The organism is Mesorhizobium sp. M8A.F.Ca.ET.202.01.1.1 (assembly GCF_004791595.1).
Taxonomy (GTDB): domain Bacteria; phylum Pseudomonadota; class Alphaproteobacteria; order Rhizobiales; family Rhizobiaceae; genus Mesorhizobium.
The window spans coordinates 57,672-114,558 of record NZ_SRUN01000016.1 but is presented as its reverse complement, the minus strand read 5'-3'; the positions used below and the strand labels follow the sequence as shown (position 1 = coordinate 114,558).

54 protein-coding genes and 2 pseudogenes (1 of these 56 running past the window's edge) are annotated in these 56,887 nt (G+C 64.0%); 42 read left to right on the top strand and 14 right to left on the bottom strand.

Annotation, left to right across the window (positions count from 1 at the left end; all coding sequences use genetic code 11):
- From EN845_RS28875 to EN845_RS28785, 16 genes and pseudogenes are all read left to right on the top strand, one after another.
- Positions 1-472 carry the 3' portion of a YkoF family thiamine/hydroxymethylpyrimidine-binding protein gene (locus EN845_RS28875; RefSeq protein ID WP_127873227.1) on the top strand. It extends 137 nt beyond the left edge of the window, so the window shows 472 of its 609 coding nt (coding positions 138-609); the start codon falls outside the window, past its left edge; it ends in the stop codon at positions 470-472.
- 43 nt (positions 473-515) lie between these two features.
- A complete protein-coding gene (locus tag EN845_RS28870) occupies positions 516-1,334 on the top strand; it encodes an ABC transporter permease (RefSeq protein ID WP_167531515.1) in 819 nt (272 codons plus the stop codon).
- The gene (locus EN845_RS28865; protein WP_127279091.1) at positions 1,331-2,098 is read left to right on the top strand and encodes an ABC transporter ATP-binding protein; all 768 of its coding nucleotides are present in this window, start codon (positions 1,331-1,333) and stop codon (positions 2,096-2,098) included. The genes EN845_RS28870 and EN845_RS28865 overlap by 4 nt, the downstream gene beginning before the upstream one ends.
- Positions 2,091-3,107: an ABC transporter substrate-binding protein gene (locus tag EN845_RS28860; RefSeq protein WP_127873226.1), complete on the top strand. Its 1,017-nt coding sequence runs from the start codon at positions 2,091-2,093 to the stop codon at positions 3,105-3,107. Before EN845_RS28865 ends, EN845_RS28860 begins: the two co-directional genes overlap by 8 nt.
- Positions 3,108-3,145: 38 nt before the next feature.
- Positions 3,146-3,991, top strand: coding sequence for an isoprenylcysteine carboxylmethyltransferase family protein (locus EN845_RS28855; RefSeq protein WP_245511826.1), 846 nt, complete (start codon positions 3,146-3,148; stop codon positions 3,989-3,991).
- A gap of 687 nt (positions 3,992-4,678) precedes the next feature.
- Positions 4,679-4,843, top strand: a complete 165-nt coding sequence (locus EN845_RS28845; protein ID WP_127280942.1) for a DUF3309 family protein — start codon at positions 4,679-4,681, stop codon at positions 4,841-4,843.
- Between the two features lie 270 nt (positions 4,844-5,113).
- Positions 5,114-5,250, top strand: a pseudogene (locus EN845_RS36210) (ABC transporter permease); the annotation flags it as partial.
- Entirely contained in the window at positions 5,250-5,927 is a 678-nt protein-coding gene (locus EN845_RS36205) for a TOBE domain-containing protein (protein WP_245511825.1), read from the top strand. The pseudogene EN845_RS36210 and the gene EN845_RS36205, both read left to right, overlap by 1 nt.
- A 237-nt stretch (positions 5,928-6,164) precedes the next feature.
- Positions 6,165-7,415, top strand: a complete 1,251-nt coding sequence (locus tag EN845_RS28820) for an aconitase X (protein WP_127873225.1) — start codon at positions 6,165-6,167, stop codon at positions 7,413-7,415.
- On the top strand, positions 7,412-7,852 hold the full coding sequence (locus EN845_RS28815) for a DUF126 domain-containing protein (RefSeq protein ID WP_167531514.1): 441 nt from the start codon (positions 7,412-7,414) through the stop codon (positions 7,850-7,852). Before EN845_RS28820 ends, EN845_RS28815 begins: the two co-directional genes overlap by 4 nt.
- A gap of 260 nt (positions 7,853-8,112) precedes the next feature.
- Positions 8,113-8,709 (top strand): thioredoxin family protein, encoded by a 597-nt coding sequence (locus tag EN845_RS28810; protein ID WP_127873223.1) that lies wholly within the window; start codon positions 8,113-8,115, stop codon positions 8,707-8,709.
- A 34-nt stretch (positions 8,710-8,743) separates the two neighbouring features.
- Positions 8,744-10,369, top strand: coding sequence for an FAD-binding protein (locus EN845_RS28805; protein WP_127873222.1), 1,626 nt, complete (start codon positions 8,744-8,746; stop codon positions 10,367-10,369).
- Positions 10,366-10,692, top strand: coding sequence for a ferredoxin family protein (locus EN845_RS28800; RefSeq protein WP_127873221.1), 327 nt, complete (start codon positions 10,366-10,368; stop codon positions 10,690-10,692). The genes EN845_RS28805 and EN845_RS28800 overlap by 4 nt, the downstream gene beginning before the upstream one ends.
- A gap of 12 nt (positions 10,693-10,704) precedes the next feature.
- A complete protein-coding gene (locus EN845_RS28795; RefSeq protein WP_127873220.1) occupies positions 10,705-11,541 on the top strand; it encodes an ABC transporter ATP-binding protein in 837 nt (278 codons plus the stop codon).
- A gap of 12 nt (positions 11,542-11,553) precedes the next feature.
- Positions 11,554-12,459, top strand: a complete 906-nt coding sequence (locus EN845_RS28790; protein ID WP_127873219.1) for an ABC transporter permease — start codon at positions 11,554-11,556, stop codon at positions 12,457-12,459.
- 35 nt (positions 12,460-12,494) lie between these two features.
- Positions 12,495-13,514, top strand: coding sequence for an aliphatic sulfonate ABC transporter substrate-binding protein (locus tag EN845_RS28785; RefSeq protein WP_127873218.1), 1,020 nt, complete (start codon positions 12,495-12,497; stop codon positions 13,512-13,514).
- Positions 13,515-13,570: 56 nt separating this feature from the next.
- Here the strand turns inward: EN845_RS28785 and EN845_RS28780 are convergent, their stop codons facing one another.
- Entirely contained in the window at positions 13,571-14,599 is a 1,029-nt protein-coding gene (locus tag EN845_RS28780) for a LacI family DNA-binding transcriptional regulator (protein WP_127873217.1), read from the bottom strand.
- A gap of 356 nt (positions 14,600-14,955) precedes the next feature.
- On the opposite strand from EN845_RS28780, the gene EN845_RS28775 reads away from it, so the two are divergent.
- The 14 genes from EN845_RS28775 (at position 14,956) to EN845_RS28710 (ending at position 29,107) form a co-directional block, all read left to right on the top strand.
- On the top strand, positions 14,956-16,569 hold the full coding sequence (locus tag EN845_RS28775) for an extracellular solute-binding protein (protein WP_127873216.1): 1,614 nt from the start codon (positions 14,956-14,958) through the stop codon (positions 16,567-16,569).
- A gap of 83 nt (positions 16,570-16,652) precedes the next feature.
- Complete coding sequence (locus EN845_RS28770; protein WP_015317068.1) at positions 16,653-17,513, top strand: carbohydrate ABC transporter permease; 861 nt, start codon at positions 16,653-16,655, stop codon at positions 17,511-17,513.
- Positions 17,510-18,469: a sugar ABC transporter permease gene (locus EN845_RS28765; RefSeq protein WP_127873215.1), complete on the top strand. Its 960-nt coding sequence runs from the start codon at positions 17,510-17,512 to the stop codon at positions 18,467-18,469. Before EN845_RS28770 ends, EN845_RS28765 begins: the two co-directional genes overlap by 4 nt.
- Positions 18,466-19,557 (top strand): ABC transporter ATP-binding protein, encoded by a 1,092-nt coding sequence (locus EN845_RS28760; protein ID WP_127873214.1) that lies wholly within the window; start codon positions 18,466-18,468, stop codon positions 19,555-19,557. The genes EN845_RS28765 and EN845_RS28760 overlap by 4 nt, the downstream gene beginning before the upstream one ends.
- 3 nt (positions 19,558-19,560) lie before the next feature.
- Positions 19,561-20,631, top strand: a complete 1,071-nt coding sequence (locus EN845_RS28755) for an ABC transporter ATP-binding protein (protein ID WP_127873213.1) — start codon at positions 19,561-19,563, stop codon at positions 20,629-20,631.
- A gap of 35 nt (positions 20,632-20,666) precedes the next feature.
- The gene (locus EN845_RS28750; protein ID WP_127873212.1) at positions 20,667-21,752 is read left to right on the top strand and encodes a Gfo/Idh/MocA family oxidoreductase; all 1,086 of its coding nucleotides are present in this window, start codon (positions 20,667-20,669) and stop codon (positions 21,750-21,752) included.
- A 55-nt stretch (positions 21,753-21,807) separates the two neighbouring features.
- Positions 21,808-22,722 (top strand): sugar phosphate isomerase/epimerase, encoded by a 915-nt coding sequence (locus EN845_RS28745; protein WP_127873211.1) that lies wholly within the window; start codon positions 21,808-21,810, stop codon positions 22,720-22,722.
- 56 nt (positions 22,723-22,778) lie between these two features.
- Entirely contained in the window at positions 22,779-23,723 is a 945-nt protein-coding gene (locus EN845_RS28740) for a substrate-binding domain-containing protein (protein ID WP_127873210.1), read from the top strand.
- Between the two features lie 56 nt (positions 23,724-23,779).
- Complete coding sequence (locus EN845_RS28735; RefSeq protein ID WP_245511823.1) at positions 23,780-24,784, top strand: ABC transporter permease; 1,005 nt, start codon at positions 23,780-23,782, stop codon at positions 24,782-24,784.
- Between the two features lie 2 nt (positions 24,785-24,786).
- On the top strand, positions 24,787-25,569 hold the full coding sequence (locus EN845_RS28730) for an ATP-binding cassette domain-containing protein (protein ID WP_127873208.1): 783 nt from the start codon (positions 24,787-24,789) through the stop codon (positions 25,567-25,569).
- A 10-nt stretch (positions 25,570-25,579) separates the two neighbouring features.
- Positions 25,580-26,761, top strand: coding sequence for an aldose 1-epimerase family protein (locus EN845_RS28725; protein ID WP_127873207.1), 1,182 nt, complete (start codon positions 25,580-25,582; stop codon positions 26,759-26,761).
- Between the two features lie 85 nt (positions 26,762-26,846).
- The gene (locus EN845_RS28720) at positions 26,847-27,929 is read left to right on the top strand and encodes a fatty acid desaturase family protein (RefSeq protein ID WP_127873271.1); all 1,083 of its coding nucleotides are present in this window, start codon (positions 26,847-26,849) and stop codon (positions 27,927-27,929) included.
- Between the two features lie 28 nt (positions 27,930-27,957).
- The gene (locus tag EN845_RS28715) at positions 27,958-28,272 is read left to right on the top strand and encodes a MocE family 2Fe-2S type ferredoxin (protein ID WP_127280341.1); all 315 of its coding nucleotides are present in this window, start codon (positions 27,958-27,960) and stop codon (positions 28,270-28,272) included.
- A gap of 34 nt (positions 28,273-28,306) precedes the next feature.
- The gene (locus EN845_RS28710) at positions 28,307-29,107 is read left to right on the top strand and encodes a 3-methyl-2-oxobutanoate hydroxymethyltransferase (RefSeq protein WP_127873206.1); all 801 of its coding nucleotides are present in this window, start codon (positions 28,307-28,309) and stop codon (positions 29,105-29,107) included.
- On the opposite strand, the gene hutH is transcribed toward EN845_RS28710, so the two are convergent.
- The gene (gene hutH, locus EN845_RS28705; protein ID WP_127873205.1) at positions 29,072-30,589 is read right to left on the bottom strand and encodes a histidine ammonia-lyase; all 1,518 of its coding nucleotides are present in this window, start codon (positions 30,587-30,589) and stop codon (positions 29,072-29,074) included. The two genes, EN845_RS28710 and hutH, sit on opposite strands and share 36 nt — an antisense overlap.
- A complete protein-coding gene (locus tag EN845_RS28700) occupies positions 30,586-31,587 on the bottom strand; it encodes an ornithine cyclodeaminase family protein (protein ID WP_127873204.1) in 1,002 nt (333 codons plus the stop codon). Before EN845_RS28700 ends, hutH begins: the two co-directional genes overlap by 4 nt.
- 201 nt (positions 31,588-31,788) lie before the next feature.
- Here EN845_RS28700 and EN845_RS28695 point away from each other — a divergent pair.
- From EN845_RS28695 to EN845_RS28640, 12 genes and pseudogenes are all read left to right on the top strand, one after another.
- Positions 31,789-33,124: pseudogene (locus EN845_RS28695) on the top strand (MFS transporter).
- 271 nt (positions 33,125-33,395) lie between these two features.
- On the top strand, positions 33,396-34,382 hold the full coding sequence (locus EN845_RS28690) for an ABC transporter permease (protein ID WP_127278341.1): 987 nt from the start codon (positions 33,396-33,398) through the stop codon (positions 34,380-34,382).
- A gap of 87 nt (positions 34,383-34,469) precedes the next feature.
- A complete protein-coding gene (locus EN845_RS28685; protein ID WP_127873202.1) occupies positions 34,470-35,495 on the top strand; it encodes a sugar ABC transporter substrate-binding protein in 1,026 nt (341 codons plus the stop codon).
- Positions 35,496-35,751: 256 nt separating this feature from the next.
- On the top strand, positions 35,752-37,875 hold the full coding sequence (locus tag EN845_RS28680) for an SMP-30/gluconolactonase/LRE family protein (protein WP_127873201.1): 2,124 nt from the start codon (positions 35,752-35,754) through the stop codon (positions 37,873-37,875).
- Positions 37,872-38,927 carry a hypothetical protein gene (locus tag EN845_RS28675; protein ID WP_127873200.1) on the top strand — a complete coding sequence of 352 codons (1,056 nt, stop codon included), beginning with the start codon at positions 37,872-37,874 and terminating at the stop codon, positions 38,925-38,927. Before EN845_RS28680 ends, EN845_RS28675 begins: the two co-directional genes overlap by 4 nt.
- Positions 38,927-40,423 carry a sugar ABC transporter ATP-binding protein gene (locus EN845_RS28670; protein ID WP_127873199.1) on the top strand — a complete coding sequence of 499 codons (1,497 nt, stop codon included), beginning with the start codon at positions 38,927-38,929 and terminating at the stop codon, positions 40,421-40,423. Before EN845_RS28675 ends, EN845_RS28670 begins: the two co-directional genes overlap by 1 nt.
- 390 nt (positions 40,424-40,813) lie before the next feature.
- Positions 40,814-41,224, top strand: a complete 411-nt coding sequence (locus EN845_RS28665; RefSeq protein ID WP_127873198.1) for a carboxymuconolactone decarboxylase family protein — start codon at positions 40,814-40,816, stop codon at positions 41,222-41,224.
- Positions 41,225-41,463: 239 nt separating this feature from the next.
- Positions 41,464-42,300 carry a metallophosphoesterase gene (locus tag EN845_RS28660; protein WP_127873197.1) on the top strand — a complete coding sequence of 279 codons (837 nt, stop codon included), beginning with the start codon at positions 41,464-41,466 and terminating at the stop codon, positions 42,298-42,300.
- The gene (locus EN845_RS28655) at positions 42,297-43,454 is read left to right on the top strand and encodes an ABC transporter ATP-binding protein (protein ID WP_127873196.1); all 1,158 of its coding nucleotides are present in this window, start codon (positions 42,297-42,299) and stop codon (positions 43,452-43,454) included. The genes EN845_RS28660 and EN845_RS28655 overlap by 4 nt, the downstream gene beginning before the upstream one ends.
- Positions 43,447-44,370, top strand: a complete 924-nt coding sequence (locus tag EN845_RS28650; RefSeq protein ID WP_127280742.1) for a sugar ABC transporter permease — start codon at positions 43,447-43,449, stop codon at positions 44,368-44,370. The genes EN845_RS28655 and EN845_RS28650 overlap by 8 nt, the downstream gene beginning before the upstream one ends.
- The gene (locus EN845_RS28645; protein ID WP_127280743.1) at positions 44,367-45,197 is read left to right on the top strand and encodes a carbohydrate ABC transporter permease; all 831 of its coding nucleotides are present in this window, start codon (positions 44,367-44,369) and stop codon (positions 45,195-45,197) included. The genes EN845_RS28650 and EN845_RS28645 overlap by 4 nt, the downstream gene beginning before the upstream one ends.
- A 26-nt stretch (positions 45,198-45,223) precedes the next feature.
- Positions 45,224-46,486: an ABC transporter substrate-binding protein gene (locus EN845_RS28640; RefSeq protein ID WP_127280744.1), complete on the top strand. Its 1,263-nt coding sequence runs from the start codon at positions 45,224-45,226 to the stop codon at positions 46,484-46,486.
- Positions 46,487-46,543: 57 nt separating this feature from the next.
- On the opposite strand, the gene EN845_RS28635 is transcribed toward EN845_RS28640, so the two are convergent.
- From EN845_RS28635 to EN845_RS28580, 11 genes are all read right to left on the bottom strand, one after another.
- Positions 46,544-47,431, bottom strand: coding sequence for an amidohydrolase (locus tag EN845_RS28635; RefSeq protein WP_167531513.1), 888 nt, complete (start codon positions 47,429-47,431; stop codon positions 46,544-46,546).
- Complete coding sequence (locus tag EN845_RS28630) at positions 47,431-48,567, bottom strand: VWA domain-containing protein (protein ID WP_127278871.1); 1,137 nt, start codon at positions 48,565-48,567, stop codon at positions 47,431-47,433. Before EN845_RS28630 ends, EN845_RS28635 begins: the two co-directional genes overlap by 1 nt.
- Positions 48,568-48,816: 249 nt before the next feature.
- Positions 48,817-49,698, bottom strand: a complete 882-nt coding sequence (locus tag EN845_RS28620) for a MoxR family ATPase (protein ID WP_127278870.1) — start codon at positions 49,696-49,698, stop codon at positions 48,817-48,819.
- A gap of 9 nt (positions 49,699-49,707) precedes the next feature.
- Positions 49,708-50,709 (bottom strand): molybdopterin cofactor-binding domain-containing protein, encoded by a 1,002-nt coding sequence (locus tag EN845_RS36665; protein ID WP_127873194.1) that lies wholly within the window; start codon positions 50,707-50,709, stop codon positions 49,708-49,710.
- A 1-nt stretch (position 50,710) separates the two neighbouring features.
- Positions 50,711-52,078: a xanthine dehydrogenase family protein molybdopterin-binding subunit gene (locus EN845_RS36660; RefSeq protein WP_127873193.1), complete on the bottom strand. Its 1,368-nt coding sequence runs from the start codon at positions 52,076-52,078 to the stop codon at positions 50,711-50,713.
- 12 nt (positions 52,079-52,090) lie between these two features.
- Positions 52,091-52,573 (bottom strand): (2Fe-2S)-binding protein, encoded by a 483-nt coding sequence (locus EN845_RS28605; RefSeq protein ID WP_127278867.1) that lies wholly within the window; start codon positions 52,571-52,573, stop codon positions 52,091-52,093.
- A gap of 108 nt (positions 52,574-52,681) precedes the next feature.
- Positions 52,682-53,476: an FAD binding domain-containing protein gene (locus tag EN845_RS28600; RefSeq protein ID WP_127873192.1), complete on the bottom strand. Its 795-nt coding sequence runs from the start codon at positions 53,474-53,476 to the stop codon at positions 52,682-52,684.
- 11 nt (positions 53,477-53,487) lie between these two features.
- Positions 53,488-53,931, bottom strand: a complete 444-nt coding sequence (locus EN845_RS28595) for an SRPBCC family protein (RefSeq protein ID WP_127278865.1) — start codon at positions 53,929-53,931, stop codon at positions 53,488-53,490.
- Positions 53,932-54,044: 113 nt separating this feature from the next.
- A complete protein-coding gene (locus EN845_RS28590) occupies positions 54,045-54,872 on the bottom strand; it encodes an AraC family transcriptional regulator (RefSeq protein ID WP_127278864.1) in 828 nt (275 codons plus the stop codon).
- 175 nt (positions 54,873-55,047) lie between these two features.
- Positions 55,048-56,046: an ABC transporter permease gene (locus tag EN845_RS28585; RefSeq protein ID WP_127873191.1), complete on the bottom strand. Its 999-nt coding sequence runs from the start codon at positions 56,044-56,046 to the stop codon at positions 55,048-55,050.
- 52 nt (positions 56,047-56,098) lie between these two features.
- Positions 56,099-56,842, bottom strand: coding sequence for an ATP-binding cassette domain-containing protein (locus EN845_RS28580; protein ID WP_127280595.1), 744 nt, complete (start codon positions 56,840-56,842; stop codon positions 56,099-56,101).
- Positions 56,843-56,887 lie beyond the last annotated feature (45 nt).

Here is a 56,887-nt window from a genome sequence, read left to right as displayed (position 1 = left end):
CGGGCCCCCCGAGGTGCTATTCCCGGCGCTGCGCGACCTTTTCGTGGCTGCGTCTGGCAGCGGTAAGCATTGCGTGCTGTCGGCGACCATTTCGCGTGGTTGCCCAGGTGAGCCGGACGATCCGATCTGCCGCTCCGACACGTTTGGCGGACCTGCCGGGCCACTCGGCCCGCGCAAGCAAGCCGCCATTTCCGCCGTGCGCGGCGCGCCCGCCACTGGGCAGCCAGCGGCGGCGCAGTTCTCGCTCTATGTGATGGGCACGGACGACCATATGGACGAGATCTATGGCTGCATCGATTTCCTGAAGCAGTCTGGCGTCTATGATCGCTCCAAGAATTTCTGCACCAAGCTGCGCGGCGATGCTGGCGCGATCTTCTCGGCGCTCGACGAAGCCTTCTGCCGCTTCGGACCGGGCGCCGGCCACGTAACCCTCGACGTCACGGTTTCGGCCAACAGTCCCACTGCCGTCTGAACCGTTCGCGCCGACGCGCGAACGCCGTCAAGGTCATCCTCTCGTGGCTTCATCGTCATTCAACCCGCGTCAGCTCGCGGGCTTCCTCGCCCAGGCAGCGCCGGCCGTGATATCGATCGGCCTGGTGCTCGTGGCGTGGGAACTCTACGCAAACCATTCCGGCATCAAGCCGACGGTTCTGCCGGCACCCTCGCGCGTCTTCGAACAGGCGATGCTCAATCGTGACGCGCTGCTCGACAACGCCATTCCCACCATCCGCGCCACGCTGATCGGTTTTGCCTGCTCGCTCAGCGCCGCCTTCGCGCTGTCGATGCTGGTCGACTTCTTCCAGCCTTTGCGGCGCGCGCTGTTTCCTGTCTTCATAGTCAGCCAGACCTTGCCGCTGGTCGCCATCGCGCCATTGGTGGTGCTGTGGTTCGGTTTCGGGCTGACGCCCAAGATCATGCTGGTGGCACTGGTCACCTTCTTCCCGATGCTGGTGGCCCTGGTGCAGGGCTACGAGGCTACCGAGGTCGAGATCGGGCAGATGCTGCGCGCCATGGGAGCAGGGCGCTGGCGGGTCTTCATCCTGGCACGGTTGCCTTCGGCGCTGCCTTATTTCTTCGCTGGCCTCAGGATCTCCATCACCTATGCCGTCGTCGGCGCCATCTTCGCCGAATATGCGGGCGCGGCCAAAGGGCTGGGCATCTACATGCTCAACGCCAAAAACAATTTCCGTCCCGACCTGGTGCTCGCCGCCGTCGGCGTCAGCGCCGCCCTTACCCTCGTCCTGTTCGGGCTGACGGTGGTGCTGCAACGACTTGCCATGCCCTGGGAAAGAGCCGCTGGCAGGCAAGCCGCCCGAAAAGGCCCGCAAGCATGAGCCGGCTCGAATTGCGGCATATGCGCAAGGCCTTTGGCGGGCTCGAAGTGCTCGCCGACATTTCGCTGCGCGTGGATGCCGGCGAATTCGTCTCGATCCTTGGGCCTTCGGGTGCCGGCAAGTCGACGCTGTTCCAGCTTCTGACCGGCGCCGAGCATGGCGAGGGTGAGATGTTTTTCGACGGCGCGCCGCTCGACGATCATGGCAGGCATTTCGCCTTCATGCCGCAGCGGGACGCGCTGATGCCGTGGCGGCGCATCCTCGATAACACGACGCTCGGGCTCGAGGTGCAGGGCCTCGGCCGCAAGGCGGCGCGGACGCGTGTCGCGCCGCTGTTTGCCGAGTTTGGGCTTGCCGGCTTCGAGCGGCATTTTCCGGCGCAGCTTTCAGGCGGCATGCGGCAGCGCGCGGCGCTGCTGCGTACTGTCGTGCAGGAACGCGACATGTTGCTGCTCGACGAGCCGTTCGGCGCGCTCGATGCACTGACGCGCGCGGCCATGCAGCGCTGGCTCGAACAGATGTGGCGGCACCATCGATGGACGGCGTTGCTGATCACCCATGACGTGCGCGAAGCCGTGTTCCTGTCAGACCGCATCTATGTGCTGTCGGCCCGGCCTGCCCGTGTCGTGCGCGAGATCCAGGTGCCACTGCCGCGCCCGCGCGATCCGACCAGCGCCGCCACACGGCAGGCCGGGGCACTCGAGGCCGAGATCCTCGACATTCTGCTCAACCTCCAGCCAACCAAAGGACATGACCATGACTGACTTGACGCGAAGGCAGGCTCTGCTGCTCACCCTTGCCGCTAGCGTACCGCTGGCCACCGGATCGAGCCGCTCCTTCGCGGCAACGCAAAAAGTCACTGTCGCGCTGGACTGGACGGTCAACACCAACCACATCGGGCTGTTCGTCGCGCGCGAAAAGGGTTTTTATCGCGAGGCCGGTCTGGAGGTCGATATCGTGCCTTACAGCGACACCGGCGCCGGCACGCTTGTCGCCAACCGCGTCGCCGATTTCGGCATCAGCGGCACCATCAGCCTGTTCACCCAGAAGACCGCCGGCGCCGACTTGAAGGCCGTCTATGCCGTCGTGCAGTCCGAAACTGGTCGGCTGGTGTTCAATGCGGCGCGCAGCGAGATGAAGAGCCCGAAGGATCTGGATGGCCTGACCTATGGCGGTTTCGGCAGCGCCTGGGAAAACGCACTGATCTCGACCATCATCCGGCATGATGGCGGCAAGGGCGATTTCGAGACGGTGACGCTCGGCACTTCCGCCTATGAGGCGCTCGCCAACGGTTCGGTCGACTTCACCCTCGAAGTGTCGACCTGGGAGGGCGTCGAAGCCGAGCTCAAGGGCGTCAAGCAACGCAGCTTCGTCTATGCCGACTATGGCGTTCCCGACGAGCACACGACGCTCATCTCTTCGAGCGAAGCGTTTCTCCAGTCAAATCCCCAACTGGCGTCGTCCTTCATCCAGGCAACGCGGCGCGGCTATCAGTTCGCGGTGGATCATCCAGAGGAAGCCGCGACGCTGCTGATCGCCGCCAACAAGGATGCCCTCACCAATCCGGCGTTGATCCAGACTTCGCTGAAGGCACTGATCGACGGGCACTATCTGCGCGGGCAAGACGGCACTATCGGCATCATGGATCCCGCCAAGATGGAAGCGATCGGCTCCTACCTCCTCGCCGCGGGTATCCTGCATGATGCCGATGGCAAGGTTGTCGCGCAACGTCCGGATTTCGTGGGATATTTCAGCAATGGGTACCTCAGATAGGTGCCGACGCTGAGACTGCGAAAAGGTCGTATCGTCCGATGCTGGAGGCGAGGATGTCGCTAGGTCGCAGCCCGACAAAACCGCGGCTACGGCCTTCACCTTCGACCCGGTTTGATGCCGATCTGATCTTCTCGGTTAACGGCACGGCAATGGTTACGTGCAAAGGTCGCCCCCGAGGGATCATCGGGATGCTTGCCTTGCTAATGTCAAAAAGTGAAGCGCTTTCGCGTGCGCCAGACAAAAGGCTTTTGTCGGCGGCGCGCAAGCACGAGATCATGCTCGACTTGCGCGAAGGCTTCTTTCGCGCCTGTGCGCTGCTGTGCGCGGGGCTGTTCGTCTATCGCGGCGTCTATCAGCTTCTCGAGGATCCGACCCGGCTCAACACCGCGCTGGTGGCGATTTCCGAGATACTCACCTTCACCTGGCTGCTGCTGTCGCGGCGTCCGGTCACGCGTGACTGGAATCTGCTTACCGTCATCGTTTCGGTGACAGCCAGTTTTGGCGTTGCGTTGATCAGTCTCAAGCCAGGCATTGCGCTCATCCCTCTCTACGTCGCCGCGCCGTTACAGATCATCGCATTGTTGTTCGTTATCTGGGGCAAGATCTCGCTGGGGCGCTCTTTTGCGATCCTGCCGGCCAATCGCGGTGTGATGACGGGCGGTGCCTATCGGCTGGTGCGGCATCCGATCTATGCCGGCTACCTCGCCGGCCATGTGCTCTACCTCCTGTCGGCCTTTTCCTTCCACAATCTCGCTGTCTATGCGGTCATCACCTACATGCAGCTGTATCGAATCCTGCGCGAGGAGGCCTTGCTGGCCGCCGAGCCGGAGTATCGCGCTTACATGGAACATGTACACTACCGGCTGTTCTACCGGTTATTCTGAAGGCCAGGCTGTGAGGGTTGGCCAACAGGCTCATCAGCGTCCAGTGGTCGGAGCTGCTCCCCAGGCGAGGGCGCTGTAGCTCGGCGCTCCGGTCGGCGGCAGCAACGGCGCGAATGCCGGGCCGGCGTCAATATCGGAGATTCGGGCGGCATCAACGCCGGGCTCGGCGCCAATGCTGGTGGAACAGGCGGTATCAACGCGGGGCTTGGCGCCAATGTTGGCGGTACTAGTGGTGTCGGCGTCGGCGTGGGCATCGGCAACGTAACCAATCCCAGCAACCCGTCGAACGTGGGCATATCGCCCAACCCTAGCCAGCTCAACGTTCCGCGTGCCGTGGCCCAGGTGTCGAGCTCCCAGCTGAGGCGCATGAAGAAGCGCTGCGTCGACGTTCTCGGCAGCGAGGGGACTTATGACCGCGACCTGCGCCAGCTCTGCCTGCTGATCGCACGCCGCTGAGGTTGAAGGAGGCTGCGGAACCAGCCCTGAGGCTTTGACCGCACTCTCCTGGCCTCCGACCGGTCGGAAAGCCGCCGTCCAGGCGGGCTTTCTGCTTTGCGGGCTGGATGCTCCGTAGCCGGGATGGCCCGGGGGAACGCCAGCTCCCCTAAAACGTTCATACCTTACAACATCTGAAATAGCGCGATGTTGAAACGGCGCGAAAGCGCGCATTTAGGAGCTGGGAAAGTCATGGGTCTCGGAACAATACTTATCATCATTCTAATCCTCGCGCTGCTTGGCGGCTTCAGCGGTATCGGTGGTGGTCCGTTCTACGGAACCGGCTATTATGGTGGCGGTGGTCTCGGACTTGTGCTGATCATCATCATCATTCTTGTCGTCCTGGGCCGCATTTAGCAGTTCGATCACGGGAGCAATCGCGATCGCGTGACCGCGCTTACGTTGCCGAGCACCGGATTGTGATGCATCAGGCATTTCGCGGGGTTCAGGTATGGTGATCGCGGTCCACACCTCCCGTGAAAACAAGAGGAGAGGGTCCACCCCTTCATCCTCCCCAAGGCCCGCTCCGGCTTCCCGGAGCGGGCCTTTTTTCGTCAAAGCGGTTCCTCGAAGGGCGGCTCCGGGCGAATTGCGATGAAGCGTCCCTGCGCTGGTGGTTGACAGAATTGGCTTGGCACGGTCATCGAGGACCAGTTCGTCGCCGTGTTCACTGGCCGCTCGGGGAAGCACTGTCCTTCTTCCTGCTCGCCGTCGTGCTGGTCATCCTGGCGGTGGCTTCGCCGCTGCTGCGGAGGGTGGCGTGATGGCGACGACGCGCATCCTCGAATGGCTGGGTCGCCTCTATGTCGGGCTGCTGCTCGCCTTCCTTTATTTGCCTATCATCATGGCGCTGATGTCGTTCAACGTCTCGCCCCTCTATCAGCCGCCGTTCGAATGGACGACCGAGTGGTACGCCTCGCTGTGGCAGAACGACCAGCTGATCGCGGCGACCTGGAACAGCATCGAGATCGCGGTCATCACCACGATCATTTCAACCGTGCTCGGCTCGGCGGCGTCGCTGGCGCTCTTTCGTCATGAGTTTCGTGGCAAGAAATTCCTGCAGGCGCTGCTGTTTCCGCCGATCGCCATTCCTTGGCTGATCACCGGCACGGCGATGCTGATCTTCTTCTTCGGCGTCGGGCGCGGCCTGTTCGCCATCCTGCTCGGCCATGTCGCGCTGGCCAGGGGCAGGCTGGGCCGTGCGGCCCGAGCGCATCCGCATTGCCGCCGATGCCGGCCCGTGGATGCCGCCAATGTCACCATGCTCGAGGGGCAGGTGTCGAAGCGCATCTTCGCCGGCAACAACAGCACCTATTTCGTCGAGCGCGCCGGACAGACGCTGAAGGTCATCGTGCAAAACACCGGTGCCGACAGGCTGGCGGAGGGGCAGGATGTGGTGCTGCGATGGTCGCCGGACAGCACGGTGTTGATCGGCGGTTAGGATGCAGTCGACGGTTGGGATGGATGGCGTTCCTTGGCGCCCCCCTCTGTCCTGCCGGACATCTCCCCCACGAGGGGGGAGATTGACTGTCATCGCTGGTTTCGCAAATCTCTCACGTCGCAAAAAACGAGCGCCAAGGCTGAAGCCGCCGATCTCCCCGCTCGTGGGGGAGATGCCCGGTAGGGCAGAGGGGGGCGCTGTCCCGCCATACGGTCGGGTAGGCCTAGGAGCACATCGATGACGCTTGAACTGGATGCCCGCGACCAATCCATGCTCGGCGGCGAGCACGGCCCGTCCGCTGCGGCGGCCATGAAAATCCTGGCCGCTTTTTCCAACGCGATCGGAGCAAACAGCCTGCTCGACATCACCGGCGCCCATATCGACGGTTGCCTCTATCACGGCAAAGCCGGGCTCGATTTCGTCGAACGGCTGGTCGAGGGCGGCGGTCGTGTTCAAGTGCCGACAACGCTCAATGTCGGCTCGTTCGACCTCATCCATCCCGGCATGGTGAAGATGCCGGCGGCGGAGGAAGCACCGGCGCGGCGGTTGATGCAGGCGCATCTCGAACTTGGCTGTCAGGCGACATTCACCTGCGCGCCCTACCAAACGCGGTTCCGACCCAAATTCGGCCAGCAGATCGCCTGGGGGGAATCCAATGCCATTGTCTTCGCCAATTCGGTGATCGGCGCGCGCACCAACCGCTACGGCGATTTCATCGATCTGTGCTGCGCCATGACCGGACGCGCACCGGCCTGGGGCCTGCATCTCAGCGAAAACCGGCGCGGCCGTGTCCTGTTCGAACTGGACGTTGCCGAGCTGGAACCGACTGACAGCCTGTTCGTCGGCGTCGGGCTGATCATCGGGCAAGCCAGCGGCGACCGCGTTCCGGTGATTGCGGGCCTGCCCAGGCCGCGCGACGAGGACCAGTTGAAAGCGCTCGGTGCCGCGGCGGCAACGACAGGCGCGGTGGCGCTGTTCCATGCGGTTGGCATCACGCCGGAGGCCAGAACCGGCGACGAGGCGTTTCAAGGCATGGTGCCCGAGGAGATCGTCCGCGTCAGCCGTGCCGACATCGACCATGCATTGGCCAGGCTGTCGATGGTGCCTGATGGTGCGCCGCTCCGCGCCGTGTCGCTGGGCACGCCGCATTTCTCGCATGAGGAATGGATGCGCCTGCTGCCGCTGCTGCGCGAGGCAGCACCCGGCAAGGGCATCCCGATCTATGTCAACACCGGACGCGCGACGCTGACGCGATTGCAGGAGGAGGGGGCGCTCGACGGCATGGAGGCATTCGGCCTGATCCCGGTTGCCGATACCTGCACCTATGTCACCTCGATCCTCGAACGTCTCGATGGCGTGGTGATGACCAATTCCGGCAAATGGGCGCATTACGCGCCGGGCAATATCGGCGTGACCGTCGCCTTCGCCGAGATGAGGGACTGCATCCGCTCCGCCGCGGTTGGCCACGTCGTGCGGAGTGTGTCGTGACGCGCCGGATTGAAACGGACGCGGCTGACCGGCTGGGCACTTTCCAACTGGCCGGCACCGCCGAAGGGCAGGCCTTAGTGTTCTCGCAGCCGCTCAGCTTCTGGGGCGGCATCGATGCCGAGACCGGCGACATAACAGATCATTCGCATCCAGGTCTTGGCCAGAATGTCGCCGGCAAGATCCTTGTCATGCCGAGCGGCCGGGGATCGTCATCCTCGTCCTCGGTGCTGGCCGAGGCGATCCGCATTGGCACGGCGCCGGCGGGTATTCTTCTGGAGCGGCCGGACCCGATCCTGGCGGTGGGCGCGATCGTCGCCGAGTTTCTCTACGACATTCGCATGCCGCTTGTGGTGTGCGATATTTCCGGCATTGGTTCCGGTGGTCGGATTTTCATCGGTGTTGGTGGGGATGGCGCTGCGGTCGTTCGCAAGGTCTAGGAACATGCGTTCCTAATCAAGCTCGCTGCGGACATCGCGGATGGAAGCCGCCGCTGCTTCCCAAGTCTCATTTCTTCCAAGGCGGCCTTCTCTCGAACAAACCTGCCGGCGCGGCCCCGAACATTGGCACGATATTCTAAGCTGCGCGGTTGACCGTGGGCGTGCCCTGCGGCGTATAATTCTACTAAATTCATAGACTAACTGCGGTGCCTGGGCGCTTGCCGCTTGACCTGTGAAAGCCGGCTGAAGGGAGAGCATCGATGCCGAAGACTGAATCCAATCCGATCGAGCTTGGCACCGAGGCCGCCGACTTCCTGTTGCCGGACGCACAGGGCGTGCTGCACCGGCTGGCCGATTTCGATGTCGGGCCGGCCTTGCTCGTTGCCTTCATTTCGAACCGTTGCCCCTTTGTCGTGCTGATCCGCGAACAGCTCGCCGCATTCGCGAGAGACTACGCGGCCAAGGGCCTGCATGTGGTGGCGATCAACGCCAACGACCATCTGGAGCATCCCGAGGAGACACTGGCGCGGATCGGCGAGGAGTCTGAAAAGGTCGGTTATTCCTTCCCCTATCTGAAGGACGCCTCGCAGCAGGTGGCGAAAGCCTATGGCGCGGCCTGCACGCCCGACTTCTTCCTGTTCGGCGCCGATCGCCGGCTCGCCTATCACGGCCAGTTCGACGACGCGCGGCCAGGCAATGGCAAGCCGGTGACCGGTGCTGATCTGCGCGCGGCTGTCGACACGGTGCTGGAAGGCGGCAGGCCCGCCGCAAGCCAAGTGCCGTCGATCGGCTGCAACATCAAATGGAGCGCCGGCAATGAGCCGGTGTGGTTCTCCGGTGCGGCCCGCGCCGCATAGCGCCGGCCACGTCGCACTCCTTCGCCGAGCATCCATGCCCAAGTCGCAAAAATCAGCTTCCGACAACTTGCATCTCCAGGCCGATGTGCTGGTGCTGGGCGGCGGTCCGTCGGCGGCCTGGGCGGCGGTGGCGGCGGCCGAAAGCGGCGCCAGGGTGGCGCTGGCCGACAAGGGCTATCTCGGTACCAGCGGCGCCACGGCGCCGTCGAACACCGGCACATGGTGCGTGCCGCCGGGCGATAACAGGCATGCCGTGGTGGAGCGGCGCTGGCAGCGAACCGGCGAACTCGCCGACCAGCGGTGGATGCTGCGTTGCGTCGACACCGCCTACCGCAATCTGCTCAGGCTTTCGGAGTGGGGTTATCCCTTCCCAAGCGAGGATGACGGGCGGCTCTACATCGCCAATCTGCGCGGGCCGGACTACATGCGCTTCATGCGCCGCCGCGTGCTGCTGGCCGGCGTAACCGTGCTCGACCATCATCCCGCGCTCGAACTCCTGTCCGACGGCGATGCCATCGTCGGCGCAGGCGGTGTCGCCCGGCAGGCGGGCCATGACTGGCGCGTCGACGCCAAGGCCGTGGTGCTGGCGACCGGCGGCTGTGCGTTCCGCGAGCGCATCCTCGGTGGCACCGGGCTGACCGGGGACGGCTATCTGATGGCGGCGGAAGCGGGCGCCAGCCTTTCCGGCATGGAATTCACTGGCAAGTACACGTTGGCGCCGTACGGTTCCTCGCTGAACAAGGGGTTGCCGTTCCGCTGGGCCTCGTTCCATCGCGAGGATGGCTCGCCGATCCTCGGACCCACGGGCGAGCCGTTGCGGAACGGCATCGGCGACCGCGAGGACGAGGTGGCGCGCGCACTGATCGACGGTCCGGTCTATGCGCGGCTCGACCAGGCCGAACCGGCGTTGCAGGGCTGGCTGCGTCAGGGTCAGCCGAACTGCTTCGTGCCCTATGACCGGGCCGGCATCGATCCGTTCATTGACCTGTTTCGCATCACGCTGCGCGCCGAAGGCACGGTGCGTGGCACCGGCGGCATCGACATTGTCTCCGACGACTGCGCCACAGGCGTGCCTGGCCTCTATGTCGCCGGTGACGCCGCAAGCCGCGAGATCATGACCGGGGCGGTGTCGGGTGGTGGCGCCGTGAATTCCTCCTGGGCGCTGGCCAGCGGCTGGTGGGCAGGCAAGGGTGCATCGACCCATGCCAAGCGCCGCGCCGGCAAGGCGTTTCGGAGCACCGTGCAACCGCTCGGTCAGGCCGGGCTGCGTCCTGCGGCAACGCCGCGCGCCGATATCGCGGCGGGCGAGGTCATCGAGGCGGTGCGTAACGAAGTGACGCCACTCGACAAGAACTTCTTCCGCAGCGGCGCAGGCCTGGAGAGAAGCAGCGAACGGCTGGAGAGCGTCTGGCGCGCTGTGCGCGACCATCTGCGGGGCGAGGGCGCGGACAAAGTCCGCGCACGCGAGGCGGCATCGATCGCCGCTGCCGGGCGCTGGTCCGTGGCCTCGGCGTTGCACCGCACCGAGAGCCGCGGCATGCACCGCCGCACCGATCTGCCGGGTAAGAGCCCAGCCTTGGCGCGCCGCCTTATCATCACCGGTGTCGACGCGTTCCGCATCGAAGGGACGCCTGAGCGGCCGGCGGAGTTGGCATCATGATCGAGATCGTCTCGGCCACGCGCTGCGTGGAATGCGACATATGCGTCAAGGTATGCCCGACCAATGTCTTCGACGCGACCGAGCATGGTGCCCCCGTCATCGCACGCCAAGACGACTGCCAGACCTGCTTCCTCTGTGAAATCTATTGCCCGAGCGACGCGCTTTACGTTGCCGAGTTCGCCGAAGGGCCAACCGGCATCAGTGAGGCGGAGGTCGAGGAGCGCCTTCTGTTCGGCAGCTATGCCCGCGCGCTCGGCTGGGCGCGCGGCAAGGCCGGCGGCTCCCAGTTCGACCCGACGCACCGCATCCGCGTGGCGCAATAGGAGCGAGGGACCATGGACCGCATCGTCGTCAACGACATCAGCAAGACCTTCCAGCTCAAGCCGGGGCAGTTCGTCACTGTCGACGGCGAGGCGACAGACCGCGTCACCGTCCTCGACGGCGTCGATCTTGCCATCCGCAAGGGCGAGTTCATCACGCTGGTCGGTCCGAGTGGTTCGGGCAAGTCGGTGCTGCTCGACATCATCGGCGGGCTGACGCAGGCGACGGGTGGCGAGGTCCAGCTCGACGGCAGGCGGATTACAAAGCCTGATCCGAAGACCGGCTATGTCTTCCAGCAATATGCGCTGTTCCCCTGGCGCACGGCGCTGGCAAACATCGAATATGCGCTGGAAGTGCGCAGCGTCGCCAAGGCCGAGCGGACGGCGACGGCCCGGCATTTGTTGTCGCTGTTCGGCCTTGCCGGCTTCGAGGACCGTTTTCCCAATCAGCTGTCCGGCGGCATGCAGCAGCGCGTGGCGATCGCGCGCGCCTTGGCCAGCAATCCGGAAGTGCTGTTGATGGACGAGCCCTTCGCCGCGCTCGACCAGCAGACGCGTGAGCTGCTGCAGGGCGAGCTGTTGCGCATCTGGGGCAAGATCAAGACCACTGTCATCTTCGTCACCCACTCGATCGACGAGGCGATCTTCCTGGCCGACCGCGTGGTGGTGATGACGGCGCGGCCCGGCGCAGTGAAGGAGATCATCGATATCGACCTGCCAAGGCCACGCGACGGCGATATCCGCGCCAGCACCGAATTCAACCTGTATCGCGCCCGCGTCTGGGACGTGCTGCGCGACGAGGTCAACAAGGCGCAGAAGGACTGGACGCTGTCGCCGGCCTTCAGCCATTGAGGAGCTAGACCCATGGCCTATCTGACCGAAAAGCTCGGCCCCGCCATCGGCTTTCGCAGCGCTGCCGGCGAGGCTGCGGTTTCGACGAACGTCCCTGCGATCAAGACGCGCGGTGTCGCCGCAGGTGCCAAGGTTCGCGGGAAGGGAGCGCATGCCGGCACCTTCCTTTATGGCTTGCCGCTGCTTGGCCTGTTCTTTCTCTCCTGGGAGATCGCGCCGCGGCTCGGCTGGCTGAACCGCATCTTCTTCCCGCCATTGAGCGAGGTGCTGATCGCCTGGTGGGCGTTGCTCGCCTCGGGCGTGCTGGTCGAACATATCGGCATCAGCTTGCAGCGCGCCGCGATCGGCTTTGCGCTCGGTGTGGTGGTGGCCATACCGCTCGGCCTCTTGATGGGCCGCTATGCGCTGTTCGAGAAGGTCAGCGATCTTCTGGTGCAGACGCTGCGCAACACCTCGCAATTCGCGCTGCTGCCGGTGTTCATCCTGTTGCTCGGCATTGGCGAGGAATCGAAGGTGGCGATCACCTTCTACTCCTCGGTGTTCTTTCTCCTGGTCAACACTATCAGCGGGGTCAAGTCGGTCGATCCGCTGCTTATCAAGGCGGCACGCTCGATGGGTACGTCCGACTTCGACCTGTTTCGAAAAGTCATCCTGCCGGCGAGCATTCCCTCGATCGTCGCCGGCGCGCGGCTGGCGGTCAAATCCTCGCTGTTCGCGGTGATCGGCGCCGAGATGCTGGCGGCCAAATCCGGTCTCGGTTTCCTCATCCAGAACTCGCAGCTGATGATGGAAACGGCCGACATGTATGCCGGCATTTTGACGCTCACTGTCATCGGGCTGACCGTCAACTACCTGCTCGTCTGGTTCGAGCGCTGGGCCACGGCCTGGAAGGGGCAGTCCGAGTCTTCGCTCATTTAAGCCATCCATTCATACCAATCAGGAAGGATTTTTCCATGACCAGCATCGCATTCGATGGATTTCGCCGGCTGCTCCTCAAGGGCGCCATTGCCGTCGTCATAGGCCTTGGCGGCATGCCGGCCTTCGCGCAGGACAAGCCCGATGTCATCCGCATCGGCAGCACCGCGCCCGGGCATCTCAAATTCATCCTCGCCCAGAAGGATGGCTGGTGGGAAAAGGAATTCGCCAAGGACGGCATCAAGGTCGAACTGGTGACCTTTAATGGCGGCTCGGAGGCAACGACGGCGCTGGCGACCGGAGCGATCGAGTTCACCTACACCGGCAACAACCCGGCGCTGCGTGTCGCCGCCTCCGGCGCCGACGTCAAGCTGATCGGCCTGTCGAGCTATGTCAGGACAGGCGGCTCCTACATCGTCGTCAAGACCGATTCTCCGCTGAAGACATTGCAGGACCTCAAGGGCAAGAAGGTCGCCTATCTTACCGGCACGGTGCGGCATTCAAATTTCAGCAAGGCGTTGAACAGCGTCGGCCTGACGACGAATGATGTCGAGGGTCTGAACCTGCCTTTCGAGGCATCCGGCCCGGCACTGCTGCGCGGCGACATCGACGCCATCGTCGAGACGGATTCGACGGCGGCCAAGCTGGTCGATACCAGCGAGGCCCGCATCCTCTTCGACACCGGCACCCATCCGGAATGGAACGTGCCCAATGTCATCTCGGTCAACGGCGCCTTCGCGGCGAAATATCCCGATCTGGTCAAGCGCCTGCTGAAGGTCGATATCGAGATTTCGCGCTGGGCCGACGCTCATCCCGATGAGACGATCAAGACCTTCGTGGAGGCGACCAAGTCGTCGGAAAAATCGGTGCGCAAGACTTATGCCGATGGGGCGTTTCACCAGGACCCGAAACTCACCGACGATGCGATCGAGGCCCTGAAGGGCGAGGAAAAATTCATGGCCAGCGCCGGGCTTTTGAAAGGCTCGATCGATTACGGCAAATGGATCGACAAGAGCTTTGTCGACGCCGCCGCGGCGGAAGTCGCCGCTGTCCAGTAAGCCGGAGTGATCGGGGCAGCGCGCGTTCGCGGCGCTGTCCCGTTCGTCCGAGGATATCAAATCTCCGGGATGTTCTCCTTGAAGATCACCTGCAGCCTCGGCTGGTGCAATTCATAGGGCAGCCCCCGGACGGCATGGGTCAGGATGTTGAGCGCCTCGCGGGCCTCGACGCGCGGGTTCTGGTCGATGACCGCGTCGAGCGTGCCGTCGAGCAGCAATTCCTTGGTGCCGTCCGTCGCCTCATGGCCGAGGAAAACCATGGATCGCGCACGGCCGCGCTCCTTGAGCGCGCGCGCGATGCCGGTGTTGCCGGCGCCGACATTGTAGATCGCGGCAAGGTCCGGGTGCCGCTCCAGAAGGGCTGACGCCTCCGAATAGGCCTTTTCGCGGTCGTCGAGCATTTCGCGCATCTCGACGATCTGCAGGTTGGGTGACTCTTCCGTCAATATGTGCCGGAATCCCATCTCGCGTTCCTCATGGCCGCGATAGGACAGCGAGCCGGCAAACAGTGCCACCTTGCCGGGGCGTCCAGACCCCATGAAACGGTTGAGCAGATAGCCGGCCAGCCGCCCGGCAGCGCGGTTGTCGATGCCGATATAGGCGACTCTCGGCACATGCAGGATGTCGGAGGCGATGGTCACCACCTTGACGTCGTTGGCCGACAGCGAGCGGATCGCCTCGCGCACCGTCGGATGGTCGAGCGCGATGACGCCGACGCCTTGCGTCTGGCCGCGCAGATCCTGCAGCAAGCGGGCGAGCCGGTCGGGATTGAAGCCCTCTGTGGTGGCGATGTGAACGTCGAGATCGGGGCGGGCCAAGGCCTGCGCCTCGATATGGCGGTGCAGCATCTTGATGAAGGAATTCGTGCCCGCCGGCAGGGCGAAGTCGAGCCGGATGATCTCGCCGGGCACGGGCCTGGGCGGCGCGCCGTTCGGGCTCTCGGCGATGTAGCCGAGGCGCTGCGCCATCTCGAGCACGACCTCGCGCGTGCGCGGCCGTACACCGGGTCGATTGTTGAGCACGCGGTCGACGGTGGCGGCGGAGACGCCGGCTTCCCGGGCTATGTCAGTCAGGGTGGAACGCACCGTCTTTCATCTCCTCAATGCATCAGGATCACGCAATGCGGGCTGCCGGCCCGATGCTGCCAACGCCTCGCTATCCGCGATTCTGATGGGAAATGATGTATCCGGCCTTGGCCGATGCGCAAGCCGCCAGGCTAAATCAAGTCGCCCGGGGCGATCGTGCCGGGAAGGGAAAACACATTTCCCATCAAATCGAGGCATCTGGAGAGGTGTATGAACTCCGGTATGACGCATTCCCCGCCTCGTTGCGATGTTGTGAGGTATTTTGATCATTTATGATGTTGACAGCCTTCCGATACTGCCGTCAATATCCCTCATGGGCTCGTGGAGGAAACGTTGGCCCTGAGGGAGGAATTCCAATGTCTGATCTGATCCGCATCTCGCGGCGCCGGTTATTGGCGTCCGGAGGAAAGGCCGCGGTGTTCGTCGCCGCGACAGGTATCGCGCCACAATTCATTCGTCCCGGCCGCGCTTATGCAGCCGACGCACTGGCGCCCGGCATGATCGGCGGGCCGACCGGCTTCGACGGCGCCGAGCGTTATCAATACGGCCCCGACACGCCGGAAGGCCGCGCGGTCGAGGCCGCCAAGGCGCTGAAGGGGGCCGGCAAGGCGCCGGCCAAGATCGTGCTTGGCCTGTCGGACGGCTCGATCGGCCAGCTCACCCAGCCTTTCCCGGCCGGCGCGCCGTCGATCAAGGAGCTCTGGGAAAAGGAGACCGGCATCCCGATCGAGATCGTCGGCCTGCCGAATGGCCAGGAATTCACCAAGACCATGCAGGACATCTCCACCAAGGGTGGAGCCTATGACATCTATTCGACCGAGTGGAACCGCCTTGGCGACCTCGCCGAGACCGGCGGCATCGCCAAGCTCGACGACTTCGTCGCCCAGTACAAGCCGGAATGGGACGATCCCAAGACCGGCTATGTCGACGGCGCCAAGGGCGTGTCGCTGCTCAACAAATATCGCGGCTCGAACTACGGCGTGTCGCTGGACGGCGACTTCCAGACCTGGGTCTACCGCACCGACCTGTTCGGCGACGAAGCCGAGAAGAAGGCCTTCAAGGACAAATACGGCTACGACCTGGCACCGCCGAAGACCTGGAAGCAGCATGGCGACATCGCCGCCTTCTTCCAGCGTCCCGACAAGGGCCTGTTCGGCTCGACCGACCTGCGCAACCAGGGCTGGGGCTACACCAACTGGTATCAGCGCTATGTGTCGATGGCCTCGCCCAACCAGTTCCTGTTCGGCGATGACGGCAAGCCGCTGATCAATTCCGAGCACGGCATCGCGGCCACCAACGAATATGTCGAATCGCTCGCCCATCATTCGCCGGATGCGATCTCGTGGGGCTGGCCGGAGCAGTACGGCAATTTCGCCAAGGGCGGCGCGGCGATGACCTGCGCCTTCTCCAACCTGCCGAAATTCCTCGACAATGCCGGCAACAAGGACTCCAAGGTCACCGGCAAGATCGGCACGATGCTGCCACCCGGCCGCGAGATCGACGGCAAGCTGATCAGCCGCTCGGTGCTCTGGTTCTCGCTGACCGGCATGGTCTCGTCGCAGTCGAAGAACCAGGAGGTCGCCTATCTCCTGCTGCAATGGCTGGGCTCGGCGCGCATCTATGCCTGGATGAGCGCCAACCCCGGCGGCTATCTCGATCCGTTCCGGCTTTCGGATTTCTCCGATCCGCTGGTGCGCCAGACCTATCATGCCTACCACATGGACGTGGTGCGCGAGACGGTCGCCCGAACGGTGCCGACCATCAACTATCCCGGCGCCACCGCCTTCCACAACGCGCTGGACGAAAACCTCATGGCCTCGCTGACCAAGGCCAAGACGTCGGAGCAGGCGATGGCCGACACCGAAACCGAGTGGAAGAAGATCGCCCGGCGCATCGGCGAGGACAAATTGCTCGAAGCCATCAGGACCAACAAGGAGGCCTGGCCGACCGTTCTCGATCCGATCAGCTGATCCGTCTCCCTGGATCAGATCCGGAGGGGGAGGGGCGAAAGCTCTTCCCCTCCGCAACCGACGCCACCAGCAAAAGCAGCCAGATGAAGCGTTCCGTCCCCTTCGAGATATTCCGCTACGCCGCGATCCTGGCGGCGATGGCCGTCACGCTGGTGCCGATCCTGTGGATGGTCTCGATGGCCTTCAAGCCGATCGCCGAATGGTCGGCGACTGGTGCGGACCTGACATGGTGGCCGAAGAACCCGACGCTCAGCAATTTCCAGTTCGTGTTCGGCGAATCCACCAACAATCTGATCGTCGCGCTCGACCGCACCGCGCTGAAGCCGATCCTGTCGTCACTGCTGTCGGCGGTGTTCGGCACCGCGATCGCCATGTCGGCCGGCACGGCCGCCGCCTACGGCCTGTCGCGCTTCGGCTCCGGGCAGAACCTGCCGCTGGCGCTGATCCAGCTCAGGCTGTTTCCGCCGATGGCCGTCATGATCCCCGTGATGATCATGTGGGCTTTCCTCAACTTCACCGACAGCTGGTGGGGTCTGGCGCTGATCTATGGCATCGTCACGCTGCCGTTCGCCTTCTGGCTGATGAAGACCTTCTTCGACGACATGCCGCGCGAGATCGAGGAAGCCGCCTTGGTCGAAGGCTGCTCGCGGCTGCGGGTCTTCACCCGCATCACGTTGCCGATGATGCGCGCGCCGCTGGCTAGCGCTGCCCTCTTCGTCTTCATCCTCAACTGGTCGGACTATCTGATCGCGCTGCTTCTGACGACGCGCGAATGGGTGACGATCCCGGTCTACATGGCCTCGCTGTCGTCCTCGATGACCGGCCAGCTCTATGGCGCCAAGGCAGCACTCGGGCTGATCGCCGCCGTGCCGCCGGTCATCATGGGCATCGCCATCCAGCGCCATCTGGTGCGCGGGCTGACCTTTGGGGCGCTCAAGCAATGAGCGCCTTGACCGCAACGATTTCGGAGGACGAGATGGGCGCCGTGCGCGGCAAGCCAGTCCTGCGCGACGAAGGCACGCGGCTGGGCTTTCGCCTGACCTTGCCGGCGCAAATCCTGGTGCTGTTTATCTCGGCCTTTCCGCTGTTGATGCAGCTCTACATCAGCGTCACCGACTGGTCGCCGCTCTCGGGCCTCGGCTGGTGGAACGCCTGGGAGATGTGGAACAGCTTCGCCAACTACACCGATCTCGCCGCCGACGCGCGCTTCTGGAGCGCGCTGAAGCGCACTGCCATCGTCATGACCGTCTGCGTGCCAGCCGAGTTCCTGCTCGGCCTGGCACTTGCGACGCTGTTCGCCGACGATTTTCCCGGCAAGCGCATCTTCTATTCGATCCTCTTGATGCCGATGATGGTGGTGCCGGCGGTGGCCGGCTACATGTTCTTCATGCTGTTCCAGTCGGGCGGCCCGGTGAACGACATCCTGTCGGCAGTCACCGGCACGCAAGTCACCATCGCCTGGCTGTCGGACCCGACGCTGGCGCTGATCGCGGTGATGATCGCCGATATCTGGCAGTGGACGCCGCTGATGTTCCTGATCCTGCTTGCGGGCCTCGTCGGCGTGCCGGAGGACCAGATCAAGGCGGCGACGCTGCTCGGCGCCAATCCCTGGCAGCGCTTCACCACCATCGTGCTGCCGAAGATGAAGACGATCATCATCATCGCGCTGGCGATCCGGGTGATCGAGAACTTCAAGATCTTCGACACGCTCTACATCATGACCGGCGGCGGCCCCGGCGTCGCCACCGAAACCATCTCCGTCTACATCTACAAGGTCACCACGCAGGACCTAATCTGGGGCTATGTCGCGGCGATCGCGCTGGCCACCCTGGTCGTGCTCTCCATCGTCGCCGTGTTCGCCATGAAGCGCATGGCGCGGGCAAGGCAGGTGCCGGCATGAGCACGATCCAACTCAAGCACCTCACCAAGACATTCGGCGACTTCACGGCGCTGAAGACCATGGACCTCGACATATCGGACGGCGAGTTCATGGCGCTGCTCGGGCCGTCCGGCTGCGGCAAGTCGACGACGATGAACATGATCGCCGGCATGGAAGAGCCGAGCAGCGGCAAGATCCTGTTCGGCGAGCGCGACATGGCCGGGGTGCCGATGGGCCGGCGCGGCGTCGGCTTCGTGTTCCAGAATTATGCCATCTTCACCCATATGACGGTGCGCCAGAACCTTGCCTACGGGCCGAGGATGCGGGGTGCCGCCAAGGCCGAGATCGACCGGCGCGTCGGCGCCATCGCCGAACTGTTGCAACTGACGCCGCTGCTCGACCGCAAGGCAGACCGGCTCTCGGTCAATATCCTGCAGCGCGTGGCGATCGGCCGCTCCGCGATCATGGAGCCGGCGATCTTCCTGCTCGACGAGCCGCTGTCCAATGTCGACGCGGCCTTCCGCGCGGTCATGCGCACCGAGCTGAAACAGCTGCAGCGCCAGTTCAAGCAGACCATGGTCTATGTCACCCACGACCAGTTGGAAGCCATGACCATGGCCGACCGCATCGCGGTCATGGACCATGGCGTGCTGCAGCAGGTCGGCACGCCGCTCGAAGTCTACAACAATCCGGCCAATGTGTTCGTCGCCCGCTTCATCGGCGCGCCCGGCATGAACCTGCTCAAGGGCAGGCCGGCGGAGAGCGACCGGGGTCTGGTCGTCGATCTCGGGCCGCTGGGCATCACGCCGCCATTGCCGGATGAGCTGGCGGCCAGCGTGCGCGGCGCAGGCGGCGAGGTCCTCTACGGTTTCCGGCCGGAACAAGTGGCCTTGGCGCAAGACGGGCGCGGGCTTGCCATGCCTGTCACCTTCGTCGAACGCATCGGCGCACGTACCATCGTTCATCTCGGCCAGGGCGAGGGCGCCGTGAAAGCGGTCTTCGACAATGATGTCGGGTTGTCGATCGGGCAGGCCGCCGTCGTCGCACCCGCGGCGTCCTCGGTGCGCGTCTTCGACGCCGTCAGCGGCCTTGCGATGGGGGCGGGCTGAGCCATGGCCGATATCGTCTTCCGCAATGTCACGAAACGCTACGGCGACACACTCGCCGTCGACGATGCCTCGTTCACCGTCAACGACAACGAGTTCTTTTGCTTCTTCGGGCCGCCGCTGTCGGGCAAGTCGACCATCCTGCGGCTGGTGCTCGGGCTGGAGACGCCGGATGCCGGCGAAATCCTCATCGGTGGCAGGCCGGTCAACACCGTGTCGCCGGCCGAGCGCAACGTGGCGATGGTGTTCCAGAACCTGGCGTTGTTCCCGCATATGAGCGCGCTCGACAATGTCCGCTTTCCGCTGGTCGAGCGGAAGGTCGCCGACGTCGATATCAAGCGGCGCGTCGCCGATGTCGCGGCCAAGCTGCATATCGGCCATATCCTGCACAAGCCGCCGGCACAGCTTTCGGGCGGCGAGCGGCAGCGCGTGGCGATCGCACGGGCGCTGGTGCGCGATCCCAATGCCTACCTGATGGACGATCCGATCTCGGCGCTCGATGCGCGGCTGCGCGAGGAAACGCGCGTTGAGTTGAAGCGCATCCAGCGCGACCTCGGCAAGACGCTGATCTATGTCACCCATGACCAGGAAGAGGCGATGTCGATCGCCGACCGCATCGCCATCCTGGACAATGGCAGGATCAGGCAGATCGGCGCGCCGGCCGAGATCTATGACCGCCCGGTCAGCACCTATGTGGCGCGGCTGCTCGGTTCGCCTGTCATGAACATCCTCAAATCCGTTCGCGGCGAGAGCGGCGTCGAAGCCGCCGAAGGCGCGCTCAGCATCGCCGACCGCGCGGCTCCGGCCGACGCAGTCGAGATCGGACTGAGGCCGGAAGACATCAAGGTCAGCCCCTGGAGCGACAACGAGAAGGCGGGCCGGGGCCGCCCGGCGCGGGTGTTCGAGGTCGAGCCGCTTGGCGGCTACACCGTGGTGACGCTCGCCGCCGGGCAGGCGCGGCTGAAGGCACTGCTGCGCGGCCAGCCCGATATCAGGCCCGATGCGATGGTGGCGATATTCTGCGAGCCGGCACGCGTGCATTATTTCGGACAGGGCGGAGGCGCGTTGGCAAGATGAATGCGGCCGCGAGGACAGAATTTCGGGAGGAAGGCATGACAGGCAAGGGCTTCGAGCCGGATGTGAAGGTCCGCACGAAGGAATACAGGATCGGCTGCGTCGGCGCCGGCATGATCATGGCCGAGTGCCACCTGGCCGCTTACAAGGAGGCGGGGTTCCCGGTGGTGGCGATCGCTTCGCGCACAAAGGCGAATGCGCAAAAGGTCGCCGACCGTTGGAGCATCCCGACCGTCCACGACACGCCTGAACAACTGATCGAGGACGCAAACGTCGAGATCATCGACCTTGCCTTTCCGCCCGACCAGCAGCCGGCGCTGATCCGCCATGCGCTGAAGCAGAAGCACATCAAGGCGATCCTGGCGCAGAAGCCATTGGCGCTTTCGGTCGAGGAAGCGGTCAAGCTGCGCGACGAGGCGACGAAGGCCGGCAAGATCCTCTCGGTCAACCAGAACATGCGCTACGACCAGTCGATGCGCGTGCTGAAGCAGATCATCGACAGCGGCGCGCTCGGCGACATCGTCTTCGCGCAGATCGACATGCATGCCATCCCGCATTGGCAGACTTTCCTTCAGGGTTACGACCGGCTGACGCTCGCCAATATGAGCGTGCATCACCTCGACGTGCTGCGCTTCCTGTTCGGCGATCCCGACGAGATCACGACGCTGACGCGTAAGGATCCGCGCACGCAGTTCGACCATTCCGACGGCATCACCGTCTCGACGCTGCGTTTCCCCACAGGCGTGCTCGCCGTGTCGCTGGAGGACGTCTGGTCCGGTCCGCGCCAGGAGGGCTATCGCGACGACCAGCACATCAACTGGCGCGTCGACGGCACCAAGGGCGTCGCCAAGGGCATGATCGGCTGGCCGACGGGTGCCGCCTCGACACTGACTTACGCCTCGGCGGAGACGACCGGGGGCGAGTGGGTCAGCCCGAGCTGGGAGACGATGTGGTTCCCGCATGCCTTCATCGGCGTGATGGAGCAGCTGCAGCACGCGGTGAAGACAGGCACGCCGCCGGCGCTGTCGGTCGCCGACAACGTCAAGACCATGGCGCTGGTCGAAGCGGGCTACCGCTCGATCGACGAGGGCCGAACGGTCAAGCTTTCCGAAATCGCCACCTGATCATCGCAACTGAAACACCAGACAACTGAATCGCTTACAGGGAGGAATTCACATCATGATGCAGGCAGGTATTTTCACGGGCTATTTCCCGTACGGCCTTGAAGAGACGGCGAAGAAGATCCGCGGGCTCGGTTTCAATACGGTGCAGCTCGACCTGCATTTCAGGGATGTCGACCTGTCGGCCGGCCAGATCACCAAGGACAAGGCCAAGAAGGTGCGCGACGTCTTCCGCGACAACAATCTGCCGGTCTGCTGCGTATCGGGCTACACCAACATCATTCATCCTGACAACGCCGAGCGTGACAAGCGCGTCGGCTATCTCAAGGAGATTATCCGTAACGCCCGTCATTTCGGCTCGCCTTACGTGATCTCGGAAACCGGCACCTACAACACCGAATCCGACTGGGTGCATCACCCCAAGAACAAGACCGAGGAAGGGTTCGAGGAATGCCGCAAGGTGATCGCCGACCTCGCCCAGACGGCCTATGACCACGGCGCGGTGTTCCTGCTCGAAACCTATGTCAACAACGTCGTCGGCTCGGTCGAGGAGACGGTCAGGATGTTCGCGCAGGTCGATCATCCCGGTCTCGGCCTGCTGATGGATCCGACCAATTATTTCGAGACCCACAACATCGACCGGATGGACCAGATCCTGAACCAGGTGTTCGACACGCTGACCGACAAGATCAAGATCGCGCATGCCAAGGACGTCAAGCGCTCGGGCGACGACAAGTCGGAGAAGCATGCCGACATCGGTGACGCCGACGCGATGGAAAGCCACACCTTCCGTGGGGTTGGTGAAATCGAACTGCCGGCGCCCGGCCTCGGTTCGCTGAACTACGACCTCTATCTCCAGCGGCTGGCTGAAAAGCATCCGAACATCCCTGTGATCATCGAGCATCTGTCGGAGGACGACGTGCCGCGCGCCAAGACGTTCCTCGACGGGAAGTTCCGCGCCAACGGCCTGTGACGGCTAGCCGCGCCGCCCGGTGCGTGGCGGCGCGGCGTCAAACAAGGGAGGAAAGAATGTTGAAATTCGCTTGGAAACTGGCTGCCGCCGCGACAGTGCTCGCCGGCGTCGCCCTTGGCACGACGGCGCAGGCGCAGGACAGCCAGAAGACCTTCTATCTCTTGTCGCATGGCGGCCCGTCGGATGCGTTCTGGATCGACTGGAACGCCGGCGCGACCAAGGCCTGCGACCAGCTCAAGGTGACCTGCAAGATCTCCTTCAGCGGCGGCGACATGGCGGCACAGAAGGAGGCCTTCAATTCGGCGCTTGCCGCCAAGCCCGACGGCATCGCCACCACCTCGGCGCAGCCGGGCCTGTGGACCGAGGAGGTGAAAGCGGCAAAGTCGGCCGGCATCCCGATCGTGTTCTTCAACACCGACGATCCGGCGACCGGACGGCAGGCCTATGTCGGCGCGGATCTCAAGGAAGCGGGCGTCACCTGGGCCAAATACCTCGTCGACCACAAGATGGTGAAGCAGGGCGACAAGGTTTTCCTGCCGGTCGAGGTTCCCGGCGCCAGCTATCAGCAGCTCGAGACTGAGGGCATTGCCAGCGTTTTCGATCCGTTGGGGATCAAATATGACGTGGTCGATTGCGGCACCGACCCGGCCGGCATCATCGCCAAGATGACCGACTACATGGTCGCCAACAATCCGCCGGCGATCATCGCGCTCGGCGATTCCGTGGCGGCCAGCGTCAAGCGCGTGTTCGATGGCGCCGGTGTGCCGGCGGGCAAAATCCCCGTCGTCGGCTGGGGCAATTCCAAGGAGACGGCGCAGGCCGTCAAGGATGGCTTCGTCAACGCCGCCGCCTGGCAGTACCCGTCCGCGCAGGGCTTCATGCCGGTGGCGCTGCTCGGGCTCGCTGCCTCGGGCGAACCGATCGGCTACGACATCCATACTTTCGGTCTCTACGACGCCGCCAGCGTCGAGCCGATCCTGAAGCTCTACGACAAGAAATGAGAAGCCGGCGCCCGCCTAAAGCGGCGGGCGTTTTTCCAAGCATGGTCCAAGCAGTCATGACAATTGCCGCAGAAGACGACGCGCCGAGGGCGAAAGGCAGGTCCAGCCTGCTGTGCTCGCCGCAATTCTCCTCCTTCATCATCCTCATCGTCCTGCTGGCGGTGTTTGCTGTCGCCGACGCCAATTTCCTGTCGCCGCTCAACATCTCCAACATGATGGCGTTCCTGCCCGAACTCGGCATCATCGCGCTCGGCATGACGCTGCTTTTGACGGCAGGCGAATTCGACCTTTCCGTCGGCGCCGTGTTCGGGCTGGCGCCTGTGGTGGTGATGCTGCTGGTGCAGAATGGGGGCGTCGATATCGGCGTGGCGCTGCTTACCGGGCTGCTGCTCTGCATCGCGATCGGCGCGATCAACGGACTGATCGTCACCAAGATCGGCATTTCGTCCTTCCTGGTGACACTGTCGATGCTGCTCGTCGTGCGCGGGGCAGCGCTTTACATCACGCAGGGCTTTCCGCTGAAATCCTGGGACCAGCCGGGATTCTTCGTGACACTGCTGGCGGGCAGCTTCAACATCGGTTCGTTCCGCTTCTACACATCGCTGTGGTGGTTCATCGGCCTTTCGGCGTTTGCCATCTACATCCTGCGTTACGCCAAGCTCGGCAACTGGATCAGCGCCATTGGTTCGAACCGCAACGCGGCGGTGGCGCGCGGCGTGCCCGCCGATAGCGTCAAGATCTGGCTGTTCGTCGCGACCTCCATGCTGGCCGGCCTTGCCGGCATGATCAGCGCCTTCCGCATCTCCGCCGCCTCGCCGGTGGCCGGCACCGGCTACGAGTTGGAGGTGATCGCCATGGTGGTCGTCGGCGGCACGGCGCTGACCGGCGGACGCGGTACGATCCTCGGCACCATCGTCGGCGCGCTGATGCTGCGCGCCATCCGAAACGGCATCGTGCTGATCGGCGTGCCGGGGCTCGCCTACAACATCTTTGTCGGCCTGATCATCCTCGCCATGCTCATCCTGCACGCTTTGCTGCAGAAGAACGCCGCAAGGGGCTGACGATGATGCAAGAAGTACTTCGGCTGCAGAACCTGCAAAAGTCCTTCGGCAGCGTGCGGGCGCTGAAGAACGCCTCGCTGACATTGCGGGAAGGCGAGGTGGTGGCGCTGCTCGGCGACAATGGCGCCGGCAAATCGACGCTGATCAAGGCGATCTCGGGTGTCTTCCCCGTCGATCGCGGCGACATCTATGTGCGCGGCGAGAAGGTTTCGATCCGCTCGACGCGCGATGCCATGGACCTCGGCATCGAGACCATCCACCAGGACACGTCGCTGGCGCCGGACCTCAGCATCGCGCGCAATCTTTTCCTCGGCCGCGAGCCGGTCAATTTCGGCTGGCTCGGCGTGTTCGCGCCGCTCGACCTCGCCAAGCTGCGCGAAGCCGCCTCGGCGTTGCTGAAGCGCGTCGGCATCTCGAAAAAGCTCGACGCGGACGCGCTGGTGAGCACACTTTCGGGCGGCGAACGTCAGTCGATCGCGATCTCGCGCGCCATGCAGTTTGCCGCCAAGGTCATCATCCTCGACGAGCCGACCAACAATCTCGGCGTCGAGGAGACCCATGGCGTGCTGCGTTTCGTCAAGGAGGTGCGCGACGCCGGCCATTCGGTGCTGCTGATCACCCACAACATCCACCATGTCTTCCAGGTCGCCGACCGCATCGTCGTGATGCGGCGCGGTGAGATCGTCGCCGAACAGACGGTCGCCGACACCGACCTCTTGACCGTGGAAAGCATCATCACCGGCGCCGACATGTCGGCCTTGCTCAAGGAGGCGAGGGCAAAGTGAAGGGCGTCGCATGGTAGAGCTATACGGCAAGACGCTGTCACGCCGGCAAGTGGCCGAGCGATCCGGCATGCTGTCGCAATTCGCCGGCGTGCGGCTGATGACGCTCGGCGACGGTGTGGAGCGCGGCATCCGTATGCTCGAATTCCGCACCGGCTCGGGCCTGCGCTTCACCGCGCTGGTCGACCGGGCGCTCGACATCGCCGATTGCGACTTCAAGGGCCAGGCGATCGGCTGGCATTCACCGAGCGGCTTTCGCCATCCGGGCCTGCACGAGTATGAAGGGGAAGGGGGGCTGGCCTGGGCGCGCTCGTTCTCCGGCCTGCTCGTCACCTGCGGCCTCGACCATGTTCTGGGCCGTGAGACCGTACCCGCCGACAGCTACAACTACCCCGGCAGGAAGACGGTGCTCCATTCGCTGCATGGCCGTGTCGGCACCATCCCGGCGCGGCTGACCGGCTATGGCGAGCGTTGGGACGGCGACCGTTGCGTGCTGTGGGCCGAAGGCATCGTCCAGCAATCGGCGGTATTCGGCGAGGACCTCCATCTCATCCGCCGCATCGAGGCCGATGTCGGCGGCAACGAGATCCGGCTTTCCGACCATGTCGTCAATCACGGCTTCAACCGCACGCCGCATATGTATTTCTATCATGTCAATATCAGCCATCCCTTGCTGGATGAGGGCTCGCGTTATCTGGCGCCGATCCGCGACGTCGTCTGGGCCGGCCATGCCGGCGAGCGCTACGCGGCGCAGAAGGTCGGCTATCGCACGGCGCCTGCGCCGCAACCGGGCTTCAGCGAACAGGTCTGGCAGCATGAGATGGCTGCCGATGCCAATGGCGAGGTGCCGGTGGCCGTCGTCAACGACCGCATCGGGCTCGGTCTCGAACTGGTGACGCGCAAGGACCAGTTGCCGTGTGCCTACCAGTGGCAGAATTTCCAGGCCGGGCAGTACGCGCTGGGGATGGAGCCTTCGACCCACCATGTGCTGGGCGATCTCGCCGCCCGCGAGCGCGGCGAGATGATCTGGCTGGAGCATGGCGAAAGCCGGGCCTACGACGCGGTGTTCCGGGTTCTCGACGGCGCCGGTGAGATCGCGGCGGCCGAAGCCAGGATCGCGGCTATCGCCCGACAGCCCGAGCAGGATTATCCTGAGCCTTCCGGAAACTTTCCAAGACTGGCCGGCAGGACATGAGCGCGACATTCATCCAAAGCAAGCCCTCCGGCCGGCGGACCGGATTGCCAGCGGTGCGCGACGATTGGAGGTCAGTGTGACGACGATGGCAAAGAAGCGCGACTACAGCCTGGTCGGCGAAAGCACCCGGGCCGCGATCGAGACCGGCCTGGCCTCGGCCGAGTGGTACCACACCGACGTCTCACGCAAGGCGATGAAGGAACTTATGCAGCGTTCCGACGGCCCGGCGATCCGCGACACCGTCATCTGGATTGTCGCGATCCTGGGTTCGGCCGCCGGCATCGTCTGGTTCTGGGGTTCGTGGTGGACGGTGCCGTTCCTGTTCGTCTACGGCGTGCTCTACGGCTCGTCGAGCGACTCGCGCTGGCACGAGTGCGGCCACGGCACGGCGTTCCGCACGCGCTGGATGAACGATGTCGTTTATCACATCGCCTCGTTCATGCTGATGCGCAATCCCGTGCAATGGCGCTGGAGCCATGCCCGCCACCACACCGACACCATCATCGTCGGCCGCGACGCCGAGATCGCCGTCATGCGTCCGCCGGACCTGTTGAAGGCGGGGCTGGCGTTCACCGGCATTCTCGATTTCCGCTATTCGCTGCCGACGCTGGTGCGACAGGCCTTCGGCAGGCTGTCGGATGAAGAGAAGAGCTATATCCCCGAGATGGAACAGCATAGGGCGGTCGTCGCCGCCCGCTGGCACGTCGCCATCTATGTCGGGACGATCGCGCTTGCCATCGCGCTGAGGTCGTGGATACCGCTGGTGCTGATCGGCCTGCCGCGCCTCTACGGCACCTGGCACATGGTGACGACCGGCCTGCTGCAGCATATCGGTCTGGCCGACAATGTCGTCGACCACCGGCTCAACACCCGCACCGTCTACATGAACCCGATCAGCCGGTTCATTTACTGGAACATGAACTACCATGTGGAGCACCACATGTTCCCGATGGTGCCCTATCACGCGCTGCCCAGGCTGCACGAACTGATCAAGCATGATCTGCCCCAGCCGAACCCGTCGATGTGGCATGCCTACCGCGAGGTTTGGCCGGTGCTGCTCCGGCAGCTGAAATACGAGGATTATTACCTCAAGCGCGAACTGCCGCCGACGGCCAGCCCCTATCGCGGCGAGTTCCACGAGGTCGATATGTCGGCGGCGGCCGAATAGCGATCGATAATGTCCGCAGGAGATTGAGATGGCCGAGTGGCTGGAAGCGTGCGCCGTGGACGATGTCGAGGAAGAGGATGTCATCCGCTTCGACCATGGTGGGCGGAGCTTCGCGATCTATCGCTCGCCGGATGACGAGTTCTTCGCCACCGATGGTTTTTGCACGCATGAAAAGGCGCATCTGGCCGACGGGCTTGTCATGGACGACATCATCGAATGTCCCAAGCACAATGGCCGCTTCAACTACAAGACCGGCCAGGCCAAGGGCGCGCCGGTCTGCGTCAACCTCAAGACCTATCCAGTCCGAATCGAAGCTGGCAAGGTGATGATCGAGATCGGCTGACGAGCCGCCATCCAGAAACAGGGACAAGAGTTCAATGAGCCGAAAGAGACCGACCGTCGCCGATCTGCGCGCCATGAAGGGCAAGCGGCAGCTGACCATGCTGCGCGTGCTGACACTGGATGAGGCGGAAGCCGCCGAGCGGGCAGGGGTCGACATCGTCTCGGTGCCGCCCGAACTGGTGCTCAATCCGCAATACCGCGATGCGGCGCCCAGCCTGTTCACCATGCCGGGCGACAATTTCTACGAGATCGGCACATCGGACGATTTCCTGCGTTGGGCTTTTCGGCTCTACAAGGCCGGCGCCGACGCGGTCTATTGCAGCGCCGGCTATGCCACCATCAAGCGGATGGCGGACGATGCCATTCCCGTCATCGGCCATGTCGGCCTCATTCCATCGCGCGCGACCTGGACAGGCGGCTTCAAGGCTGTCGGCAAGTCCGCCGACACGGCCATGCAGGTGTTCGAGGCGGTGAAGCAACTGGAGGCAGTGGGCGCCATCGGCGCCGAAATAGAAGTTGTGCCGGTCGAAGTGGCGAAGGCGATCTCGGAGCGGACGTCGCTGATCATGCTGTCGATGGGCGCGGGCACCGGCTGCGACGCGCAATATCTATTCGCCGACGACATCCTTGGCCAGAACAGAGGCCACATGCCGCGCCACTCCAAGGTCTATCGCAACTTCGCCGCCGAGTATGACCGGCTGCAGGCCGAGCGGGTGGCGGCGTTCTCCGAATATGTCGCCGACGTCAACAGCGGCGCCTATCCCGAGGACAGGCACATCGTGCACATGGACCCGACCGAGCTACGCCTGTTTCTCGACAAGGTCGGCCGGAGCTAGGGCCGGCCGCCACGCATTGCCGGCCAGCGCGGCGTGGAGTGCCTCCGCATCGACGCCGAGCGGCCGGTCCTCCTTCAGGGAAGGGACCAGCGCGCGTATCGCCGTGTGGACGGCTGACGTGCCTGGTGCCAGCGTCAACCCTTCACGCAGGTCGACGGCCTGGGCGGCCGCCATCAGTTCGAAAGCGATCAACCGCCGCCACAGCACGATCATGTCAGCGCATTTCGAAACCGCCAGCGGCGTCTGCGTGGCGTGATCCTCGACGCCTTCCGAGACGGGCAGGAAGTCGAGCATCACCGGATTGGCCTTGTGACGGATGGCAGCCAGGATCGATGTCACCGTCTTCTGCAGCGGCACGAAACCGGCCGAGGCGCCGCCGACCGGCGACAGATATTTCGGCAGGCTGTTGCGGCCCGAGCCGGTGAGCTGGACGAAGCGGGCTGCACTGGCGGCCGCGCATTGAGCGATTGCCAGGCTGAGCGCCTCGAAGGCGAGCGCCAGCGAAGCGGTGTGGAAGTTGCCGGTCGACAGCACCAGCCCGTCGTCGCTCAGAACCAGCGGGTTGTCGGCGGCGGCATTGAGTTCGATCTCGACGGCGCGTTTTGCCTGGCCGATCGCCTCGATCAGCACGCCATGGATCGAGGGCATGCAGCGGATCGACAGCGGATCCTGTAGGGTGGTGGGCGCCGGCGCTTCGTCGCGGGCGAGAAGATCGTGCAGCGCCTTGGCGGCTTCCTGCTGGCCAGCGGCTGGCCGCGCCATGTGCAGGCGCGGGTCGAGGATGGTGCGGTTGGCGCCAAACCCTTCCATGGTCAGCGCGCCGGCCTGCTGCTGCTGGTCAAGGGCCGACAACGCGTCCGTGACCACAAGCGAGCCGCCGCCAGCGGAGACGGCGGAAGCGTTGATCAGCGACAGCCCATCCGTGGGCGCCAGGCCGATGGGGCCGAGACGGGCCATCATCAGCGCCTTGACCGCCGGCATGCGCCTTCCCTGATAATCGGCTTCGCCTTCGCCGATCAGCAGGCGGGCGATCGCGGTCATCAGCACCAGGTCGCCGGCGCCGATGGAGCCGAGCGACGGCATCACCGGATGGACGCCGGCGTTGAGGACATCGACCAGGGCAACGAACACTGCGGGCGACAGGCCGGAGCCGCCCGCCGACAGCATCGTCAGGCGGGCGAGCATGGTTGCCCGCACGGTTTCGACCGGCAGGGCCCCGCCGACCGCGCCGCTGCGGCCTTCGAGCAACTGGCGCTGGAAGGCGCTGGCGTCACCCTCGACCGATGTGCCGAGATTGGCGCCGAGACCGGTGTTCAGGCCGTAGATCTGCTGGCCCGAGGCTGCGGCCTGGTCGAGCACCTTTCGTGCCTTCTCCAGCCTGCCGATGACATCGGCTCCGATTTCCACCTTGCGCGCCTCGCGGGCGACGGCGGCGACATCGCCGACACTGACGCCGGCCCCGGTGAGGACGAGCGCGCTCATGCGAAGCGCAGCCTCTGGCCGATGCCTTGCGCCTGTGCCTTGGCCAGCATCGCCTTGCCAAGCGCGATGTCGGACAGCGACAGGCCACGATGCCAGAACAGGATGGTCTCGTCGTCGCTCTGCCGTCCCGGCCTCAGGCCGGCGGCGATCTGGCCGAGTTCGGCATGCAGCGTCGTCTCGCTCAGCCGCCCGGTCTCGACATGGGCGCGCAGCGAGCCGAACTTGCCGCCCTTGCACTGGCCCCAATCGTCGACGACCATCTTCTGCATGATGTCGGTCAGCGACAGCTCCACCGCGCTCATCGTGCCATAGGGCACCACCAGCGCGCCGGGCTTGATCCATTCGGTCTTGAGCAGCGGTTGCGGCTCCGGCAGGCGCGAGGCCTCGACGACAATGTCGGCCCCTTCGACGCAGCTTTTCCAGTCGGCCACGGCGGTGACCGTCTTGCCGAGGTCGGCCGACAATTTGGCGGCAAAGCCGTCGCGGCTTTCCGGCCGGCGCGAGTGGACGCGGATTTCGTCGAAATCGAAGAGATGGTCGAGCAGGCGCACGTTCCAGTAGGCGGTGCCGCGCGCGCCGATATGGGCCAGCACTTTCGAGTTCTTGCGCGCCAGATGTTTGGCGCCGATGGCGGTGACGGCGCCGGTGCGCATGTCGGTGATGACGGTGGCGTCGAGGATGGCGCGTGGGGTGCCGGTGCGCGGATCGAACAAATTGAGGATGCCGAATTCCGAAGGCAGGCCGTGAAGGTAGTTGTCGACATAGTCGCCGACGATCTTGACGCCCGCGGTATCGAGCGGCGCGACGTAGCCGCGCAGGACATTGAAATGGCCGTGGAAGGACGGGTCGGGTTCGAGGTGGACACGCGGCTCGATCACCGTCTGGCCCTTGCCTTGTGCGATGAGCCCGGCCTCGACCGCACCGATGATCTCGGCATCGGTCATGGCAAGGGCTTCGATGTCGAGGGCATTGAGGTAGTCGATATAGATAGGCTTCATGCGTCTGCGTTCCTCGGCCACCCCGCTCATCCATAACAGGCCGCGGCGCGACACGAAAGTTTGTTGGCTGTTGTCTGGACGCCATCGGCCAAATGCTGTTCAAAGCGGTCCGTCATGACTGCCATTTCCGAGACCGAAGCTTCAGCCGACCCAGCCGGGAATTCGCGGCGCGTGGCGCTGATCGTCGCCATCGCCTTCTTCATGCAACTGCTGGATTCGACGATCATCTCGACCTCGCTGCCGCAGATGGGGGAATCGTTCGGCGTGCCGGCGGTGGCGATGAGCATCGGCATCACCGTCTACATGCTGATCATGGCGGTGTTCGTGCCGCTGTCGGGCTGGCTCGCCGACCGTTTCGGCGCGCGCAACATCTTCCTTGTCGCCATCGCGCTGTTCACGCTGGCTTCGCTTGCCTGCGGCTTTTCGCAGAACCTGACCGAATTCGTCATTGCCCGTGCCGTGCAGGGGCATGATGACGCCGGTCGGCCGCATTCTGGTGCTGCGCAACGCGTCGAAATCCGAATTGCTCAACGCCACGGCGCTGATCACCTGGCCGGCGCTGTTCGCGCCTGTCGTCGGGCCGGTGCTCGGTGGCTTCATCACCACCTATCTGTCCTGGCACTGGAATTTCTTCATCAACATTCCGCTCGGCATGATCGGGCTGGCGCTGGTCGCCCGCTTCATCCCCGGTGACCGTGAAGCCGATCCCAAGCCGCTCGATTGGCCGGGTTTCTTCCTGACGTCGCTGGGGCTCGCCTGCCTGCTCTATGGCCTGGAGCGCATCGCGCATCCGGAGGATGGCGCCTTGCCGACGGTGGGGCTGATCGCGGCGGGGATCGTCGTCGGATGGCTGGCGGTGCGTCATCTCCATCGCGCGCCGCATCCGCTGCTCGACCTGTCGTCGTTCAAGGTGCAGACCTTCGCCATCTCGACGCTTGCCGCCGGCACCATCTTCCGGGTTGCGATCAACGCCACGCCGTTTCTATTGCCGCTGTTGTTCCAGGTCGGCTTCGGCCTCTCGCCCGTCGACGCCGGCATGATGATCCTGGCCTATTTCCTTGGCAATCTCGGCATGAAGACGGTGACGACGCCGATGCTGCGTCGCTTCGGCTTTCGCTCGGTGATGGTCGTCAACGGCATCATCGCGTCGGCATCGATCATGGCTTGCGCGGCGATCTCGCCGCAGACGCCGCAGGCGCTGGTGGTGGCGCTGATGCTGATTGCCGGCCTGTCGCGCTCGATGCAGTTCACCGCGCTCAACACGCTGGCCTTCGCCGATATCGCCGCCGGGCAGCGGAGTTCCGCAGCGACCTTGTCTTCGATGCTGCAGCAGGTGGCGATGCTGTTCGGCGTTGCCGTGGCGGCGGCGATCCTCAACCTGTCGCAGATCGCGAGAGGCCGGCCGGCGCTCGATCTCGTGGATTTTCGAGCAGCCTTCCTGGTGATCGGCGTCATCGGGCTGGTGACGTCGTTTCGTTTCCTGATGTTGCCGAGGACCGCCGGCGCCGAGGTCTCGGGCCATGTTGCCGGGAACTGAAATCGAATTTTCCCGACCATCGCGGGGTTAAATTCCGTCTTCGCCTTTCGCCTTGGTGTGACGCTTTCGCAATGCGCCGAGATGGTGCAAACAATTGCCAAAAGCGTTTAAGTTTCCGGGCATTGCGCCAGATTCGGCAATCAATGCGTCCACTTTGCGAATCTCATCGCAAGCCCACGTTTTGAACGCGGATTCATTTGACGAAGCGACGCTGAGCCGATTAGTTTTCGACCCAGGGGTGGCAGCGCTGCCATCGGGGTGAAAGCAGACAATGAACATGGCCGGCTGGCTGAACTTCAGGAGCCTGAATCAGGAAGGCATTGTCTTTGCCATAGCGGTGGTGCTGTTCGTCGCCGCCGCAATTGGCCTGCCGGGTTTCATAGATCCCAACAATCTCGTCGCCATCGTCCGCTCGGTGTCGGTGCTGGGCATACTGGCGCTCGGCATGGCCGTCGTCATCATCGGCCGCGGCATCGACCTGTCGGCGGTGGCGATCATGGCGATGTCGGTCGCCTGGTACCTGCAATTGCTCAACACCGGAACGCCGGACGGGCTGGCCTTCGCCTATGTGCTGGCCGGCGTGCTCGCCATCGGCCTGCTCAACGGCTTTCTCGTCGCCTATGCCGATGTGCCGGCGATCTTCGTCACGCTGGCGACCGGCTCCTTCGTCTTCGGCTATGTGCGTTCGCAATTGATCACGCAGGACGCGGTGCCGGTGCCTCAGGGCCATTGGGTGGAACTGCTCGGCGGTCTGCGCTTTCTCGACGTTCCGATCGAGGTGTTCGTCTTCGCCGGGCTCGCCTTCCTGTTCTTCCTGTTCCTGCGCTACACCAAATGGGGCCGCTACATCTATTTCGCCGGCGACAATCCGGTGGCGGCGCGCAACATCGGCATTCCGGTGCGGCCGATGCTGGTGCTGCGCTATGTGCTGTCCGCTTTCGTGGCGCTGATCGCGGGCCTTTTGACGGCGGCCAGCCTGCACTCGATCAACACGCGGGTCGTCAACTCGACGCTGCTCTACGACATCGTGCTGGTGGCGGTGATCGGCGGCATCGGATTGTCGGGCGGGCGAGGCGGCGTGCGCAACGTGCTGGTGGGCGCAGCACTGATCGGCATCCTGCTCAACGCCATGACCATCATCGACATTCCGCTGCTCTACCAGAACCTGATCAAGGCGGCGATCCTGCTCGGCGCCATCATCGTCGACGGCATCATCAATCCGCGCGACGAACAGACCGCGCAGCAGGGCGATATTTAGGGCAGATGGGCTAGCCCATCTTGCTCGGGGTACCCGGTGCGATCGGAACGATCGGCCGGCAATGAAAACCGAACCAGAGGATGACACATGAAACTGATCAGAACACTCATGGCGGCTGCCACGGCCCTTGCCGTCACCGCCTTCGTGGCGCCGACCTTCGCCGCTGACGATCCAGGCCCTGCTGCCTATGCACAAGCGCTGAAAGGCAAGCGCGTCATGCTGGTACCGCTGGCGATGGGCTTCGACCTGGCGCAGGGCTGGGCGCATTACCTGAAGAAGGAGGTCGAGGCCTGGGGCGGCACGTTCGAGACGCGCGACCCGAACTGGGTGGTCGATGCCGGCGCGCAGGCGATCACCGATGCGATCTCGTCGGACACAAGACCAGATGTGCTGATCATCCATGCACCGGACCTCAACTCCTATTCCAAGCTGATGAAGAAGGCGCAGGCGGCCGGCACCTATGTAATCCTGGTCGACAATCCGGCGAATTTTCCCGCCGACGCCTTTGTCGGCAGCGACTGGGACCGGCTCGGCCAGCTCGAGGCTGAAGCGGCGATCAAGGGTTGCGGCGAGGACTCGTCCAAGAAAATCGGATTGGTGCAGGGCGACCAGGCCAACTCTTCCAGCCTCTACCAGTATGCCGGCATCATGAAGGTGCTGGACAAGCATCCCGACTTCAAGGTCGTGGCAAAGCCCGACTCCAACTGGGATGCCACGACCTCGCGCAATGTGACCACGACCATGCTGCAGCAGAACCCCGACATCTGCTCGATCATCGATTTCTGGGATGGTGACGCGACCGGTGCATCCGCCGCGATCCGCGACGCCAAGCTCGACGGCAAGGTGTTTTTGGTCACCACCGGCGGCGGCGAAAAGGCGGCCGATTGCGACAAGCTGAACGACGGCACCTATGGCGCCGTGGTGATGACCGATCTTGCACGCCAGTCGGGCGACATGAACGCCATCATAAAATTCCTGCTGCAGAGCGGCCAGCCGGCCGGCACCTCGCACACCTACATCTACACGCTGGAGAAGGCGACGACCAAGGCCGACCTCAGGCCCGACAGCTGCTGGGACCTGAAGGCGCTGCAGGCCGAGGCGGCGGCGAAATAGTGTCGCGCGGTTAATGTCAGCGAGGTGGCTTGGGCCATCTCTAATCGCTAGCGGTTTGCGCTGCCCTCACCCTTACCCTCTCCCCGTGAAGAACGGGGAGAGGGGGACGCCGACGTTGGTGCGCTTCCCTTCTCCCCGTCTCTATACGGGGAGAAGGTGCCGGCAGGCGGATGAGGGCAGCGGCGAGATCGAGAATTACCCGAAGCCATGCCTCGGGAACAACCCGGCCCTTTTTCTCATGGAATAGCAGCAGCCGATGACCTTTCGCGAACGCCTTCAGTCCTGGCGCTACAATCTCGTGCCCGACCATCTGGTCGGCGAGATCCTGACCAAGCGCTGGACCGACAACGCCATTCCTTTCCTGGCGCTGGTGGTGACGTTGGCCACGTTCGGCTCGCTCATTCCGGGCTTCTTCAAGCTCTCCTCGCTGCAGGAATCGACCCGCCAGCTCGGCGAGTTCTCGATGGTGGTCACCGGCATGACCGTGGTGATGCTGGGCGGCGGCATCGATCTCTCAGTCGGCTCGATCTTCGCGCTGTCCTGTTTCTCCGCCGTCTATGTCTTCTTCATCCTGGAACAGTCGATCTGGCTGGCGCTGGCCGCCTCGCTCGCCACTGGGTTGATCTTCGGTGCCATCAATGGATACCTCGTCGGGTACCTCAGGCTGCGCGCCTTCCTCACCACGCTGGTGACCTTCATCTTCGGGCGGGCGCTGTTCGACATCCTGGTCACCACCTATGCAGCCGATGTGCAGCTTTCGACGGCCACATCGGATGTGCTCGACTTCATCGGCGACAGCACCTTCTGGGGGCTCTCCGTCTCGGTGTGGCTGGCAATCATCCTCGCCATCGTCACCCATATCGCGCTGACGCGCTCGCGGCCCGGCTGGCATGTCCTGGCGGTCGGCGGTTCCCGCCGCTCGGCGCACAATGCCGGCATCCGGGTGCGCCGCACCGTGTTCATGACCTATGTCTTTTCCGGCTTCTGCGCCTCGATCGGCGGCTTTCTCATCGCCTGCCGGTTGAGTGGGGCAGGGCCAGGCACCGGCCTCAACCTGGAGATCATGGCGCTGACCGCTGCGGTGGTCGGCGGCGTCAGCCTCGGCGGCGGGCGCGGTTCGGTGATCAAGGGCCTGATGGGCGCCATCATTGTGCTCACCATGACCAACGGGCTGATCCGGCTCGGCTACGGCACCGGCACCAACCAGATGGTTCTGGGCATCATGCTTGCGGTGGCTGTGACCATCGACATCCGCTGGCTGAAGAACCGCCACAAGGTACTGAACGAGGTCTATGTCGCGCCGGTCTATCTCAAGATGGGCGAAACACAGTCCGCGGTGCCGGGCTCCGGCACGCCTTACGCGCTCGACAACCGGTTGTCTTCAGCCGACCATATCGGGCTTGGCGAACTGGAGGGGCCTGAAGACGTCATCCTCGACCGCGACGACAATCTCTATTGCGGCACCCGCCATGGCGAGATCGTCCGCTTCTTCGCGCCCGATTATGTCAGGTCGGAAGTGTTTGCCCATATTGGCGGCTTTCCGCTGGGGCTCGCCTTCGATAAATCGGGCAACCTGATCAGCTGCGTTGGCGCCATGGGGCTGTATTCGGTTTCACCGCAGCGCGAGGTCAAGCGTCTATCCGCCGAGACGTCGCGTTCCTGGACGTCGATCGTCGACGATGCACGGCTGCGCGATCCCAATGATTGCGATATCGCGCCGGACGGCCGCATTTATTTCACGGACTCGACCAAGCGCTATGATGCGCATGACTGGGCGCTGGACTCGATCGAGAACCGCGCCACCGGCCGCCTGCTGGTCTACGATCCCCGGGATGGCTCGACGAAGACGCTGCTCGACGGCTACCGCTACACCAATGGCGTCTGCATGGCGCATGACGGCAAGTCGCTGTTCTTCGCCGAAAGCTGGGCCTGCCGCGTGCATCGCTACTGGCTGGAAGGGCCGAAGGCGGGCACCGCCGAATGTGTCATCCGCGACATGCCGGGGTATCCCGACAACATCAACCGGGCCTCGGACGGCAATTACTGGATGGCGTGGCTGGGTATGCGCACGCCGAGCTTCGACCTTTCGCTGCGCCATCCCGACATGCGCAAGCGCATGACGCGCCGGCTGCCGCAGGACGAATGGCTGTTTCCCAACATCAACACCGGCGGCGTGGTGAAATTCAACGAGAAGGGCGGCATCGTCGAGGCGATGGGCGACTTGACGGGCGGCGCGCACCCGATGGTCACCTCGATGCGCGAGCACAAGGGATATCTGTTCGTCGGCGGCATCCTCAACAACCGCATCGGCCGCTACAAGATCAGGGGTGCCGACCCGAACTGGACCAGCCCCGCTTCCTATTGGGGGGCGCAACCATGATCCTCGATCCGATCCTGGATATGTTTCGCGGCAAGGCAGTGACCATCCCGCCGCTCGACGGCGCCTTCCGGCCGAACACGCGGCTCGATGATGCGCCGGCTTTCGCCGAACTGACCGAGCCCGACAATCTGCTGGTTGCCGGTGGCCGGCTGCTCGCCTCAAGCGGCAACGCCGTCCTTGGGATTGCTGTCGGTGTGGAACCCGTCGTGGTCGAGACCTTTCCGTCTCCTGTCACGGCGCTGTCGCTGTCGCCTTCAGGCGAACTCACGGTAGGGCTGGAGAGCGGCAAGCTGTTCATCGCGGGCAGGGAGGTGTCGCTGCCAGCCGGAATCCGTTGCATCACCGCTCTTGCCTATGCCGAGGACGGCGGGCTTTGGCTGGCTAATGGGTCGGCCGAGCACACGCCGTCGCAATGGGCCGCCGATCTGATGAAGAAGGGCGCCTCCGGTTCGCTTTGGAAGCGGGATGCGGCAGGCGGTGAGTTCCGCAAGCTGGCCGGCGACATCGCCTTCCCTTATGGGCTGCATCCGATCGGCAAGGATGTGCTGGTGAGTGAAAGCTGGCGCCACCAGCTCGTCCGTTTCGATGGCACAACCGGCAATCGCTCGACCGTGCTGACGCATCTGCCCGGTTATCCCGCGCGGCTGTCGCCGGCCGGCGATGGCGGAGCGTGGCTGACCCTGTTCGCGCCGCGCAACCGGCTGATCGAATTCGTGCTGCAGGAAACGCACTATCGCCAGGATATGATCGGACAGGTGCCGCCGGCCTACTGGATCGCGCCGGCGCTGGCCTCCAACCGCAGTTTCCTCGAGCCGCTGCAATGCGGCGGCATCCGAACCATGGGCATCCACAAGCCATGGTCGCCGAGCCGCTCCTACGGGCTGGTGGTCAGGCTCGACCAAAACATGCAGCCGCGGTTCAGCCTGCACAGCCGCGCCAACGGCACGCGCCACGGCATCTGCAGCGTGGCGGAAAGGGACGGAGGGCTGTTGATCGCCTCGAAGGGCGGCGACTGCGTGCTGGCCGTCGACCTTGCCTCGGGAGGTTTCTGATGCAACCGATCGTTCGCCTCGAGAACGTCACCAAGAATTACCGCGGCGTGCCTGCGGTGAAGAACGTCACCTTCGAGCTACGCAAGGGCGAAATCCATGCGCTGCTCGGCGAGAACGGTGCAGGCAAGTCGACGCTGACCAAGATCATCGCCGGAGTGGTCGATGCCACCTCGGGCAAGATGTTCCATAAGGGCCAGGAGATCGCCTACGCCTCACCGCATGCCGCGCTCGAAGCGGGCATTGCCATGGTGTTCCAGGAGACCAGCCTGGTGCCGTCGATGACGGTGGCGCAGAACCTCTATCTCGGTACTGAAAAATTCCTCAACCGGCTGCGCGGCACGTATATCTCAGCACAGCAGTTCCTGCAGTCGCTGAATTTTCCGGTCGATCCGAACGCCATGGTGGCGACGTTGGGCGCCGCCAAGCGGCAGATGGTCGAAATCGCGCGCGCCGTGCACCACAATGCCGAGATCATCATCTTCGACGAACCGACAGCGACGCTGACGCCGGAGGAGAAGCGCCACTTTTTCGCGCTCATCCGGCGGCTGAAGGCGAACGGTGTCTCGATCGTCTTCATCAGCCACGCGCTGGAAGAGGCATTGATGATTGCCGACCGCATCACCATCCTGCGCGACGGCGAACTGGTCGTCACCGACGACGCGTCGGCCTTCGACCGCGACAAGATCGTCGCCGCCATGGTCGGGCGCACGCTGTCGGGCCAGATCTACCGCCAGCGCGATGAGGCCAGGCTGCGCAAGGCCGGCAAGAAAGTGCTGTCGGTGCAGGACATTTCGATGAGCAACGTCGTGCGCAACAATTCCTTCTCGATCTTCGAGGGCCAGATCACCGGCGTGTTCGGGCTGATCGGCTCGGGCCGCACCGAGACGTTCAAGATCGTGTCGGGCATCTACAAGCGCGATTTTTTGCGCGGCGGTGCGATCGAACTGGACGATAAGCCCGTGCGCTATCTCGTGCCGAGCCAAGCGGTGGCCGACGGCATTGTCTATGTCACCGAGGACCGCAAGAGCGAAGGCATCTTCGAGACGATGGGCATCGCCGAGAACCTGTTCGGCGGGCTGCTGGCGGCGGGCCGTGAAAAGGCCTGGGTGATCAACCAGCAGGAGATGCGGCAGCTTTCGGCGGAATGGACCAAGACGCTGAACATCAAGGCGATCAACGACAATGCGCGAGTCGTCGAACTCTCCGGCGGCAACCAGCAGAAGGTGGTGATCGGCAAGGGGCTGGTGCAGAAGCCGCGCATCGTCATCTTCGACGAGCCGACGCGCGGCGTCGACGTCGGCGCGATCGCCGAGATCCACCAGATCATCAACCGGCTGGCGGATGAGGGATTGGCCGTGGTGGTGATCTCTTCCTATTTGCCGGAGATCATGAACCTGTCGGACCGCATTTTGGTCTGCCGCCAAGGGCGCATCGTCGAGGAGTTTTCGCCGGCGGAGGCGACGGAGGAGAGGATCATGTACGCGGCGGTGCATTAGGTGGCGAGACAAGGTGGATGATCGCACCATTGGATCGAACACCGGAGGCTAGTCGAGGCATCCGTCATTTCGTCATCCACGGGCGGAGCAAGGAGCGTAGCGACGCGGCGCAGACCCGAGGATCCATGCCGAGACTCAGAAGCGCTGCTATGGTGCAGGATTTGGCTCCGCTGCACTCTACGGTGAAAGTCGCGGCATGGATCCCAGGGTCTCCGCGACGGCGCTTCGCGCCTGCTTCGCCCAGGGATGACGAAGTTTAAGTGCTTCGGCCAACCTTCAAGGCGCCACGCCATTGAGCGCCAAAAACCGAGTCAAAAAAGTTGGTTAGCCGCCGCATTTGCTCGAAACTTGTTTCAACGACCTTATTCATCCAAACGAAAGGACCCGATCATGGCCACCACAAAGCTCCTCAGCGATGCCGAGGTCGAGAAAATCCCGGCGGTGAAGGCGGTGTTCGACGACATCAGGGCGACGCGCAAATCGGATTTCGTCAACAATTTCTGGCGTGGGCTCGCCAATGATCCGGCGGCGCTGAAGCGGATCTGGGAACAGTTGAAGGCGGTGATGGTGGCGGACAGCACGATCGATCCGCTGACCAAGGAAATGATCTACATCGCGGTGTCGACGGCCAATGGCTGCTCCTACTGCGTCCACTCGCACACGGCGGCGGCGCGCGCCAAGGGCATGACCGACGCGCAGCACGGCGAGCTTGTGTCGATCATCGGGCTCGCCGGCCAGACCAATCATCTGGTTACGGCGATGCAGATTCCAGTCGATCCGCAATTCGAGGTGAAAAGCTAGAGCCGTTCCGGGAAACGCGCATAGCGGCCTTCCATCTGAAATTACGCAAAAACAAAGAGTTAGAGCGGTTCGGCAATTCTATCGCACGCTGAACCGCGCCGGCGGCCAGCCGGCCCATCGGCGCGATGGGAACATTTGTCCCCACGCTGTTAAGGAAGTGACATGTAACGGCACTAAGGAAGCCACACGCGAGGTCGCCCGGTGGTTTTCCGGCAGCAGGCTCTCGCAGTGGAGCCGGCATGAAAATCGTCCAGATCACCGATACCCATTTCAGCCCGACCAAGCCGCATTTCAACGGCAATTGGCAGCCGCTCGCCGCCTGGATCGAGCAGAGCGCTGCGAACCTCGTCATCCATACCGGCGATCTCAGCGTCGATGGCGCAGACAAGGATGCCGACATCAGCTTCTGCATGGACCTGATGCGGGAAATCTCAGTCCCGATGCTGCTTGTGCCCGGCAATCACGATGTCGGCCATCTGCCCGGCTCCTTGCAGCCGGTCAATGCGGAACGTCTCGAGCGCTGGCGCCGGCTGGTTGGTCCCGACTATTGGATGGAGGACGCCGGAAACTGGCGGCTCATCGGCCTCGACAGCCTGCTGATGGGCTTTGATGATGCCGAAGAAGAGAACCAGTTCGAATGGCTGCGTGCGGCGCTGGAAAGCCGAGGCGGCCGGCGCGTCGCGCTCTTCGCCCACAAGCCCTTGTTCATCGATGAGCCGGGCGAGGGCGACACCGGTTACTGGAGCATCCGCCCGGCACAGCGGCAGCGTCTCTACGATCTGATCGCCGCCCATGATGTCGCGCTGTTCGCCAGCGGGCACTTGCACCGGGCATGGCAAGGCAAATACCAAAACACTTCGCTGATATGGGGTCCGTCGGCTGCCTTCGTCGTCGGGGACATGGAGCGCGACATGCCGGGCGAGCGGTTGCTCGGCGCCGTCGTGCTTGAGTTCGGCGACACGGTCACCAGCGAGATCGTCGCAATTCCCGGCATGACCGTCCATGTCCTCGATGACGTGGTCGAGGAGGTCTACCCGCACGAGGCGCACAAGGTCCGCGGGAAGGTCGCGTCATGAGCGCGCTCTCGCTTCGCGGCCTGAACAAGGCCTTTGGCGGCAACGCCGTCCTGAACGGCGTCAGCCTCGATGCCGAAGCGGGCGAGTTCATCGCTCTCGTCGGCCCCTCGGGCTGCGGCAAGAGCACCTTGCTGCGCATCCTTGCTGGGCTCGATCATGCCGACAGCGGCGAGATCTTCGTTGGCGGCAAGGACATGTCGGCGGTCGCCGCGGCCGATCGCAACATCGCCATGGTGTTCCAGTCCTACGCGCTCTATCCGCATCTGACGGCCGGCCAGAACATTGCCGTTCCGCTGGCCATGAAGCGGTTGAGCCGGACACAGCGCCTGCCGCTGGTCGGCTCGGCCCTGCCGGGCCAGAAGGAGATCCGGGCCGGGATTTCGCGCGATGTCCGCGAGATGGCGACGGTGCTCAAGATCGATCATCTGCTCGACCGCAAGCCTGGTCAGATGTCAGGTGGGCAGCGGCAGCGCGTCGCGCTGGCGCGCGCCATGGTGCGCCATCCCAGCATCTTCCTGATGGACGAACCTCTGTCCAACCTCGACGCCAATCTGCGCGTCCATGCCCGTGGCGAGATCGTCGAACTGCACCGGCGCGCCGGCGTGCCGACGCTCTATGTGACGCATGACCAGGCGGAGTCGCTGTCGATGGCCGACCGCGTGGCGGTGATGATCGGCGGCAATCTGCTGCAACTCGCCGCGCCCGAGGCGATCTACAACGATCCCGCTCATATCGAGGTCGCCCGCTTCGTCGGCCAGCCGAGGATCAACATCATCTCGGCGCTCGCCGAGAATGGCCGCGTCGATTTCTCGGGCATCCGGCTTGCCCTGCTGGAGAAAGTGGCGAACGGCCCGGTCAGCCTCGGCATCCGGCCTGAATTCGTCAAGCTGTCGCCCAGCGGCCGGAGCGGGCTTGCCGGACGCATCGAGCGCCTGGAATTCCTCGGGTCGGAAGTCATTGCCCATTGCCGGCTCGACGCTTCCGGCGACGTCGTCATCGCCAAGCTTGCGCCGCATGAGGCGAGGGAACTGATTGCGGGAATGCCGGTGGGTATCCTTCTGTCCCCCGAACAGGCCATGGTCTTCGGGCCGGAGGGACGGCGGCTGCGTACGGCAAGCGCCGCGCCCGCACGCCAGGAGCCGGCCTATGTCTAGCGTCGCGCTGGCGGGCCGCGCTTCGGATGCAGCGGCACTTCATCGGCGCAGCGATGACCGCACCGCCTGGCTGCTGGCAGCTCCGGCGATCGTGCTGTTGCTGCTGTTCGTGCTGCTGCCGGTGGTTGCCGTCATCTTCCTCGGCTTCACCGATTTCGAACTCGGCTACGGCAAATTTCGCCTGGTCGGCTTCGAGAACTACGCGCATCTGATCACCGATCGAACCTTCCGCAAATCATTGTGGAACACATCGGTCTATACGGCGATCGTGGCGCCGGTCTCGATCATGCTCGGCCTCGGCGTCGCCTTGCTGATCGAAGGCGAACCGCGTGCGCGCGGCTTCTTCCGCACCGTCTATTTCCTGCCGGTGGCGTCGCTGATCGTCGCCATGGCGACCGTCTGGCAATACCTCTTCCATCCGACGATCGGGCCGCTCAACGCGCTGCTTTCGCTCGCCGGCATTCCCGGTCCGAACTGGCTCGGTGCCTCAAACACCGTGCTCTACAGCCTGTCGATCATCGGCATCTGGCAGTCGGTGGGCTTCAACATGGTGCTGTTCCTGGCGGGCCTGACGGCTATCCCGCGCGAACTCTATGCCGCCGCACACGTCGACGGCGCGAAATCGGCGCTCGACCGGTTCTTCCTGGTCACCTGGCCGATGCTCGGACCGACGACGCTGTTCGTCGTCACCATCAGCATCACCAATGCGGTGAAGGTTTTCGAGACCGTGAAGATGCTGACCGATGGCGGCCCCAACAAGGCGTCGGAAGTGCTGCTGTTCACCATCTACCAGGAAGGTTTCGTCTATCTGCGTGTCGGCTACGCCTCGGCGATGACCGTCGTCTTCCTGGCGATCCTGGTCGTGCTGATGCTTCTCCAGTATCGCGTGCTCGACCGACGGGTGCACTACACATGACCAGCATCCCGGCCGGCCGCCTCATCCGCTTCGCGCTGCTTTCGCTCGGCGCGCTGATGATCCTTGCCCCCTATATCTTCATGATCTCGACGGCGGGCAAGACGCAGAGCGACATCTTCACCTCGTCGCTGTCGCTCATCCCCGAGCATTTCTACTTCGCCGAGAATTTCGCCAAGGCGTTTGCCAAGGTGCCGATGGCAACGCTGCTGTGGAACGGCGTCATCGTGTGCGGCCTGATCTTCTTCTTTCAGGTGCTGGTCGCCATCCCTTGCGCCTACGCCATGGCCAAGCTGAAATTCCGCGCGGCGCGATTGATGATGGTGCTGGTCATGCTCGGCCTGCTGGTGCCGATCCACGCCACGGCGCTGCCGCTCTATGTCGCCTTCGACCGGATGTCGCTGTTGAACAGCTACACATCGCTGGTGGCGCCTTTCACCATTTCGGTGTTCGCGATCTTCATGTTCCTGCAGTTCTTCCGCGCCATGCCCGACGATCTCATCCACGCGGCGCGGCTCGACGGCATGTCAGAACTCGGCATCGTCGCGCGCGTCATCGTCCCCAACGCCTGGCCGGCCGTCACCGCCTTCGCGATCTTCTCGGTGGTCGCGCACTGGAACGATCTCTACTGGCCGCTGATCGTCGTCAGCAAGCAGGCCTACGCCACGCCGCCGCTCGGCCTGATGTATTTCCGCGCCGCGGAGGCCGGCGACGACTACGGCGCACTGATGGCCGCAACGCTGATCATCACCCTCCCACTCGTCGTCGCCTTCCTGTTCGCACAGAAGCGCTTCGTCGAAGGCATCACCATGACCGGTCTCAAAGGCTGACCGGGTCGAACCAGGAGCACGAGCACATGAAGCAACTTCCCAGGATTCTTGCGGCGGCGGTCTCGCTGACCTTCGCCCTTCCGGCCTATGCCGACACGACGCTGACGGTTCATTATCCGATGCCCGGCTTCTTCAAGAACGTGATGGACACGATCTCGAAGAAGTTCATGGCAGAAAACCCCGACATCAAGATCCAGTTCGCCAGCCCGTCCGCCACCTATGAGGAAGGCATCCAGACCATCCTTCGCCAGGCCGGCACCGACGAGATGCCCGACATCACCTTCATCGGCCTCAATCGCCTGCGCATGCTGAACGAGCGCGACGTTGCCGTCGATCTTGGCCCGCTGGTCAAGAAGGAAGGCAACATGGCGGAACTCGGTTTCTCCGACACGATCCTGAAGCTGGCGCAAGTCAACGGCAAGCAGGTCGGCCTCGCCTTCGCCACCTCGAACCCGATCATGTATTACAATGCCGACCTGGTGAAGGCCGCCGGCGGCGATCCGGACAACCCGCCCAAGACCTGGGACGAGGTGATCGCGCTCGGCGGCAAGATCAAGGCGCTCGGCAATGGCGTCGACGGCATCGACTTCCGCTGGCAGGGCGACGACTGGATGTTTTCGGCGCTGCTGTTCGGCGCCGGCGGCAAGATGCTGAACGAGGACGAAAGCAAGGTCGCCTTCAATGGGCCGGAAGGCGAGAAGGCCGTCGAGATCCTGGAGCGGATGGTGAAGGAGGGCGGCATGCCGGTCTTCACCAAGCCGGCTGGCGAGCAAGCGTTCGCGGCCGGCAAGGTCGGCTTCGAATTCCAGACCACCGGCGCCCTGGTCAACACCATCAAGAATGTCGGCGACAAGTTCACGCTGCGCACGGCCAAGATCCCGCTGATCGATCCGGTCAACGGCCATCTGCCGACCGGCGGCAACGCCGTGGTCATCCTGACCAAGGACGCGGCCAAGCAGGACGCCGCCTGGAAGTTCGCGAAGTTCGCCGCTGGCCCTTATGGCGCGTCGGTCGTCGTGCCCGGCACGGGCTATGTCCCCAACAACGAACTGGCGGCGAAATCGCCGGAATATCTCGGCGATTTCTACAAGAAGAACCCGCTGTTCCAGGCTGGTCTGAGCCAAATGCCGCTGATGGTTCCGTGGTATGCTTTCCCCGGCACCAACGGTGTGAAGGTGACACAGACCATCGTAGACAATCTGTCGCGGATCGTCGACCAGTCGGCAACGCCCAGGGAGGCGCTCGGCGACGCTGCAAGCGACGTCGAAGGCATGCTGCCCACGCAATAAGGAAGCACGGCGGCTCTTTCCTTCTCCCACAACAAGGGGAGAAGGAAGACCGCTGCGTTAAACCGGCCGATACACCCGCTCCGCCGTATTCCAGAAGATATCCGCCTCGGCGGCCGGACCGTGCTTCGCCACCGCATCGCGGTGCGCCTTGATCAGTTCGGCGTGGCTGGCCCACAGCTTTTCGATCGGGAAGTTCGAGCCGAACATCAGGTGATCGGTTCCGAGAATGTCGATCGCGTTGTCGACGATATAGGCGATGAGAGCCGGGTCGTTGCGGTGGACGAAAGTGCCGAGACCGGAGAGCTTGGCATAGAAATTGGGCGCAGCCGACAGCGTGCGCAGGCCGGCCTTCCAGGCCTCGGTGGTTTCCGTGTCCATGCCGGTCAGCATGCCGGCATGGGTGAGGATGAATTTGGTTTGCGGATTCTCGCCGACCAGCGCCAGTCCGTCCTTCATCTGGGCGGGGAAGAGCTGCAGGTCGAAGGACAGGTCGTAATCTTTCAGCCGCGCGACATTGGCGCGCACTCTCGGGTCGATCACCTGGTCGGCCGAGGCGGCGAAGCGGAAGGCCGGCGTCTCGTGCCAGTGCAGCTGCATGCGCACGCCGCGCAGCAGCGGATATTTTTTCAAGCGGTCGATCTGAGACCTGACATCGTCGACCGTCATGTCGGCATAGCCGACGATGGCGTGCGGCCAGCCGGTTTCATCTGCCGTTTTCTGCAGGAAGGCGACTTCCTTTTCGAAATCCTCCTTGGCCCAGTTGGTCTGGACATAGACCGCTTTTTCTACGCCGGAACCCTGCTGGTCGGCGAGAAACTCCCCGATCGGATAATCGCGGCGGATCGGCTCGTAAGGGCCGAAGATGCGCGGCACCATCGGCCCGACCAGCCAGGGCTGGTCCTGCTGGCGCCAGATGTGGAAATGCGCGTCGATGGCTTTTTGCATCACGATACCCTCTTCCAGATTGCCGCCGCCACGGGCGCGGGGCGGGCAAGCGACAGGATGAAATCGGTGAGACCGGCAAGTGACGAGCCGTCGACCAGATCGTCAAGCACTGGCAGGATGGCACTGAGCGCGGCGGTCTCCGGCCGGAAGCGCGGGTCGCCGGCCAAAGGGGTCGCCAGCGACAGCCGGAAGGCGCGGGCGCTCAGCCGGCGGATGGCCGTTTCCAGTTCGGCATGATCGCCGCGCTCCAGCGCGTCGGACAGGATGACGACGGCTGCACCGCGCGCAAAGGAGGAGAAACGCGGCACGGAGAGGAAGGCAAGCAGCGTCGGCCCCATGCGGGTGCCTCCGTCCCAGTCGTCGACCTGGGCGGCCGCGCGCGCCAGCGCCTGGTCCCGGTCGCGGACGCGCAACGCCGTGGTGATGCGGGTCAGACGCGTGCCGAAGGTGAATATTTCTGCCCGGTCAGCACCCTGAACGGCGGCATGCGCCAGCTTGAGATAGTCCGCTGTGTGCAACTTCATCGAGCCTGAAACGTCGATGAGGATCAGCAGCTTGCGCGGCACGGTCTGGCGGCGGCGCAGCAGCGGCGAGGGGACATCGCCATCGGCGCTGACGATTTCCCTGAGCGAGCGGCGCAGGTCGAGCTTGCCGCGTGAATGGGTGCGCACCGTGCGGAACGAGCGGCGCGCGGGGAGCGCGGATGACAGTTGGCGGTGAAAGGCGGTCAGCCTGTCATCGTCGCGTTGGAAGTCGCGGGTGCTCAACTGCTCCAGCGCCGAGGACAGTTCGCCGCCTTCTTGTTGCTGCTCGGCTTCGATCCGTTCGTCGTCGGCGCCGCCATCATCCTTGATGCGGGTCTCGTCGTCGGCGTCGCCTTCGACAACGGCTGATGTGTTGCCGTAGAAATGGCTTTGGAAATGCGCCTCGAATTCGTCGCGGCGATCCGGCGGCGGCGCCAACGTGGCAAGGGCCGCCTCGCGGATATCGGCCATCGAGCGGGGGCCAAGCAAGGTTATCGCCTGCATGAAGCCGGAGGCTTGTTCGGGGGCAATGGCGAAACCGTACTGGCGCAGCAGTCGGGCGAAGCCGAGGAAGGGTGCCGAGGCCGGAGGTAGGCTACGGTCGCGCGGCATGGCAGAAATATTCCGACCGTTGCGTTCCTTCGCGCCCCCCTCTGTCCTGCCGGACATCTCCCCCACGAGGGGGGAGATCGGATGTCATCCCGGCTTTCGCCAATCTCCAACGTAGCAGGATTGAGCGAAGCGCCGAGGCGCGAAGCGCCGAGGTTGCTAATCTCCCCCCTTGTGGGGGAGATGTCCGGCAGGACAGAGGGGGGCGCTGTCCCGCCGACGTTAGAGACAGAGGCTCGTTGACTCCCCGCATCACGCCAGCGCCTCCTCGACGATGCGGCCTAGCTCGGGCGCGATGTAGGAGAGGTCTTCCTCGTCCTTGATCAGCACGCCGATGGCGCGGCGGAAGGCTTCCGGCCAGGGGCTACCGCCTTTTTCAAGAATGGTCGCGGCATTGGCCCATTCGACGGCTTCGGCGATGCCGGGTGGCTTGGCGAGCGGCCGGGCGCGGATGGTCTGTACAGCCGCCGCCACGGCGCGAGCAGTGGCCTGCGCCACATCGCCGGCGCGCAGCATGATGATGGCGGCCTCGCGTTCGGCGTCGGGATAGCCGATCCAGTGGTAGACGCAGCGTCGACGCAGCGCCTCGGCGAGTTCGCGGGTGCGGTTCGACGTCAGGACGACGATCGGCTGTGCCTCGGCGCGGATGGGGCCGCGCTCGGGAATGCTGATCTGGAAGTCGGAGAGGAACTCCAGCAGCAGCGCTTCGAATTCATGGTCCGAGCGGTCGATCTCATCGACCAGCAACACGCGCTGCTGCGGCGCCTTCAGCACTTGCAACAGGGGACGGGCGATGAGGAAACGGTCGTCATAGATGTCGATCTCGTGCTCGCCGGCATGACGGATGGCGAGCAACTGGCGCTGATAATTCCATTCGTAGAGCGCGTGCGCGGCGTCGATGCCTTCGTAGCATTGCAGCCGCACCAGATCGCGCCCGAGCAGCGCGGCGATCGCCTTGGCCGCTTCCGTCTTGCCGACGCCCGGCGCGCCTTCGAGCAGCAGCGGCTTGCCGAGCCGGATAGCAAGAAAGATGGCGGTGGCGAGGCTTTCGTCGGCCAGATAGCGCGAGGCGGCGAGATGCTGTGCCACCGCCTCCGGCGAGGTCGCGACAGTCTCGGTGTTCACCTCGGGCATTTTCGGCACTCAGTTCGCTTGCGCCTTGAGCGCCCGCAAAATGCGCTCCGGCGTGATCGGCAGCGTGTCGATGCGCACGCCGACGGCGTCGAAGACGGCATTGGCGACCGCCGGTATTTGCGGGTTGGCGCACATTTCGCCCGGCCCCTTGGCGCCATATGGTCCGTCGCCGGACGGACGCTCCAGAACGATGATTTCGGTCTCGGCGAGGTCGCCGGGACCGGGCATCAAATACTGGTTGAAATCGGTGCCGCCATGGTCGCGGTTGGGATAATAGGGCTCGGTCGTCTCGTAGAGTGCGTGGCTGATGCCCATCCAGGAGCCGCCGACCAGCTGCTGCTCGACCATTTTCGGGTTCAGCGCGCGGCCGATCTCGAAGACGTTCTTCACGGTGAGCACGGTCACTTCGCCGGTCTCGTCGTCGACCTCGACTTCAGCGACCGTGCACGCATGCGCGTAGCAGGTCGACGGCTTCATCGCGCCGGTTTCCTTCTCCGGATAGGAGCGGGGGATCAAAAACATGCCGCGGCCGGAGATCGAGCGGCCGCGTTTGAAATGCGCCGACAGCGCGACGTCGAAGATCGAGATCGACTTTTGCGGCGCGCCCTTGACCAATATGTTGCCCTGGCCGTCGGTTTCGAGGTCCGAGGCATTCACCTCCAGCTCTTCAGCGGCCACTTCCAGCATCACCTGACGGGCCTCCTTGGCGGCCTGGATCACGGCATTGCCAGCGCGGTGGGTGCCGCGCGAGGCGAAGGTGCCCATGCAGTGCGGGCCGGTGTCGGTGTCGGCGGTGTCGACGACGACGCGGTCGGTCGGCACGCCGATCGTCTCGGCGCAGATCTGCGCCATGATCTGCTTCATGCCCTGGCCGAGATCCACGCTGGAAAGCGTCACCATGAAATTGCCGGTCGGGGTCGAATGCACCAGCGCCTGGGTCGGATCGCCGCCGAGATTCATGCCCGTGGGGTAGTTGATCGCGGCGACGCCGCGTCCGCGCCGGATCGCCATCTCAGGCTCCCTTCTTGTAGGAGGACATCGCCATGTATTTCTCCGCCACCGGCCAGTTGGCGGCGCGCGCTGCTTCCTGCATGCACTCGATCAGTGCCGCGCCCTCGGTCGGCTGGCGATGCGCTTTCATGTCTTCGTCGCGATAGGCGTTGATGAAGCGGAATTCGAGCGGGTCCATGCCGATCAGCCGGGCCAGCTTGTCCATCTGCACCTCCAGCGCGAAGTCGCCGATGGTGACGCCGAAGCCGCGCATGGCCGACGACGGTGTGCGGTTGGTGTAGACGCAGTAGGTGTCGATCCAGACATTGGGGATGGTGTAGGGGCCGGGATAGTGCCCGGCGCCCTTCTGCGCGCCATAGGGCGAGTGGCGAGAGTAGGCGCCGGCATCGGTGTAGCCTGTGACTTTGCGCGCTACGATGCGGCCGTCCTTCATGACGCCGTCCTTGATGACGACTTTTTCGGCCGCGCGCGGCGAGGAGATCTGCATCTCCTCCTCCCGGCTGTAGATAAAACAGACCGGTCGCCCGGTTAATTTTGCGCCGAGGATGGCGATCGGCTCGACGATGACGTCGACCTTGCCGCCAAAACCGCCGCCGACGGTGCCGCCGACGAAATGCAGCTTCGAGCCCGGCATCTGCAGGATGATCGAAGTGTTGTCGAGGGTGAAGAACATCGCCTGCGTGTTGGTGTAGCAGGTGAAGCGATCATTGCCTTCGGGCGCCACCACGCAGCCGGTGGTCTCGGTCGGCGCGTGCTCGATGGGCGAGGATTGATAGCTTTGCTCCAGCACGTGATCGGCCCCGGCAAACCCCGCCTCGACATCGCCGAAGCGCACCTTGCGGCACTCGCCGCTGTCATAGAGGTAATAATTCTGGCCGTGATATTCGTTGACGATGGGCGCGCCGGGCTTCAGCGCTTCCTCCATGTCGAAGACCGCCGGCAGCACTTCGTAGTCGACCTTGACCTTGGCGGCGGCTTCCTGGGCGGCCCGTTCGGTTTCGGCCAGCACCGCCACCACGGCCTCGCCCTTCCAGCGCACCTTGCCGTCGGCCAGGACCGTCTCATCCTCGGGACCGATCTGGATGAGGATCAGGATGGTGTAGACATTGTGCGGCACGTCCTTGGCCGTCAGCACCTTGACGACGCCCGGATGCATCTCGGCCTCGGAGGTGTCGATCGAGCGGATGCGGGCATGGTGGTGCGGGCTGCGCACCATCTTCAGATGCAGCATGCCGGGGAAGTTACGGTCGGCGAAAAAGGTGGTCTTGCCGGTGACATGGCCGGGCGAATCCGAGCGTGGCCGGGCCTGGCCGATCTCGTGCAGATCGTCCTTGCGGACATCGGCGAAGTAGCTCTTGCGCAGTTCCATTCTTTTGGTCCCTCAGGCCGCGTTCTGCGAGTTGGCGCGGGCGGCGGTGAGCACCGCCTGGATGATCGGCTCGTAACCGGTGCAACGGCAGATGTTCCCGGACAGCGCTTCGACGACCTCGTCGCGGCTGGGGTTGGGCGTGTGGTCGAGCAGCACCTTGGCGGCCATGATCATGCCCGGCGTGCAGAAGCCGCATTGGCTGGCGAAAGTGTCGAGGAAGGCGCGCTGCAGCGGGTGCAACACGCCGCCTTCGGCAAGGCCCGATGTGGTGGTGATCGTTGCGCCGTTGCAGGTTTCGGCCAGCGTCAGGCAGGAGAGCCTCAACTCGCCGTCGACGATGACGGAGCAGGCGCCGCACGTGCCCTGGTGGCAGCCGCCCTTTGGCGAGGTGTCGCCGATCTTGTCGCGCAACGCATTGAGCAGCGTCGTGCCGCTGTCGACGAATTCGGCCTTTTCAGAGCCATTGAGCGTGAATTGAACCGGGACCTTTGCCATTCTTCCTCCTTGCGCGCCTGCCCCGCAGGGCAAGCGCGCGCCCCCCGACGTGTTCATTTTTGTGCTTGTCGTTCTCCCAGAACCGCTTCACATTTTGGGCGACAGGCATCAGCCGAGCAGCAGCCGGCCGAGATGGACCGGCAGCACTTCGGCGCGGTACCAGGCGCTGGCGATTGGATCGGTGATCGGCGCGGTGCGGTCGGTGGCGGCGGCCAGCGCTGCCGCGATGCCGTCTTGATCAAGCGTTTTTCCCAGCAGTGCGTTTTCCGCCGCCCTGGCGCGCACCGGCCGATCGGCCATGCAGCCGAGCGCGATCCGCGCCGAGGACACGGTCCCGTTTCCAGCCTGTTCCAGAACGATCGCAATGCTCAGCACCGAGACCCCCTTGGGCTTGACCCGCGACACTTTGAGGAAGCGGAAACTGCCGGTCCTCGGAAGCGTCAAGCTGACCGACGTGACGATGGCGCGGCTGTCGTCCCGCCCGGCCAGGAAGGTTTCGATTGGCGTGTCGCCGTCATCGGTGCCGACCGCTGCGTCGAGCGCCAGCAGGGCTACCGCAAAATCACCATAGGGCGACGGCGCGAACAGATTGCCGCCGACGGTCGCCATGTTGCGGATCGCCGGACCGCCAACGGCGCGCGCGGCCTCGGCAAGGGTACCGAGATCCGGATGGCGGGCGATCTCCGCCATGGTCGCCGAGGCGCCGATGCGGACCTTGCCGCCGGACAGGGCGATGGTGGACAGGGCTGGGTCGGTGGCGCGGACAAGAGTGGCGACGGAGATATCGCCTTCATTGGCGGCTCGAACTACAAGCGTCCCGCCGCCGAGATAGCGGCTGCCAGCCGCCGTCAGCGCAGCATTGGCGTCCTTTACCGTTGTAAAAGTCTGCAGCGCCAGTGCCATGGCCCGCTCCTTCAGCTCTGGCCGGCGAAATGGGTCTTAAGGGCATTGAAGCCGCCCTGGAAGACATTGGCGCCCATGCCCTCGGCCAGCTTGTCCGCATCCTCGGGGGCCGCGTCGAAGCTGGCGGTCCATTCGGCATAAGTGCGGTCGCCGTCGGTGACGCGCCTGAGTTGCAGCGTCGCCTTGTGGTTGGTGAGCGGCTGCGGCGTCTCCAGGATGGAATAGCTGACGAGGAAATCGTCATCGGAAAAGTCGAGCAGTTTTTCGCGCAGGCGGGCACCGCTGGCGAGCTGGAAGTTGCGCACGCAGCCGATCGTGGTCGCATCCTTGCCGTCCTCGATATGGCTCTCGACCATGCGCGGGTGCCAGCCCGGCAGCCCGTTGAAGTCGCGTATGCGCGCCCAGACCTTTTCGACCGGCGCGTCGATGACGCTGGAGATGGTGACTTTGGGCATATGGTGTTCCCTTGCGGAGTTCGTTGCGGCAAGGGTAGGGCGCTGGAGCGGGCAGCGCTTATCAATGCGTCTTGAGCGCGTATCAACCAGTCTGAAAAACAGATGGCGCCGACTTAGGCCGTGGCCCGCGCGGCCTCGCGGTAGAGCGTCGGCGGCACGCCGACATGGTCGCGGAAGAAGCGCGAGAAATTGCCCTGCGTGGTGAAGCCGAGATTGCAGGCGACCGAGATCAGCGGCTCCTGCGACCATTGCAGCTGCCGCACCGCTTCCTCCATGCGCAGCGTGTTCCAGTAGACGTTTGGCGTCAGATTGGTCTGTTCCTTGAACAAGGCGAAGAAATGCGGCCGCGACAGGCCGACGCTGCGGGCTACATCGTCGAAGGAGATGCGCTCGCAGACATTGGCCTTCATCAGCTGGATCGCCTTGCGGACGCGGAAATCCTGCATGGTGCTGATGCGGCCGCGCGCTTCCTGCGGCGCCGAGGCGTCGGCGGCATCGAGCACCGAGTCGATGAAGCGCTCGATCTCGTAGTTGGCGACGTCGTCGACGCTTTCATTGTCGGTGAGATGATCGAGCAGGCTGGCGGCGGCCTGGTGCAGCCACGGCTCGAGCGCGATCGCCGCCTGTGAGAACAGCGGCGCGCTGGACGGCAGGTCGCGGCGGCGGCGCGCCCAGTCCGGGTCGATGTAGAAGGCCAGGAACAGGCCCGGCCGTCCGTCCTGAGACAGGACGTGGCTATGCGGCTGGAGCGAGTTGATGCCGGCGGCAGTACCCGGGCCGAGGCGGACCGTCTCACGGCCGATGGTCATCTCGCCGGCGGTGCCTTCGAGCCAGATGATCAGATGCGCCTCGACATGGGCATGGGTGACGAAGTCGCTCGCGACATTCAGGACAGAAACATGTCCGAACCGGCCCCAGTAGAGCCTGATCGCTTCCGTCATGGGTATATCCTCCCGCAGGCGACTGGCCTCCCTTCGCCTGCAGGGGGATTGTGCGGCCGGTTTTCGGTATCCGTCAAGGCATCGGTTGTTGGCCGGAACCAATGGCGGTCGGCTTCAGCCGATTTTCAGACTGAGCGATAGGAACCAGAACGAATTGCGCTTCGACGACGTGCTCTCAGTCGCTGCGCCTGAAATTGCGGATGCGGTCGAACAGAACCGCCAGCAGGATGGCGCCGCCGATGAAGGTGCCTTGCCAGAAGGCGTTGATGCCAAGCAGGCCAAGGCTGTTTCGGATCACCTCGATGAGGGCAGCACCGACAATGGCGCCGAAGGCGGTGCCGACGCCGCCGGCCAGATTGGCGCCGCCGATGACGGTGGCGGCGATCACTTGCAGTTCCATGCCGTTGCCGAGATTGGTGGTGACGGCGCCGAGCCACCCGGTCTCGATGATGCCGGCAATGCCGGCTGACAGCGCCGAGATCATGTAGACGGCGACCTTGATCTGCTTGACCGGTACGCCGGTCAGCGTCGCCGCGTGCTCGTTGCCGCCAATGGCGAAGATATGGCGGCCGAACTTCGTCCAGCGCAGGATGAAGCCGGTGATCAGCGCCAGGATGATCATGTAGAGCACCGGATTGGCGATGCCGAACACCCAGGCGCCGCCGCCGAGCGCCAGCAGCTTGTTGTGGTCCGGCCCGAACTGGAAGACGACGGTGTTGTTTGAGGCGACCATGGCAAGGCTACGGGCGATCGACAGCATGCCGAGCGTCACCACGAAGGGGGGAAAGCCCAGGTAGGCGATAAAAATGCCATTGAAGGCGCCGATGACGAGCGCGGTGGCGATAGTGGCCAGAATGCCGATCTCTATCGAATAACCGGCATGCATGGTGACCGCCAGCACCATCGAGCACAGGCACAGCACCGAACCGACAGACAGGTCGATGCCGCCGGTGATGATGACGAAGGTCATGCCGAGCGCGACGATGGCGACGAAGGTGATGTTGCGGGTGATGTTGTAGAGGTTCTTGGAGGTGGCGAATGCGTCGGTGGCGAAGGACAGGAAAATACAGGCCAGGATGACGGCGATCACCACCCAGAAAGTCTGGCTGGAGAACAGGCGCGACAGGAAGGTGTGCTGCTTCTGCGCGATCGTCTGGTCAAGGGTGACTGCCATTATCGACCTTTCCTGCGCTGCCGATGCGCGGTGAAATCCGGGTTCGCCATTCTCATGCCACCTGCTCGATGGCGCCGGTGATCAGCCCGGTGACTTCCTCGGGCGAACTCGACGCGATCGCCTTGTCGGCGACCTTCCTGCCGCGCCGCATGACGATGACGCGGTCGGCGACGTCGAAGACGTCGGGCATGCGGTGGCTGATCAGCACGACAGCGATGCCCTGGTCGCGCAGATGACGGATGAGGTTCAGCACTTCGGCGACCTGCCGCACCGAGATCGCCGCCGTCGGCTCGTCCATCAGCACGATCTTGGCCTGAGACAGCATGGTGCGGGCGATCGCCACCGCCTGGCGCTGGCCGCCCGACATCTGCTTGACGAGGTCGCGCGGGCGGGTCTCGGATTTCAGTTCGGCGAAGATCTGGCCAGCGCGCTTGTACATGGCGGCGTAGTCGAGGATGCGGAACGGGCCGACGCCGCGGCGCAATTCGCGGCCGAGATAGACATTGGCCGCCGCAGTCAGATTGTTGCAGAGCGCCAGGTCCTGGTGGACGATCTCGATGCCGTGCTGGCGCGCCTCGACCGGCTTATGCAGGATCAGCTCCTTGTCATCCATCCGCATCGTGCCATGGCTCGGCCGGAAATTGCCGGCTATCATCTTGACCAGCGTCGATTTGCCGGCGCCATTGTCTCCCATCAGGCCGACAACCTGTCCGGGCTCGATCGACAGCGACACGTCGTTGACCGCCTGGATGGCGCCGAAATGCTTCGAGATGTTGGTGAGTTCGAGAACCGCCACCAGTCTTTGCCTCCCATGCCTGGCCCATCCGCCCGCGGACAGGCG

Bases quoted from the DNA above. Each gene is read 5' to 3' on its own strand.
- EN845_RS28865 (WP_127279091.1), top strand. From the start codon at position 1,331: ATGAGCCGGCTCGAATTGCGGCATATGCGCAAGGCCTTTGGCGGGCTC.
- EN845_RS28860 (WP_127873226.1), top strand. From the start codon at position 2,091: ATGACTGACTTGACGCGAAGGCAGGCTCTGCTGCTCACCCTTGCCGCT.
- EN845_RS28855 (WP_245511826.1), top strand. From the start codon at position 3,146: ATGCTGGAGGCGAGGATGTCGCTAGGTCGCAGCCCGACAAAACCGCGG.
- EN845_RS28845 (WP_127280942.1), top strand. From the start codon at position 4,679: ATGGGTCTCGGAACAATACTTATCATCATTCTAATCCTCGCGCTGCTT.
- EN845_RS36205 (WP_245511825.1), top strand. From the start codon at position 5,250: ATGGCGACGACGCGCATCCTCGAATGGCTGGGTCGCCTCTATGTCGGG.
- EN845_RS28820 (WP_127873225.1), top strand. From the start codon at position 6,165: ATGACGCTTGAACTGGATGCCCGCGACCAATCCATGCTCGGCGGCGAG.
- EN845_RS28810 (WP_127873223.1), top strand. From the start codon at position 8,113: ATGCCGAAGACTGAATCCAATCCGATCGAGCTTGGCACCGAGGCCGCC.
- EN845_RS28805 (WP_127873222.1), top strand. From the start codon at position 8,744: ATGCCCAAGTCGCAAAAATCAGCTTCCGACAACTTGCATCTCCAGGCC.
- EN845_RS28800 (WP_127873221.1), top strand. From the start codon at position 10,366: ATGATCGAGATCGTCTCGGCCACGCGCTGCGTGGAATGCGACATATGC.
- EN845_RS28795 (WP_127873220.1), top strand. From the start codon at position 10,705: ATGGACCGCATCGTCGTCAACGACATCAGCAAGACCTTCCAGCTCAAG.
- EN845_RS28790 (WP_127873219.1), top strand. From the start codon at position 11,554: ATGGCCTATCTGACCGAAAAGCTCGGCCCCGCCATCGGCTTTCGCAGC.
- EN845_RS28785 (WP_127873218.1), top strand. From the start codon at position 12,495: ATGACCAGCATCGCATTCGATGGATTTCGCCGGCTGCTCCTCAAGGGC.
- EN845_RS28775 (WP_127873216.1), top strand. From the start codon at position 14,956: ATGTCTGATCTGATCCGCATCTCGCGGCGCCGGTTATTGGCGTCCGGA.
- EN845_RS28770 (WP_015317068.1), top strand. From the start codon at position 16,653: ATGAAGCGTTCCGTCCCCTTCGAGATATTCCGCTACGCCGCGATCCTG.
- EN845_RS28765 (WP_127873215.1), top strand. From the start codon at position 17,510: ATGAGCGCCTTGACCGCAACGATTTCGGAGGACGAGATGGGCGCCGTG.
- EN845_RS28760 (WP_127873214.1), top strand. From the start codon at position 18,466: ATGAGCACGATCCAACTCAAGCACCTCACCAAGACATTCGGCGACTTC.
- EN845_RS28755 (WP_127873213.1), top strand. From the start codon at position 19,561: ATGGCCGATATCGTCTTCCGCAATGTCACGAAACGCTACGGCGACACA.
- EN845_RS28750 (WP_127873212.1), top strand. From the start codon at position 20,667: ATGACAGGCAAGGGCTTCGAGCCGGATGTGAAGGTCCGCACGAAGGAA.
- EN845_RS28745 (WP_127873211.1), top strand. From the start codon at position 21,808: ATGATGCAGGCAGGTATTTTCACGGGCTATTTCCCGTACGGCCTTGAA.
- EN845_RS28740 (WP_127873210.1), top strand. From the start codon at position 22,779: ATGTTGAAATTCGCTTGGAAACTGGCTGCCGCCGCGACAGTGCTCGCC.
- EN845_RS28735 (WP_245511823.1), top strand. From the start codon at position 23,780: ATGACAATTGCCGCAGAAGACGACGCGCCGAGGGCGAAAGGCAGGTCC.
- EN845_RS28730 (WP_127873208.1), top strand. From the start codon at position 24,787: ATGATGCAAGAAGTACTTCGGCTGCAGAACCTGCAAAAGTCCTTCGGC.
- EN845_RS28725 (WP_127873207.1), top strand. From the start codon at position 25,580: ATGGTAGAGCTATACGGCAAGACGCTGTCACGCCGGCAAGTGGCCGAG.
- EN845_RS28720 (WP_127873271.1), top strand. From the start codon at position 26,847: ATGGCAAAGAAGCGCGACTACAGCCTGGTCGGCGAAAGCACCCGGGCC.
- EN845_RS28715 (WP_127280341.1), top strand. From the start codon at position 27,958: ATGGCCGAGTGGCTGGAAGCGTGCGCCGTGGACGATGTCGAGGAAGAG.
- EN845_RS28710 (WP_127873206.1), top strand. From the start codon at position 28,307: ATGAGCCGAAAGAGACCGACCGTCGCCGATCTGCGCGCCATGAAGGGC.
- hutH (WP_127873205.1), bottom strand. From the start codon at position 30,589: ATGAGCGCGCTCGTCCTCACCGGGGCCGGCGTCAGTGTCGGCGATGTC.
- EN845_RS28700 (WP_127873204.1), bottom strand. From the start codon at position 31,587: ATGAAGCCTATCTATATCGACTACCTCAATGCCCTCGACATCGAAGCC.
- EN845_RS28690 (WP_127278341.1), top strand. From the start codon at position 33,396: ATGAACATGGCCGGCTGGCTGAACTTCAGGAGCCTGAATCAGGAAGGC.
- EN845_RS28685 (WP_127873202.1), top strand. From the start codon at position 34,470: ATGAAACTGATCAGAACACTCATGGCGGCTGCCACGGCCCTTGCCGTC.
- EN845_RS28680 (WP_127873201.1), top strand. From the start codon at position 35,752: ATGACCTTTCGCGAACGCCTTCAGTCCTGGCGCTACAATCTCGTGCCC.
- EN845_RS28675 (WP_127873200.1), top strand. From the start codon at position 37,872: ATGATCCTCGATCCGATCCTGGATATGTTTCGCGGCAAGGCAGTGACC.
- EN845_RS28670 (WP_127873199.1), top strand. From the start codon at position 38,927: ATGCAACCGATCGTTCGCCTCGAGAACGTCACCAAGAATTACCGCGGC.
- EN845_RS28665 (WP_127873198.1), top strand. From the start codon at position 40,814: ATGGCCACCACAAAGCTCCTCAGCGATGCCGAGGTCGAGAAAATCCCG.
- EN845_RS28660 (WP_127873197.1), top strand. From the start codon at position 41,464: ATGAAAATCGTCCAGATCACCGATACCCATTTCAGCCCGACCAAGCCG.
- EN845_RS28655 (WP_127873196.1), top strand. From the start codon at position 42,297: ATGAGCGCGCTCTCGCTTCGCGGCCTGAACAAGGCCTTTGGCGGCAAC.
- EN845_RS28650 (WP_127280742.1), top strand. From the start codon at position 43,447: ATGTCTAGCGTCGCGCTGGCGGGCCGCGCTTCGGATGCAGCGGCACTT.
- EN845_RS28645 (WP_127280743.1), top strand. From the start codon at position 44,367: ATGACCAGCATCCCGGCCGGCCGCCTCATCCGCTTCGCGCTGCTTTCG.
- EN845_RS28640 (WP_127280744.1), top strand. From the start codon at position 45,224: ATGAAGCAACTTCCCAGGATTCTTGCGGCGGCGGTCTCGCTGACCTTC.
- EN845_RS28635 (WP_167531513.1), bottom strand. From the start codon at position 47,431: ATGCAAAAAGCCATCGACGCGCATTTCCACATCTGGCGCCAGCAGGAC.
- EN845_RS28630 (WP_127278871.1), bottom strand. From the start codon at position 48,567: ATGCCGCGCGACCGTAGCCTACCTCCGGCCTCGGCACCCTTCCTCGGC.
- EN845_RS28620 (WP_127278870.1), bottom strand. From the start codon at position 49,698: ATGCCCGAGGTGAACACCGAGACTGTCGCGACCTCGCCGGAGGCGGTG.
- EN845_RS36665 (WP_127873194.1), bottom strand. From the start codon at position 50,709: ATGGCGATCCGGCGCGGACGCGGCGTCGCCGCGATCAACTACCCCACG.
- EN845_RS36660 (WP_127873193.1), bottom strand. From the start codon at position 52,078: ATGGAACTGCGCAAGAGCTACTTCGCCGATGTCCGCAAGGACGATCTG.
- EN845_RS28605 (WP_127278867.1), bottom strand. From the start codon at position 52,573: ATGGCAAAGGTCCCGGTTCAATTCACGCTCAATGGCTCTGAAAAGGCC.
- EN845_RS28600 (WP_127873192.1), bottom strand. From the start codon at position 53,476: ATGGCACTGGCGCTGCAGACTTTTACAACGGTAAAGGACGCCAATGCT.
- EN845_RS28595 (WP_127278865.1), bottom strand. From the start codon at position 53,931: ATGCCCAAAGTCACCATCTCCAGCGTCATCGACGCGCCGGTCGAAAAG.
- EN845_RS28590 (WP_127278864.1), bottom strand. From the start codon at position 54,872: ATGACGGAAGCGATCAGGCTCTACTGGGGCCGGTTCGGACATGTTTCT.
- EN845_RS28585 (WP_127873191.1), bottom strand. From the start codon at position 56,046: ATGGCAGTCACCCTTGACCAGACGATCGCGCAGAAGCAGCACACCTTC.